Origin of the sequence: Streptomyces sp. CC228A (assembly GCF_021390935.1) — a bacterium.
Taxonomy (GTDB): Bacteria; Actinomycetota; Actinomycetes; order Streptomycetales; family Streptomycetaceae; genus Streptomyces.
In genome coordinates this window covers 633,022-688,871 of record NZ_JAJPUI010000002.1, presented here as the reverse complement: position 1 = coordinate 688,871, position 55,850 = coordinate 633,022, and the positions used below count along the sequence as shown (strand labels likewise).

52 protein-coding genes and 5 pseudogenes (2 of these 57 only partly in view) are annotated in these 55,850 nt (G+C 73.7%); 33 read left to right on the top strand and 24 right to left on the bottom strand.

Annotated elements, in window-relative coordinates:
• From L6E17_RS08420 to L6E17_RS08375, 10 genes and pseudogenes are all read left to right on the top strand, one after another.
• Nucleotides 1-1,020, top strand: the 3' portion of a protein-coding gene (locus L6E17_RS08420; protein ID WP_236240121.1) for an ABC transporter ATP-binding protein. It extends 54 nt beyond the left edge of the window; the window shows 1,020 of its 1,074 coding nt (coding positions 55-1,074); its start codon lies off the left edge, out of view; the stop codon is at nt 1,018-1,020.
• Between the two features lie 272 nt (nt 1,021-1,292).
• Nucleotides 1,293-2,918, top strand: a complete 1,626-nt coding sequence (locus L6E17_RS08415; RefSeq protein ID WP_236240120.1) for an ABC transporter substrate-binding protein — start codon at nt 1,293-1,295, stop codon at nt 2,916-2,918.
• Between the two features lie 13 nt (nt 2,919-2,931).
• Complete coding sequence (locus tag L6E17_RS08410) at nt 2,932-3,855, top strand: ABC transporter permease (RefSeq protein ID WP_236240119.1); 924 nt, start codon at nt 2,932-2,934, stop codon at nt 3,853-3,855.
• 319 nt (nt 3,856-4,174) lie between these two features.
• Nucleotides 4,175-5,110 (top strand): ABC transporter permease, encoded by a 936-nt coding sequence (locus tag L6E17_RS08405; protein WP_236240406.1) that lies wholly within the window; start codon nt 4,175-4,177, stop codon nt 5,108-5,110.
• Between the two features lie 7 nt (nt 5,111-5,117).
• Nucleotides 5,118-6,113: an ABC transporter ATP-binding protein gene (locus L6E17_RS08400; RefSeq protein ID WP_236240118.1), complete on the top strand. Its 996-nt coding sequence runs from the start codon at nt 5,118-5,120 to the stop codon at nt 6,111-6,113.
• A complete protein-coding gene (locus L6E17_RS08395; RefSeq protein WP_236240117.1) occupies nt 6,100-7,146 on the top strand; it encodes an ABC transporter ATP-binding protein in 1,047 nt (348 codons plus the stop codon). Before L6E17_RS08400 ends, L6E17_RS08395 begins: the two co-directional genes overlap by 14 nt.
• Before the next feature lie 576 nt (nt 7,147-7,722).
• Complete coding sequence (locus tag L6E17_RS08390) at nt 7,723-7,917, top strand: hypothetical protein (protein WP_071266328.1); 195 nt, start codon at nt 7,723-7,725, stop codon at nt 7,915-7,917.
• 77 nt (nt 7,918-7,994) lie between these two features.
• Nucleotides 7,995-8,891, top strand: a complete 897-nt coding sequence (mshB, locus tag L6E17_RS08385; RefSeq protein WP_236240116.1) for an N-acetyl-1-D-myo-inositol-2-amino-2-deoxy-alpha-D-glucopyranoside deacetylase — start codon at nt 7,995-7,997, stop codon at nt 8,889-8,891.
• Nucleotides 8,888-9,247 carry a DUF6113 family protein gene (locus L6E17_RS08380; protein ID WP_236240115.1) on the top strand — a complete coding sequence of 120 codons (360 nt, stop codon included), beginning with the start codon at nt 8,888-8,890 and terminating at the stop codon, nt 9,245-9,247. Before mshB ends, L6E17_RS08380 begins: the two co-directional genes overlap by 4 nt.
• A gap of 142 nt (nt 9,248-9,389) precedes the next feature.
• Nucleotides 9,390-11,509 (top strand): annotated as a pseudogene (locus tag L6E17_RS08375) (hypothetical protein).
• Between the two features lie 63 nt (nt 11,510-11,572).
• Here L6E17_RS08375 and L6E17_RS08370 read toward each other — a convergent pair.
• The 4 genes from L6E17_RS08370 to L6E17_RS08355 form a co-directional block, all read right to left on the bottom strand.
• On the bottom strand, nt 11,573-12,025 hold the full coding sequence (locus L6E17_RS08370) for a hypothetical protein (protein ID WP_236240114.1): 453 nt from the start codon (nt 12,023-12,025) through the stop codon (nt 11,573-11,575).
• 106 nt (nt 12,026-12,131) lie between these two features.
• A complete protein-coding gene (locus tag L6E17_RS08365; RefSeq protein WP_236240113.1) occupies nt 12,132-13,994 on the bottom strand; it encodes an alpha/beta hydrolase in 1,863 nt (620 codons plus the stop codon).
• 9 nt (nt 13,995-14,003) lie between these two features.
• Nucleotides 14,004-14,384: a hypothetical protein gene (locus L6E17_RS08360; protein WP_236240112.1), complete on the bottom strand. Its 381-nt coding sequence runs from the start codon at nt 14,382-14,384 to the stop codon at nt 14,004-14,006.
• Between the two features lie 157 nt (nt 14,385-14,541).
• Nucleotides 14,542-14,928 (bottom strand): hypothetical protein, encoded by a 387-nt coding sequence (locus tag L6E17_RS08355; RefSeq protein ID WP_308315845.1) that lies wholly within the window; start codon nt 14,926-14,928, stop codon nt 14,542-14,544.
• Between the two features lie 389 nt (nt 14,929-15,317).
• Here L6E17_RS08355 and L6E17_RS08350 point away from each other — a divergent pair.
• Together L6E17_RS08350 and L6E17_RS08345 are read left to right on the top strand one after the other, a co-directional pair.
• Nucleotides 15,318-15,494: pseudogene (locus L6E17_RS08350) on the top strand (DUF397 domain-containing protein); the annotation flags it as partial.
• Between the two features lie 79 nt (nt 15,495-15,573).
• A complete protein-coding gene (locus L6E17_RS08345) occupies nt 15,574-16,347 on the top strand; it encodes a class I SAM-dependent methyltransferase (protein ID WP_236240111.1) in 774 nt (257 codons plus the stop codon).
• Here L6E17_RS08345 and L6E17_RS08340 read toward each other — a convergent pair.
• Together L6E17_RS08340 and L6E17_RS08335 are read right to left on the bottom strand one after the other, a co-directional pair.
• The gene (locus tag L6E17_RS08340) at nt 16,344-17,177 is read right to left on the bottom strand and encodes a transglutaminase-like domain-containing protein (RefSeq protein ID WP_236240110.1); all 834 of its coding nucleotides are present in this window, start codon (nt 17,175-17,177) and stop codon (nt 16,344-16,346) included. The genes L6E17_RS08345 and L6E17_RS08340 overlap by 4 nt on opposite strands.
• 17 nt (nt 17,178-17,194) lie before the next feature.
• A pseudogene (locus tag L6E17_RS08335) lies at nt 17,195-18,183 on the bottom strand (GNAT family N-acetyltransferase).
• 114 nt (nt 18,184-18,297) lie between these two features.
• On the opposite strand from L6E17_RS08335, the gene fdxA reads away from it, so the two are divergent.
• Both fdxA and L6E17_RS08325 read left to right on the top strand, forming a co-directional pair.
• On the top strand, nt 18,298-18,615 hold the full coding sequence (fdxA, locus tag L6E17_RS08330; protein WP_236240109.1) for a ferredoxin: 318 nt from the start codon (nt 18,298-18,300) through the stop codon (nt 18,613-18,615).
• Between the two features lie 132 nt (nt 18,616-18,747).
• Complete coding sequence (locus tag L6E17_RS08325; RefSeq protein WP_236240108.1) at nt 18,748-19,842, top strand: bifunctional succinyldiaminopimelate transaminase/glutamate-prephenate aminotransferase; 1,095 nt, start codon at nt 18,748-18,750, stop codon at nt 19,840-19,842.
• 353 nt (nt 19,843-20,195) lie between these two features.
• Here L6E17_RS08325 and L6E17_RS08320 read toward each other — a convergent pair whose 3' ends face one another.
• Nucleotides 20,196-20,738, bottom strand: a complete 543-nt coding sequence (locus tag L6E17_RS08320) for an ATP-binding protein (protein WP_236240107.1) — start codon at nt 20,736-20,738, stop codon at nt 20,196-20,198.
• Between the two features lie 389 nt (nt 20,739-21,127).
• Nucleotides 21,128-22,231 (bottom strand): hypothetical protein, encoded by a 1,104-nt coding sequence (locus tag L6E17_RS08315; protein ID WP_374109015.1) that lies wholly within the window; start codon nt 22,229-22,231, stop codon nt 21,128-21,130.
• On the opposite strand from L6E17_RS08315, the gene dapE reads away from it, so the two are divergent.
• Together dapE and L6E17_RS08305 are read left to right on the top strand one after the other, a co-directional pair.
• Nucleotides 22,230-23,333, top strand: a complete 1,104-nt coding sequence (gene dapE / locus L6E17_RS08310; protein ID WP_236240106.1) for a succinyl-diaminopimelate desuccinylase — start codon at nt 22,230-22,232, stop codon at nt 23,331-23,333. The genes L6E17_RS08315 and dapE overlap by 2 nt on opposite strands.
• Before the next feature lie 80 nt (nt 23,334-23,413).
• Complete coding sequence (locus tag L6E17_RS08305; RefSeq protein ID WP_236240105.1) at nt 23,414-24,172, top strand: TIGR00730 family Rossman fold protein; 759 nt, start codon at nt 23,414-23,416, stop codon at nt 24,170-24,172.
• Between the two features lie 494 nt (nt 24,173-24,666).
• Here the strand turns inward: L6E17_RS08305 and folP are convergent, their stop codons facing one another.
• On the bottom strand, nt 24,667-25,527 hold the full coding sequence (gene folP, locus L6E17_RS08300) for a dihydropteroate synthase (RefSeq protein WP_236240104.1): 861 nt from the start codon (nt 25,525-25,527) through the stop codon (nt 24,667-24,669).
• Between the two features lie 100 nt (nt 25,528-25,627).
• Between folP and L6E17_RS08295 the strand changes: the two genes are divergently transcribed.
• Nucleotides 25,628-26,089 carry a DivIVA domain-containing protein gene (locus tag L6E17_RS08295; protein ID WP_236240103.1) on the top strand — a complete coding sequence of 154 codons (462 nt, stop codon included), beginning with the start codon at nt 25,628-25,630 and terminating at the stop codon, nt 26,087-26,089.
• Nucleotides 26,089-26,682 carry a DNA-3-methyladenine glycosylase I gene (locus L6E17_RS08290; RefSeq protein WP_236240102.1) on the top strand — a complete coding sequence of 198 codons (594 nt, stop codon included), beginning with the start codon at nt 26,089-26,091 and terminating at the stop codon, nt 26,680-26,682. Before L6E17_RS08295 ends, L6E17_RS08290 begins: the two co-directional genes overlap by 1 nt.
• 450 nt (nt 26,683-27,132) lie before the next feature.
• Here the strand turns inward: L6E17_RS08290 and L6E17_RS08285 are convergent, their stop codons facing one another.
• Nucleotides 27,133-27,915, bottom strand: coding sequence for an enoyl-CoA hydratase/isomerase family protein (locus L6E17_RS08285; protein WP_236240101.1), 783 nt, complete (start codon nt 27,913-27,915; stop codon nt 27,133-27,135).
• A gap of 326 nt (nt 27,916-28,241) precedes the next feature.
• On the opposite strand from L6E17_RS08285, the gene L6E17_RS08280 reads away from it, so the two are divergent.
• Nucleotides 28,242-28,409, top strand: a complete 168-nt coding sequence (locus L6E17_RS08280) for a DUF3117 domain-containing protein (RefSeq protein WP_009997451.1) — start codon at nt 28,242-28,244, stop codon at nt 28,407-28,409.
• A gap of 241 nt (nt 28,410-28,650) precedes the next feature.
• Here the strand turns inward: L6E17_RS08280 and L6E17_RS08275 are convergent, their stop codons facing one another.
• On the bottom strand, nt 28,651-29,310 hold the full coding sequence (locus L6E17_RS08275; RefSeq protein WP_236240100.1) for an O-methyltransferase: 660 nt from the start codon (nt 29,308-29,310) through the stop codon (nt 28,651-28,653).
• A gap of 301 nt (nt 29,311-29,611) precedes the next feature.
• Here L6E17_RS08275 and sigE point away from each other — a divergent pair, with 301 nt between their 5' ends.
• From sigE to L6E17_RS08250, 5 genes are all read left to right on the top strand, one after another.
• Nucleotides 29,612-30,310: an RNA polymerase sigma factor SigE gene (gene sigE / locus L6E17_RS08270; protein ID WP_236240099.1), complete on the top strand. Its 699-nt coding sequence runs from the start codon at nt 29,612-29,614 to the stop codon at nt 30,308-30,310.
• Nucleotides 30,307-31,305, top strand: coding sequence for an anti-sigma factor (locus tag L6E17_RS08265; RefSeq protein WP_236240098.1), 999 nt, complete (start codon nt 30,307-30,309; stop codon nt 31,303-31,305). Before sigE ends, L6E17_RS08265 begins: the two co-directional genes overlap by 4 nt.
• Nucleotides 31,306-32,081: 776 nt before the next feature.
• Nucleotides 32,082-33,218 (top strand): S1C family serine protease, encoded by a 1,137-nt coding sequence (locus L6E17_RS08260; protein WP_374109014.1) that lies wholly within the window; start codon nt 32,082-32,084, stop codon nt 33,216-33,218.
• Nucleotides 33,219-33,343: 125 nt separating this feature from the next.
• On the top strand, nt 33,344-33,835 hold the full coding sequence (locus L6E17_RS08255) for a sec-independent translocase (RefSeq protein WP_236240097.1): 492 nt from the start codon (nt 33,344-33,346) through the stop codon (nt 33,833-33,835).
• Between the two features lie 90 nt (nt 33,836-33,925).
• On the top strand, nt 33,926-34,603 hold the full coding sequence (locus L6E17_RS08250) for a hypothetical protein (RefSeq protein ID WP_236240096.1): 678 nt from the start codon (nt 33,926-33,928) through the stop codon (nt 34,601-34,603).
• 57 nt (nt 34,604-34,660) lie between these two features.
• On the opposite strand, the gene L6E17_RS08245 is transcribed toward L6E17_RS08250, so the two are convergent.
• Genes L6E17_RS08245 through L6E17_RS08235 form a run of 3 tightly spaced genes read right to left on the bottom strand, consistent with a single transcriptional unit; the run spans nt 34,661 to nt 37,776 of the window.
• On the bottom strand, nt 34,661-35,794 hold the full coding sequence (locus tag L6E17_RS08245) for an Mrp/NBP35 family ATP-binding protein (protein WP_236240095.1): 1,134 nt from the start codon (nt 35,792-35,794) through the stop codon (nt 34,661-34,663).
• 43 nt (nt 35,795-35,837) lie between these two features.
• Complete coding sequence (locus tag L6E17_RS08240; RefSeq protein ID WP_236240094.1) at nt 35,838-36,461, bottom strand: DUF1003 domain-containing protein; 624 nt, start codon at nt 36,459-36,461, stop codon at nt 35,838-35,840.
• Complete coding sequence (locus L6E17_RS08235; RefSeq protein ID WP_236240093.1) at nt 36,451-37,776, bottom strand: magnesium transporter MgtE N-terminal domain-containing protein; 1,326 nt, start codon at nt 37,774-37,776, stop codon at nt 36,451-36,453. The genes L6E17_RS08240 and L6E17_RS08235 overlap by 11 nt, the downstream gene beginning before the upstream one ends.
• A gap of 176 nt (nt 37,777-37,952) precedes the next feature.
• Between L6E17_RS08235 and L6E17_RS08230 the strand changes: the two genes are divergently transcribed.
• Nucleotides 37,953-38,723 carry a hypothetical protein gene (locus L6E17_RS08230; RefSeq protein ID WP_236240092.1) on the top strand — a complete coding sequence of 257 codons (771 nt, stop codon included), beginning with the start codon at nt 37,953-37,955 and terminating at the stop codon, nt 38,721-38,723.
• 108 nt (nt 38,724-38,831) lie between these two features.
• Here L6E17_RS08230 and L6E17_RS08225 read toward each other — a convergent pair whose 3' ends face one another.
• Genes L6E17_RS08225 through L6E17_RS08215 form a run of 3 tightly spaced genes read right to left on the bottom strand, consistent with a single transcriptional unit; the run spans nt 38,832 to nt 40,734 of the window.
• Nucleotides 38,832-39,026, bottom strand: coding sequence for a hypothetical protein (locus L6E17_RS08225; protein WP_236240091.1), 195 nt, complete (start codon nt 39,024-39,026; stop codon nt 38,832-38,834).
• Between the two features lie 54 nt (nt 39,027-39,080).
• Complete coding sequence (locus L6E17_RS08220) at nt 39,081-39,593, bottom strand: hypothetical protein (RefSeq protein WP_236240090.1); 513 nt, start codon at nt 39,591-39,593, stop codon at nt 39,081-39,083.
• Between the two features lie 13 nt (nt 39,594-39,606).
• Nucleotides 39,607-40,734: a magnesium and cobalt transport protein CorA gene (locus tag L6E17_RS08215; RefSeq protein ID WP_236240089.1), complete on the bottom strand. Its 1,128-nt coding sequence runs from the start codon at nt 40,732-40,734 to the stop codon at nt 39,607-39,609.
• A 554-nt stretch (nt 40,735-41,288) separates the two neighbouring features.
• Between L6E17_RS08215 and L6E17_RS08210 the strand changes: the two genes are divergently transcribed.
• The 4 genes from L6E17_RS08210 to L6E17_RS08195 all read left to right on the top strand — a co-directional run bounded on the left by L6E17_RS08210 (nt 41,289) and on the right by L6E17_RS08195 (nt 44,413).
• Nucleotides 41,289-41,897, top strand: a complete 609-nt coding sequence (locus tag L6E17_RS08210; protein ID WP_236240088.1) for a suppressor of fused domain protein — start codon at nt 41,289-41,291, stop codon at nt 41,895-41,897.
• Between the two features lie 189 nt (nt 41,898-42,086).
• Nucleotides 42,087-42,725, top strand: a complete 639-nt coding sequence (locus L6E17_RS08205; protein WP_236240087.1) for a DUF6758 family protein — start codon at nt 42,087-42,089, stop codon at nt 42,723-42,725.
• A gap of 87 nt (nt 42,726-42,812) precedes the next feature.
• Nucleotides 42,813-43,679 (top strand): PHP domain-containing protein, encoded by an 867-nt coding sequence (locus tag L6E17_RS08200; RefSeq protein ID WP_236240086.1) that lies wholly within the window; start codon nt 42,813-42,815, stop codon nt 43,677-43,679.
• Nucleotides 43,680-43,804: 125 nt separating this feature from the next.
• The gene (locus L6E17_RS08195) at nt 43,805-44,413 is read left to right on the top strand and encodes a MarC family protein (RefSeq protein WP_236240085.1); all 609 of its coding nucleotides are present in this window, start codon (nt 43,805-43,807) and stop codon (nt 44,411-44,413) included.
• A gap of 116 nt (nt 44,414-44,529) precedes the next feature.
• Here L6E17_RS08195 and L6E17_RS08190 read toward each other — a convergent pair whose 3' ends face one another.
• From L6E17_RS08190 to L6E17_RS08180, 3 genes are all read right to left on the bottom strand, one after another.
• Complete coding sequence (locus L6E17_RS08190; protein WP_236240084.1) at nt 44,530-44,682, bottom strand: hypothetical protein; 153 nt, start codon at nt 44,680-44,682, stop codon at nt 44,530-44,532.
• Between the two features lie 67 nt (nt 44,683-44,749).
• Complete coding sequence (locus L6E17_RS08185) at nt 44,750-45,655, bottom strand: alpha/beta fold hydrolase (protein ID WP_236240083.1); 906 nt, start codon at nt 45,653-45,655, stop codon at nt 44,750-44,752.
• 1,190 nt (nt 45,656-46,845) lie between these two features.
• A complete protein-coding gene (locus L6E17_RS08180) occupies nt 46,846-48,813 on the bottom strand; it encodes a DEAD/DEAH box helicase (RefSeq protein WP_236240082.1) in 1,968 nt (655 codons plus the stop codon).
• 505 nt (nt 48,814-49,318) lie between these two features.
• Here L6E17_RS08180 and L6E17_RS08175 point away from each other — a divergent pair.
• Nucleotides 49,319-50,074 carry a ferritin-like fold-containing protein gene (locus L6E17_RS08175; RefSeq protein WP_236240081.1) on the top strand — a complete coding sequence of 252 codons (756 nt, stop codon included), beginning with the start codon at nt 49,319-49,321 and terminating at the stop codon, nt 50,072-50,074.
• A gap of 182 nt (nt 50,075-50,256) precedes the next feature.
• Here the strand turns inward: L6E17_RS08175 and L6E17_RS08170 are convergent, their stop codons facing one another.
• The 4 genes from L6E17_RS08170 to L6E17_RS08155 form a co-directional block, all read right to left on the bottom strand.
• Nucleotides 50,257-50,526 (bottom strand): hypothetical protein, encoded by a 270-nt coding sequence (locus tag L6E17_RS08170; RefSeq protein ID WP_236240080.1) that lies wholly within the window; start codon nt 50,524-50,526, stop codon nt 50,257-50,259.
• Nucleotides 50,527-51,131: 605 nt separating this feature from the next.
• Nucleotides 51,132-51,359 carry a DUF3107 domain-containing protein gene (locus L6E17_RS08165; protein WP_236240079.1) on the bottom strand — a complete coding sequence of 76 codons (228 nt, stop codon included), beginning with the start codon at nt 51,357-51,359 and terminating at the stop codon, nt 51,132-51,134.
• A gap of 130 nt (nt 51,360-51,489) precedes the next feature.
• Complete coding sequence (locus L6E17_RS08160; RefSeq protein WP_236240078.1) at nt 51,490-52,131, bottom strand: TetR/AcrR family transcriptional regulator; 642 nt, start codon at nt 52,129-52,131, stop codon at nt 51,490-51,492.
• A 299-nt stretch (nt 52,132-52,430) separates the two neighbouring features.
• Entirely contained in the window at nt 52,431-52,661 is a 231-nt protein-coding gene (locus L6E17_RS08155; RefSeq protein WP_236240077.1) for a hypothetical protein, read from the bottom strand.
• 164 nt (nt 52,662-52,825) lie between these two features.
• On the opposite strand from L6E17_RS08155, the gene L6E17_RS08150 reads away from it, so the two are divergent.
• The 3 genes and pseudogenes from L6E17_RS08150 to L6E17_RS31385 all read left to right on the top strand — a co-directional run.
• Nucleotides 52,826-53,821 carry an alpha/beta fold hydrolase gene (locus L6E17_RS08150; protein ID WP_236240076.1) on the top strand — a complete coding sequence of 332 codons (996 nt, stop codon included), beginning with the start codon at nt 52,826-52,828 and terminating at the stop codon, nt 53,819-53,821.
• Between the two features lie 7 nt (nt 53,822-53,828).
• Nucleotides 53,829-55,162, top strand: a pseudogene (locus tag L6E17_RS08145) (DUF3152 domain-containing protein).
• A 190-nt stretch (nt 55,163-55,352) separates the two neighbouring features.
• Nucleotides 55,353-55,850, top strand: a pseudogene (locus L6E17_RS31385) (DUF3492 domain-containing protein) (its annotated part continues 1,256 nt past the right edge of the window); the annotation flags it as partial.

Genomic DNA, 55,850 nt, shown 5'->3' with positions numbered 1-55,850 from the left:
CCGATCCTCCAGGTGCGCAACCTCGTCAAGCACTTCCCCCTGACCCAGGGTGTCCTGTTCAAAAGGCAGATCGGTGCCGTCAAGGCCGTCGACGGGGTCGACTTCGAGCTCTACAAGGGCGAGACCCTGGGCATCGTCGGCGAGTCCGGCTGCGGCAAGTCGACCGTCGCCAAGCTGCTGATGCTGCTGGAGACCCCGACGTCCGGCGAGATCCTGTACAAGGGCGAGGACATCACCCGGCTGTCCGGCAAGGCGCTGAAGGAGGTCCGCCGCAACATCCAGATGGTCTTCCAGGACCCCTACACGTCCCTGAACCCCCGGATGACGGTCGGCGACATCATCGGTGAGACCTTCGAGATCCACCCCGAGGTGGCCCCGAAGGGCGACCGCCGCCGCAAGGTCCAGGAGCTGCTGGACGTCGTCGGTCTGAACCCCGAGTACATCAACCGCTACCCGCACCAGTTCTCCGGCGGTCAGCGCCAGCGCATCGGCATCGCGCGCGGCCTGGCGCTCAACCCGGAGATCATCATCTGCGACGAGCCGGTGTCCGCGCTGGACGTGTCGGTCCAGGCGCAGGTCATCAACCTGATGGAGAAGCTCCAGGACGAGTACGACCTGTCCTACATCTTCATCGCGCACGACCTGTCGATCGTCCGGCACATCTCCGACCGGGTCGGCGTGATGTACCTGGGCCGCATGGCCGAGATCGGCACGGACGCGCAGATCTACGAGCACCCGACGCACCCCTACACCCAGGCGCTGCTGTCGGCCGTGCCCGTCCCGGACCCGGAGGCCCGCGAGGGCCGCGAGCGGATCATCCTCACCGGTGACGTCCCGTCCCCGGCGAACCCGCCGTCCGGCTGCCGCTTCCGCACCCGCTGCTGGAAGGCGCAGGACAAGTGCGCGCAGGAGACGCCGCTGCTGGCGATCCCCGAGCGCTTCGCGGGCACGGACTCCCTGGCGGCGCACCCGTCGGCGTGCCACTTCGCCGAGGAGAAGGACGTGATCCACGCGGCCTGACCGCACCCCGCCGCACCCGGTGCCCGGCCCTCCCCGCGGAGGTCCGGGCACCGGCCTTTTCCGGACCGCCTATTCCGGGCCGGCCTTTTCCGGGCCGCTTCTTCCGGGCCGACCTCTTCCGGGCCCCCGCCGGGCCCTGCCGCCCGGCCCACCCGTACGGGGGGTTTGGCGTGGCGACACGTCACCGGATGGGTGCGGCCGGGGTGCGGGTCCTCCCCGCGCGCGATGTATTGGGGCGCAGTCGACACGACCGTCCCCTCAGGAGGCATCCCATGCGCGGAGCCAGGCACGCCACGTGGGCCGTGTGCGCCTTGGCCGTCGTCCTCGCGGCGACCGGCTGCGGCGGAGGCAACGGCAACGGCACCGGCAGCGGCGAGGGGGTCCTCAGTTCCTCGTGGGGTGATCCGCAGAACCCCCTGGAGCCCGCCAACACCAACGAGGTGCAGGGCGGCAAGGTCCTCGACATGATCTTCCGGGGGCTCAAGCAGTACGACCCGGAGACCGGCGCCGCCGAGAACATGGTCGCCGAGAGCATCGAGACGACCGACTCGCAGAACTTCACCGTCACCCTCAAGGACGGCTGGACCTTCAGCAACGGCGAGCCGGTGACGGCGCAGTCCTTCGTCGACGCCTGGAACTACGCCGCCAACGTCGACAACCGCCAGGCCAACGCACCCTTCTTCAGCGACATCGTCGGCTACGACGAGGTGCACCCCGAGTCCGGCTCGCCCCGGGCCGAGACGATGAGCGGGCTCGTCGTGAGGGACGACCGCACCTTCACCGTCGCCCTGAAGGACAAGTTCTCCACCTGGCCCGACACCCTCGGCTACAACGCGTTCATGCCGCTGCCCCGGGCGTTCTTCGACGACAAGGACGCCTGGCTGAACCAGCCGGTCGGCAACGGCCCGTACCTGGTGGAGTCGTACGACAGGGGAAGCGTGATGCGGCTGCGCCGCTGGGACGGCTACAACGGGCCCGACAAGGCGCAGAACGCGGGGGTCGACCTCCGGGTGTACACCGACAACAACACCGCCTACACGGACCTGCTCTCCGGGAACCTCGACCTCGTCGACGACGTGCCCGCCCAGCAGCTGAGGAACGTCGAGAACGACCTCGGCGAGCGCTACATCAACCAGCCGGCACTGATCATCCAGACGGTCGTCTTCCCCTTCTACCGGTCGGAGTGGACCAGGCCCGGCATGGAGAAGGTCCGCCTCGGCATCTCCAAGGCGATCAACCGCGAGGAGATCACCCGGCAGATCTTCCAGAACACCCGCACCCCCGCCCAGGACTGGACGTCCCCGGCCCTCGGCGAGGAGGGCGGCTACGCCGACATCTGCGGCGACGCGTGCGCGTACGACCCCGACGAGGCCAAGCGGCTCATCGAGGAGGGCGGCGGCCTGCCCGGCGGCCGTATGACCCTCACGTCGAACGTGGACACCGGCTCCCACCGCCAGTGGATGGACGCCGTCTGCAACAGCATCAACAACGTCCTCGACCAGGGCACGGTCTGCACCGTCAACCCCGTCGGCACCTTCGCGGACTTCCGCAACCAGGTCACCACCGACAAGATGACCGGACCGTTCCGCTCGGGCTGGCAGGCCGACTACCCGCTCATCCAGAACTTCCTCCAGCCGCTGTACTACACCGGAGCCTCCTCCAACAACGGCAAGTTCTCCAACGAGCGGTTCGACACCCTCGTGGACCGGGCCAACGCCGAGACCGACCAGTCCCGGGCCGTCGAGCTGTTCCAGGACGCCGAGCGGGTCCTCGCCGAGCAGATGCCCGCCATCCCGCTCTGGTACCAGAACGGCAGTGCCGGCTACAGCGAGCGCCTCTCCGACGTGAAGCTCAACCAGTTCAGCGTCCCGGTCTACCGCCAGATCAAGGTCGGCTGAGCGGGCGCCGGCCATGGGACGCTACGTCATCCGGCGGCTGCTCCAGATGGTCCCCGTCTTCGTCGGGACCACCCTGCTCATCTTCCTCATGGTGTACGCCCTCGGGGACCCCGTCGCCGCGCTCTTCGGCGACAAGGCCCCCGACCCCGCCACCGCCGCCCGCATCCGTGAGGACCTCCACCTCGACGAGCCGCTGTGGAAGCAGTACCTGCTCTACATGGGCGCCATCTTCCAGGGCGACTTCGGCACCGCGTTCAACGGCCAGCCGGTGCTGGAGCTCATGGCGAGCGCCTTCCCCGTCACGCTGCGCCTGACGATCATCGCCATCGCCATCGAGATCGTCGTCGGCATCACGCTCGGCGTCGTCAGCGGCCTCAAGCGGGGCCGCCCGCTCGACACCGGGCTGCTCGTCCTCACCCTGATCGTCATCTCCGTCCCCACCTTCGTCTCCGGCTACCTGCTCCAGTACCTGCTGGGCGTGAAGTGGGGCTGGGTGCGGCCCTCGGTGTCACCCGACGCGCCCTTCGACGAGCTGATCCTGCCCGGCGTCGTGCTCGCGCTGGTGTCCCTGGCGTACGTCACCCGGCTCAGCCGGACCTCCATCGCGGAGAACGTGCGCGCCGACTACGTCCGCACCGCCGTGGCCAAGGGGCTGCCGCGCCGCCGGATCATCACCCGCCACCTGCTGCGCAACTCGCTCATCCCCGTCATCACCTTCATCGGCGCCGACGTGGGGGCGCTCATGGGCGGCGCCATCGTCACGGAGCGGATCTTCAACATCCACGGCGTCGGCTACCAGCTCTACCAGGGCATCCTGCGCAACAACTCGCCCACCGTCGTCGGCTTCGTGACGATCCTCGTGATCGTCTTCCTGCTGGCGAACCTGCTCGTCGACCTGCTGTACGCGGTCCTGGACCCGAGGATCCGCTATGCCTGATCCGCAGAACCCGGACCCCCGGCCCCAGGACCCGCAGAACCCGGACCCCCGGCCCCCGGACCCGCAGGCCCCCGACGGCCGGCCCCGCCGCCCCCACCGCGGCGGCCGCGTCTCCCGCTCGCACCGCGCGGACGAGCCGCACGCCGACCCGACCAGTCCCGAACCGCAGGGCCACGACCGGCCGCCCGAGGACCACCCCCACGACCCGGCCGACCCGAAGGACCCGGGCGGCATCGGCACCCCCGGCAGCCCCCACAGCCCCTACACCCCGTACGACGACCCGCGCGAAGCCATCGCCCCCACCGGCGCCGGCGGCGCCATGGACCTTGCCATGAGCGAAGCGGAGACCCTCGACAAGAGGGAGACCGAGCCCACCACCACCGACGGCGCCGCCCCCGGGCCCGGCGGCAGGCCCCGCAGCCTGTGGACCGACGCCTGGCACCAGCTGCGCCGCAACCCCGTCTTCCTCGTCTCCGCACTGCTCATCGTCTTCCTGGTGCTCATCGCGATCTGGCCGCAGATCCTCACCAGCACCGACCCCCTGCGCTGCGACCTCGCCAGGTCCCAGCAGGGCGCCGAGCCGGGCCACCCCTTCGGGTTCGACACGCAGGGCTGCGACGTGTACGCCCGCACCGTGCACGGCGCCCGCGCCTCCATCACCGTCGGCATCACCGCCACCCTCGGCGCCGCTCTCCTCGGCAGCCTCCTCGGCGGTCTCGCCGGCTTCTTCGGCGGCTGGTCCGACGCCCTGCTGTCCCGCACCGCCGACATCTTCTTCGGCATCCCGGTGGTGCTGGGCGGGCTGGTGTTCCTCTCCGTGGTGACCAGCACCACGGTGTGGCCCGTGGTCGGCTTCATCGTGCTGCTCGGCTGGCCGCAGCTCGCCCGTATCGCCCGCGGCTCCGTCATCACCAGCAAGCAGCACGACTACGTGCAGGCCGCCCGCTCGCTGGGCGCGAGCCCCGCCCGGATCCTGCTGCGGCACGTCGCGCCCAACGCCGTCGCGCCCGTCATCGTCGTCGCGACCATCGCCCTCGGCACGTACATCGCCCTGGAGGCCACCCTGTCGTTCCTCGGCGTGGGCCTGCGCCCGCCGACCGTCTCCTGGGGCATCGACATCTCCAACGCCGCCCCGCAGATCCGCAACGCCCCCCACATGCTGCTGTGGCCCGCCGGCGCCCTCAGCATCACCGTGCTCGCGTTCATCATGCTCGGCGACGCCGTCCGCGACGCCCTCGACCCGAAGCTGAGGTGAGCCGCCCGTGCTGCTCGAAGTCCGCGACCTGCACGTGGAGTTCCACACCCGCGACGGCGTCGCCAAGGCCGTGAACGGCGTCACCTACGCCGTCGACGAGGGCGAGACCCTCGCCGTCCTCGGCGAGTCCGGCTCCGGCAAGTCCGTCACCGCCCATGCCGTCATGGGCATCCTCGACATGCCGCCCGGCCGGATCACCCGCGGCGAGATCCTCTTCCAGGGCCGCGACCTGCTCCGGGTCAAGGAGGACGAGCGCCGCAAGGTCCGCGGCGCCGGCATGGCGATGATCTTCCAGGACGCGCTGTCCGCGCTGAACCCCGTGCTGACGGTGGGGGACCAGCTGGGGGAGATGTACGTCGTCCACCGGGGCATGTCGAAGAAGGACGCCCGCGAGAAGGCCGTCGAGCTCATGGACCGCGTCCGCATCCCCGCCGCACGCGAACGCGTCGGGCAGTACCCGCACCAGTTCAGCGGCGGCATGCGCCAACGCATCATGATCGCCATGGCGATGGCCCTGGAACCCGACCTGATCATTGCCGACGAGCCCACCACCGCGCTCGACGTCACCGTCCAGGCCCAGGTCATGGAGCTGCTCGCCGAGCTCCAGCGCGAGCTGCGCATGGGCCTCATCCTCATCACCCACGACCTCGGGGTCGTCGCCGACGTCGCCGACCGCATCGCCGTCATGTACGCCGGCCGGATCGTGGAGACCGCCCCGGTCCACGACATCTACAAGGCCCCCGCCCACCCCTACACCCAGGGCCTGCTGGACTCCATCCCGCGCCTCGACCAGAAGGGCCGCGACCTGTACGCCATCAAGGGCCTGCCGCCCAACCTGATGGCCATCCCGCCCGGCTGCGCCTTCCACCCCCGCTGCCCGCGCGCCCGCGACGTCTGCCGCACCGACGTCCCGCCCCTGTACGAGGTGTCGGACACCCGCAGCAGCGCCTGCCACTTCTGGCGCGAGACGCTCGACAAGGAGCCCGTCGATGGCCGCCGCTGACGCCCGCGAACCCCTCCTCGAAGTACGGGACCTGGTCAAGCACTACCCCCTCACCCGCGGCGTGCTCTTCAAGAAGCAGATCGGCGCGGTCAAGGCGGTCGACGGGGTCTCCTTCGACCTGTACAAGGGCGAGACCCTCGGCATCGTGGGGGAGTCCGGCTGCGGCAAGTCCACCGTCGCCCGCATGCTGGTGAACCTGGAACGCCCCACCTCCGGGCAGATCCGCTACCAGGGCGAGGACGTCACCCGGCTGTCCGGCCGCGCCCTGAAGGCGGTGCGCCGCGACATCCAGATGGTCTTCCAGGACCCGTACACCTCGCTCAACCCGCGCATGACCGTCGGCGACATCGTCGGGGAGCCGTACGAGATCCACCCCGAGGTCGCGCCCAAGGGCGACCGCCGCCGCAAGGTGCAGGAGCTGCTGGAGGTCGTCGGCCTCAGCCCCGAGCACGTCAACCGCTACCCGCACCAGTTCTCCGGCGGCCAGCGCCAGCGCATCGGCATCGCCCGCGGCCTCGCCCTGCGCCCCCGGATCATCGTCGCCGACGAGCCGGTGTCCGCGCTCGACGTGTCCGTGCAGGCCCAGGTCGTGAACCTGCTGGAGAGCCTCCAGGCGGAGTTCGGCCTGTCGTACGTCTTCATCGCCCACGACCTGTCGATCGTCCGGCACATCTCCGACCGCGTCGGCGTCATGTACCTCGGCCGCATCGTCGAGACCGGCACCGACGCCGAGATCTACGACCACCCCACGCACCCCTACACCCAGGCCCTCCTGTCCGCCGTGCCCGTGCCCGACCCGGAGGCGCGCGAGCACCGCGAGCGGATCCTCCTCGCGGGCGACGTCCCGTCCCCGGCGAACCCGCCGTCCGGCTGCCGCTTCCGCACCCGCTGCTGGAAGGCGCGCGAGCGGTGCGCCCTGGAACTGCCGCCGCTCGACGTGCCGCCGTGGTTCCGGGGCGCCGACACCGGCGCCCGGCACCCCTCCGCCTGCCACTTCGCCGAGGAGAAGCACGTGGTGCCGGAAGCCCGTTGACCGGCGGGCGGCCCGGCCCGGTGCCCTCGGCGGCCTTTTAACAGCGGCGACACCCAGCCGACCCCGTTCCGATATACGGACACGGAAGTCTGCACTGCGTACGGCCGTGCGGGTGCCGTGGACCGGTCGGGGCGCTGCCATGTCGCCCCGGCCGGTCGCCATGTGGGCACCGTTACATACAGATTCGGCCAACTTCCCTGCGGGGGCTCGTGACGCGCGCAGACCGGTTCCGTGCCGCGGTCGGTCCGCCGGGTCGCCGCTTCGGCGACTCAACTGCCGCGTGAGCCCTCGTAGGACGGGATCCGGCCGCACAACCGTCCGACCTGCGGACGCGCCCGCGGCAGGGTGCCCCGGCGCGCCTTTCGGGCATCGATTCCAGCCACCGGGCAGGGGGAGAGGACTCCGCGGCGGTCGCGATCATGTGACCGAAAGCGGCGTTGTGCGCCCCCAGTGCTGCCGTGCACCGGACACGGAGCGGCATCGCAAAGTTATGATCCGTAGCGCAAGGTGGGTATGAAGTTTCCGGCACGTGCACGCTGCCCGTTCCCGACCGAACGTCTCTGGAGGTGAACCGCCGTGGCACTGGAGATTTCGGCGGTGGTGCTGCTGGCGATCATCGTCTTCTTGCTGATCAAGAAATCGGGCCTGAAGGCCGGCCACGCGGTGGTGTGCGCGCTGCTCGGCTTCTACATCGCCAGCTCGTCCATCGCGCCCACCGTCAGCCAGCTGACCACGAGCGTGGCGAGCATGATCGGCAACCTCAAGTTCTGAGCGGCTCCGAGCCCGGACCGCGCAGCGGGCCCCGGGCTTCGGGGGCACCGGGGCGGGCGGACTCGTAGGGTGTCCGTATGACGGATCTGCCAGCCCGTCGTCTCCTGCTGGTGCACGCGCACCCCGACGACGAGTCCATCAACAACGGCGCCACCATGGCCAAGTACGCGGCCGAGGGCGCCCAGGTCACCCTGGTGACCTGCACCCAGGGCGAGGAGGGCGAGGTCATCCCGCCCGCCCTCGCCCACCTGGCACCGGACCGGGAGGACCGGCTCGGCCCGCACCGCGTCGGGGAACTCGCCGCCGCCATGAAGGAGCTGGGCGTCACCGACCACCGCTTCCTGGGCGGGCCCGGCCGGTTCCGCGACTCCGGCATGATGGGCGCCCCGCAGAACCGCCGCCCCGGCGCCTTCTGGAACACCCGTGTGGCGGACGAGCCGGGGCCGCACCTCGTCGAGGTGATCCGCGAGGTCCGCCCCCAGGTGATGGTGACGTACGACCCGAACGGCGGGTACGGCCACCCGGACCACATCCAGGCCCACCGCGTCGCCATGTGGGCCGCCGACGCGGCCGCCGACCCGGAGTACCGGCCGGACCTGGGCACCGCCCACACCATCGACAAGATCTACTGGAACCGCGTCCCCCGCTCGGTCGCCGAAGAGGCCTTCGCCGCCCTGCGCACCGCCCCGGACGTGGCGTTTCCGGGCATCGCGGCCATCGAGGACGTCCCGGGCGTCATCGACGACACCTGCGTCACCGCGCGCATCGACGGCGCGGCGTACGTCGACCGCAAGGCGGCGGCCATGCGGGCGCACGCCACGCAGGTCGCCGTACAGGGGGCGTTCTTCGCCCTCTCGAACGGCCTGGGGCAGCCCCTCTTCACCGACGAGTACTACGAGCTGGCCCGCGGCACCTCGGGGGCGCCGGAAGGCGAGCGCGAGACCGACCTCTTCGCCGGGGTGACGGCACCGTGAAGGCGCTCCTCCACGCGGGACTGGCCCTGCTCGGCGCCCTGGTCGCGACCGCGGGCGCCCTCGTCCAGGGCGGCTGGTTCCCGGGCGGCCTGCTGCTGGCCCTCACCGCGACCGCGGCGCTGTTCTACGGAGGGCTGCGCGCCGCCGGCGGCCAGGCGGGCGTCATCAGCACCGGCGCGGGCTGGCTGGTCGCCGTCGTCCTGCTGAGCCTGGGCCGCGGCGAGGGCGACAAGCTGTTCTGGGGCGGCCTCGCCGACCTCGTGTACCTGCTGGGCGGCATGACGCTGGCTGTGATGTGCGCCACTTTGGGGATGTTCCCCCAACAACCCCGTCCGGTCCGCCCACTTGACAAGTGAGCGGGAGAACTTGCCGCACCGGGCACCCTGATGTTCCCCTGGCCGGGAAGGGCGCGCCGACGGCGGCCAGTATGGTGGTGCGTCGCCGCCGGACGCCCGCGGGTGTGAGAGCGGGCGGCGGAGCCAACCGGGAGAGCCTGCTTTGACTCGTGACACTGACACTTCGCCCTCGGGGCCCCAGGGGCGCGGCGGAGCCGCGTACCCCTCGGGCACGCAGCCGTACGGATCCGGCCACCCGTCACAGGAGGTGCCGGAGGGCTCCGGCGCCGCCGCGGCCGAGCCGGAGCAGCCGAAGACCGAGACGACGCTGACGACGCGGATCCGGATCAACATCCCCGGATCGCGGCCGATCCCGCCCGTCGTCGTCCGCAAGCCGGTCGGCGACGGCGACAAGCCGGCGCCGAAGGCCGACGCGGACGCGGACGGGGCGGAGCCGCAGTCCGGTCCCCCGGCCGCGGGCCCCGCTCCCCGTGCACCGCAGCCCGAGAGCCCCGCCGAGCGTACGGGCGCGACGCCGCGGCCGCAGGTCGACGAGCCGGCGCCGGAGCCGCGCGACAAGGCGACCAGCGACTGGTTCGCGCCGCGCAAGCCCCCGTCGGCCCAGCAGCCGGGCTTCCCCGCCGACGCGGCCGATCCGGCCGACGCGGTCGGCCCGCCCCCGCCCGGTGGCGCGTATCCGGCGGCGGCGCGCAGGAACCCGGTCCGTACGGCGGCGCGCAGGAGCCGGGCCCGTACAGGATGGATCCGCAGACCGGCGGCCTGCCGCAGACCGGTGGCGCCCAGGGGCAGCGGGCGCCCGTGCCCGGCATGCCGTACTTCTCCGACGGGCCCGGCGCCCCGTCGGGCCCGACCACCGGCCCCGCCATGGGGACGACCCACGTGCCGCCCGTCGACCCGACCACCGACCCGCTGGGCGCCGGTCCCCTCGGTGCCGGCCCGCTCGGCACGGGCCCCCTCGCGCCGGGCGCCCCGATGGGCGACCCCCTGGCGGGCACCCCGCGCCCGGGGGACGACACCGCGCTCCTCACCCCGCAGGACCCGCACGCCGGGCCGCCGCCGCAGGTCTCCGGCGACACCCTGACGACGGGCATCCCGGTGGTCCCGCAGGACGCCCGGGAGCCGCAGCCGCGCCCCGGCACGCCGTTCCCCCTGTCCGGTCCCGCCCAGGTCGCGCAGGACCAGCAGGACGACCAGGGCCCGCACGCGGGGTTCGCCGCGTACCCGCCCGCCCTGGACGAGCCCGCCCCGCCGGCGCCCAGGCCCACGCCCGCCCCGGAGACCCGGGCCCCGCAGGCGCCGGCCGCGCCGAAGAAGAAGGGCCGGTCCAAGCTGGTCGTCGCCGCCGCGGGCCTCTTCGGCCTGGTCGGCGTCGCCTACGGCGCGGGCCTGCTCCTCAACCACTCCGACGTGCCCAAGGGCACCGTGGTCCTCGGTGTGGACATCGGCGGCAGCACGAAGGAGGAGGCCGTCCAGAAGCTCGACGCCGCCCTCGGCCCGCGCGCGGCCCGCCCGCTGGAGATCAGCGTCGGCGGCGAGCAGCAGAGCCTCGCCCCCGACAAGGCGGGCCTGACCCTGGACACCCAGGCCACCGTCCGGGGCGCCGCGGGCAGCGACTACAACCCGGTGTCCGTGATCGGCTCCCTGTTCGGCCAGGAGCGCGTGGCGCAGCCGGTCATCCCCGTCGACGAGGAGAAGCTCGCCGTCGCGCTGCGCGACCTCGCGGGCGGCTCCGGCACGGTGGTGGAGGGCACCATCACCTTCGCACCCGGCAAGGTCACCGCCGTACCGGGCAAGCCGGGCAAGGCCCTGGACGTCCAGCGGTCGATGATCTCCATGCGGGACGCCTACCGCGCCCAGGTGGAGACCGGTCGGACGAACACGGTGGAACTGCCGGTCGCGTCCCAGGAGCCGACCATCACCCAGGCCGAACTGGACCGGGCGATGAAGGAGTTCGCGAAGCCCGCCATGTCCGACCTGATCACGATCAGGGCGGGCGGCAAGCAGATCCAGTTCGGCCCGCAGCGCTCCCTGCCGCAGATCCTGTCGATGAAGCCGGTCGACGGCCGCCTGGTGGAGGTGTACGACAAGAAGGCGATCGACCGCCTGCTGGACGGCGTCTTCGACGGCATCATGATCACGAAGGGTGACGGCGAGAAGCACCAGCTCTCGGCCGACGACGTCGCCAGCGCCATGCAGAAGGCCCTCCTCGGCAAGACGCCCGCGGAGCGCACGGTCACCATCGAACTCGACCCGCAGGGCTGACGCGCCTCCACGCGGAGGCAGGGGCACGCCCGTGGGCGTGCCCCTGCCATCGAGCGAGGGTGCTCAGTACTGGCCCTTGAGCGCTTCGGGCGATTCCGCCCGGAAGCAGGCGGAGACGACCGTGAAGGCGAGGCGGCGGTCGCCGTCCTTCCGCTTGAGCCCTTGGACGTGCACGGCGAACTGTTCGGCCTTGTTGTCGGCGAAGATCTCGGGCTGCTGCGCCTTGCTGTTTGCCTTGCCGTCCTTGGTGATCTTCCAGCCGTTCCGGACGAGCTCCTTGCGCAGGTTCTCCATGCCTCGGTCGACGTCGTCCTCGGAGATGTCGTACACCGCCCATGGGAAGTGCAGGGAGAACAAGTCGTCGCCGTACTCCTCGCAGCGGTCGATCCGAGGACCGGGCTCGGTGACCTTGCCCTTGAGTCCGGTCATGTCCAGCAGGCGGCTTGACACTTCCTTCGCCTTGTCGCGAGCCGGGTCGACGTCCATGCGGACGGGCTCGTAGCTGAGTTCGGGCATGTTCGTGCACCCCACAGTCGACAGTGAAACGGTGATAGCGAGGATGCCGGCCCATGCGTGACTTCTGACGTTCGAGGCCAGGCGACCGACTGTGGGACTCTGGCGATCAGTCACGTCTGACCTCGTCATACCTACCGGCGACCACCAGGGCCTGATTCTCGATACTCAAGGAGCCTTTCCTCCAGTAATCCCCGTGGTCTTTCGCGTTGGTCGCCATGATATTGGCCCCGAAATCCTCGTCGGAGGGTACGTTCGACGACCATGCGTATCCGAAGGGCAGCCACTCCACCCACGGGGTGAGACTCGTGTCACCGCCGTGCCCGGCGAGTTTCCCGCCGAGCGGAACCTGGTCTTTCAATGTCGACGCCGTCTGGGACCAGACGTGACCCTTGTCGGCGTCCAGGTCGTCGGCGTGGCCGACCAGCATGCCGGGACTGGCTACGGCGATGATCTCGTCGGTACGCAGATTGCCCTGCTCAGAAGCCGCGCCGACGACCGTCGTGCCGTAACTGTGGCCGATGACGGTCGTATGGCTGGCCGCGTCCCCGCCTTGGCTCGCCTCCAGGCCGGCGACGAAGCGATTCAGGTGAGGGGCCGCCTCATCGGCGAAGTCCTGATCCATCGCCTCCGGTGCGATGCTCTGCGGCGCGTCGTAGCCGATCCAGGTGATGGTGGACACCTCCTGGCCGGGGAGCGCCACGGCATGACTCATCTGCCATAGCCTCGCCATGTGGCCGACGTATGTCTCGGTCTTCGCGATACTCGTGAACGTTCCGGGCACGAAGACCGCGGTGTGGTCAGCGGTGTCCGGATTTCCGTTGGCGACGATGGCGCGCCCTCCTCCCTCGGTACCGAAACCGAGCAGATAGGCCGGTGGCAATCCTTCCTTTCCTGTGGCGTCGAAACGATCCTGGATGGCCCTCATAGCGTCCAGGTACTTGACGAGATGTTCCCTTTCCTTCCCGTACTTCGCGTTCCAGTCCCGCCATGCGGAACTGACCGCGACTGCTGGGTAGTCCTTCCCGGACGGAACGTACTTCTGTGGCTCCGGAGGAATCGAGTTCAGCCTGAGCTGGTACTCGGCCCGGGTCTCCGCCAGCACGACACGGTTGGCCTCGTCGCGGACCGCGGAAGGCAGTCCGTCCATCGCGCCGAGCTGTGCCGCGTTCAAGGACATGTAGGCCGACTGCTCGTCCGGCGACAGGCCCTTCCACCAGTCGGCGTTGGCCTTCGGGTCGCCGCCCTTCGGAGGGCCCTTGATGCCCTCCAGATACTCCTTCGCGCCGCTGCGGACGTCGCCGGTGTCCGCTTGCGTGTCGGTCCAGTCCCTGTGGGAGACCACGAGGTCGTCGTCGGCCTTGAGCTTGTGTAGCTTGGGCGCCCACATCGCGTCGGCTTCGGTCGCGTCGGCGACGGCCTGCGCGATGCGGTTGGCTATCTCCACCGCGGCGCCGAAGTTCGGATTGGGGTGGATGTTCGCCGCCTGGCGCTCCAGCGCCGCAGCGAGGTCGTTGGCATCACCCGCGGGGTCGATCGGCGCGCCGGACGGCTTCCCCTTGGCGTGTCCAAAGACCGTGCCTCCCGGGGGCAGCTTCCCTTCCTTCTCCTCCCCGGCCGGGGGATACGTCACCGACCCGTCCGGGCCCACCGTGAACTTCGCGGCGGCCGCGTCGGCCAATGCGCCGTCGAGCCTGCTCTTGGCCACCGTCAGGGCAGCGGCAAGGGCGTTGAGGGACGTGGCCGCGAGGCCGCACTCCACCTGCGTGTAGTGGAAGTTCTTCGCCAGCGCCCGGAGCTCACCGAGCGCTGCCGTCACCGCCTCACCCCTCAGACCCGCCTGCAGTCTCGCGCCGATCTGTTTCTCGACGTTGTCCTTGGCCTGGTCGGCCATGGCACTGACAGACTGATAGCGGTCGGCCGCCTCCGTGAACTCGGACGGCTTCAGCTTCTTGAGCGTTGCGAAATCCATGTGCCGGAATCACCGGCCCCCGCTGCTGCTGCCACCTGTCGCCGGTGTGTCCACGTACTTCTTGGTCACTCGCTGCAAGTCCTCGCCGATGTCGTGGTCGTTGGCGTACTGGTCCTTGCCTGCCCGCTCCAGCGGCCCCTGGAGGGAACTGCACCTCCCGGCCACGCCCTCCAGGTAGCGCTTCCACGACGCGTACAGCTCCCGCTGAGCCCCGGCGCTCTCCACACCGGTGATCGTGGCGCCTTTCTGCCGCGACTCCAGTTGTCCCAGCGCCTTCCTGACGTTCACCGCCACGGCGGCGACATCGCTTCCGGCACGGGACCAGACCGCTTTGTCGTTCTTCAGGTCGTCGTTGCCGCCACCGCCCGGTGAGGCACTCGCGAGACTCATGCTCGCCCCACCTCCCGAGCCTCGCTTGAGCTGCGCCCACTCCGCGTCAAAGGAGTGCATGGCTCCCCCACCCTGTTGTCGAGCACTTTGTGCATGATCGACTGCCCATCCTATGGGCGCTTTCGGTGGCTCCCGGTGCCCGCGCTTCCGGAGCCCGTCAGCGGAAGGCGGCGGCGTGCTCGGCTGCCCAGTCGCGGAACGGTCTGGCCGGGGAGCCGCTGACCTGGGCCACCGTGTCCCGGGCCGCCGGCAGCGCGTCGCTGAGGTCCCTGTCCGTCAGGTCCAGTCCCGCGTCGGCGATCTCACCGCCGATGACCGCGGCCAGATCCCGGTGGGCCTCCTCCTCGCTGATGGCGACGACCGCGACGCCCCGCCCCACCGCCTCCGCGACGGCCGCGGCCTGCTGCCGTACGGTGACGCGCTCCGGTCCCGTCAGCGCATACGTCCGTCCCCCGGGGTACGGCTCCGTCAGTGCCACCCGCGCCACGGCCGCGATGTCCGCCGGGTGGATGGTGGGCAGACTGTGACAAGCGTGTTGCCACACGGCTTGAGCGTGCCCGCGTACTTGACGCCTCCGGTCTCCGGCCATGTGGGCTCTCTTGAACGTGACGGTACTGCGCCGACAGGTCGGCGGCCCGGGGTGGTAGCCCAACAGATGCGCCATAGAGTGCAGTTGGGGCAGCGAAGCCGTGTCCGTATGCATGTCCTCCCTTTCGGGGCGGTGCTCACGCCCTGCAGGAAGGGATGCTCTCGCTGATGCGGTTGGCGGAGCTGCCTCCGGTCGCCTACGTGGAGGGCTGGAAGGCGGGAAGGTCTGGGAGCAGGTGTCCCGAGTGGAGCAGGCCTTCGCCGCCCACGATCTTGCTTTGGGTGAGGCACTGTCGCATCAAGAGTCACTGGGCATGATGAGATCCGTAGCGGAGGGATACGAGGATGAAGCACAGCGAGCACGTCGCCCATGAGGCGTCGGATCTTCCGCTGTGGCGCAAGTCCACCTACTGCGACCCCAACGGGGGCAGCTGCCTCGAAGTCGACGACTCCGCCCGCCCGGTCCACGTCCCCGTCAGGGACAGCAAGAACCCCACCGGCCCCGTCGTGCTCTTCGGCGCAGCCGCCTGGGGGACGGTCGGTCCGCGCCGTCAGGCGAAACCCGCTCGGCTGAGCGGCGACGCCCTGGCACCATCAGGGCATGATCGAATCGCGTTCGTTCGAGGAACTCGTCGCCGAGGCCGAGGCCGAGCCCACCGAAGGGTGGGACTTCTCGTGGTTCGAGGGGCGGGCCACCGAGGCGCGCCCCTCGTGGGGGTACCAGCGCGCCATGGGGGAGCGCATGGCGCGGGCCGCCGCCGCGCTGGACGTGCAGACCGGCGGGGGCGAGGTGCTCGCCGGGATCCCGGCGCGGCCCCCGCTGTGCGTGGCCACCGAAGCCTGGCCGCCGAACGTCGCCAAGGCGACCGCCCTCCTGCACCCGCTGGGCACCGTCGTGGTCGCCGCACCGGAGGAGCCGCCGCTGCCGTTCGCGGACGGCGCCTTCGACCTCGTGGTCAGCCGCCACCCGGTGAAGCCGCACTTCGACGAGATCGCGCGCCTGCTGCGGCCGGGCGGCACGTACTTCGCGCAGCACGTCGGACCGGCCAGCGTCTTCGAACTGGTGGAGTATTTCCTGGGGCCGCAGCCCGAGGAGGTCCGCAGGGCCCGGCACCCCGACGACGAGCGGGCCCAGGCGGAGGCGGCGGGCCTGGAGGTCGTGGACCTGCGCACGGAGCGGCTGCGGATGGAGTTCCTCGACATCGGCGCCGTCGTGCACTTCCTGCGCAAGGTGGTCTGGATGGTGCCGGGCTTCACCGTCGCGGCCCACCGCGACCGCCTGCGGGAACTGCACGAGCGGATCACGGCGGACGGGCCGTTCGTGGCGCACAGCAGCCGCACCCTGTGGGAGGCCAGGAAACCGGCCGCCTCCTAGTTCAGCCGGGCACGCGCCATCCGGGCGGTCGAGCGGAGCGTCTCCGCCGTGGCGGGCTCCACCACGTCCAGCACGTCGGCGTAGGCGTCGAGCTCCGCGGCGCCCGCCAGGAACTCGCCCCGCTGGATCAGCAGCCGGCCCTTCTCGTAGCGGAGCCGGGCCGGGTGGGCCGGGAGCAGCAGGGCCAGCTCCAGGGCCCACAGGGCGACCGCCGAGTGCTCCGGGCGGGCCGACGCCCAGGCGCGGATGTTGTTCAGGATCCGCAGGACGATGTCCAGCACGTCCGCGGGCAGCAGCATGGACGGGTCGGGCGGCTCCCCGGTCGCCCCCGCCACCAGCAGTTCCGTGTCCGCGCCGGTCAGGAGCCGCCCGCCCGCGAACGGGTCGGCCAGCACCTGCTCGCCCGGGTCGCCGAAGCCGACCACGAAGTGGCCCGGCAGCGCCACCCCGTACACCGGCGCCCCCGCCCGCCGCGCGACCTCCATCCACACCACCGAGAGCGTGATGGGCAGACCGCGGCGGCGCAGCAGTACCTGGTGCAGCAGCGACGACTCCAGGCGGCGGTAGTCCGCGGGCGTGCCGTGGAAGTCGTGCCCGCCGCCCAGCAGCCGCTCCAGCGCCCGAGCCCAGTCCCGCGGGCTCTTCGCCCCGTACGGGACGAGGCCGGCCAGCCGGTCCAGTTCGATCTCGGCCGCGTCCATCCCGCGCCGGCCGAGGCCCGGCTCCGCCTCCGCGCAGACCAGCAGGCAGAGCTCGGCCAGGTCCGGCCGCTCCTCCCGTGCCTCCGCAGCGAACCGCGCCTTCCAGTCCTCGCTCTCCTCGCTGTGCATACGGCTCACGTACCCCGTCAGAGGCGGAAGTGGTGGTAGTGGTGGTGGACCGCGAAGCCCATCCCCGCGTACAGCGCCCGCGCCGCGTCGTTGTCCGTCTCGACCTGGAGCCAGGCCGCCGACGCGCCCTCCTCCAGCGCCTTCGCCGCGAGCGCCGCCGTGACCGCCGTGGCCAGGCCCTGCCTGCGCCGCTCGGGGGCGACTTCCAGCGCCAGCAGGCCGGCCCAGCGGCCGTCCACCACGCAGCGCCCGATGGCCGCAGGGATGCCGCCCTCGCCGGGGACGGACGCGAACCACACCGACGGGCCCGCGGCCAGCACCCGCAGCACGTGCTCGCCCGGCTCGCCCACCCGGTGGTAGCGGTGCAGCCACCCCGGGTCGGCGGTGCGGGCCACCGTCACGTCGGCGGCCTCCGCCACGTCCGCGAGCGGTGCCAGGGCGGCGACGCGGACCTCCGCTGTCACCTCGCGCCGCAGGCCCCGCTCGTCCAGGGCCGCGCACAGCGCCTCCTGCGTGCCCTCGGCGCCCGTCGCCACCTGGGCGTACGGGGGCAGGCCCCGCCGCGCGTACCAGGCGCGGACGCGGTCGAGGGCGTCGTCGAGGGCAGGCCCGGGTCGCCGAGCGGCAGGACCGAGTTGGCCCTGCGGGTGAAGCCGCGCGCCGCGCGCAGCGTCCACTCTCCGAGTGGTTCGCTCTCCAATGGCTGCCAGGCCCGCGCCTGGGCCCGCGCAAGCTCCGCGAACCCGGCGGCGGGCCCCCGCCGCCGGGCCGGCGCGGCGGGCACCACCTTGCCCGCGACCAGGGACGATTCCGCTATGCGGACCGTCTCCCCGGTCCGCTGTGTGATCAGCAGCACACCCCCGGTCCAGGATGTGAGAACCCCGACCGCGTCCGTGAACCTCCCCGCACCGTCGCCCGGGTCCCTCAAGCGGCGCACCGAGATGCGTTTGCCCACGTCAGAGGGTGTGATGTGGACGTCGAGCCGTCCGCCCGCAGTGAACTCCACAGCTGTCTCCGCCCCTCCTGTACGGATCCTCTCCAAGAACGGAGATACTAGGTGCGGGCATCGACGACGCCGCGCTCCCGCGCAGAGCCAGCCCTACCAAGGAGGAACGACAGCGTGACCTACGTCATCGCGCAGCCTTGTGTCGACGTGAAGGACAAGGCGTGCATCGAGGAGTGCCCCGTCGACTGCATCTACGAGGGCAGCAGGTCCTTGTACATCCACCCGGACGAATGCGTCGACTGCGGGGCCTGTGAGCCGGTCTGCCCGGTCGAGGCGATCTTCTACGAGGACGACGTGCCGGAGGAGTGGAAGGACTACTACAAGGCGAACGTCGAGTTCTTCGACGAGCTCGGCTCGCCCGGTGGCGCCTCCAAGCTCGGCCTGATCGAGCGCGACCACCCCTTCGTCGCCGCCCTGCCCCCGCAGGGCTGACCGGATCGCCTGTTCATCGCCCTCGGTCCCGTACGGTCTCCCGCTGTACGGGACCGAGGCGTTTCGCGACCGTACGCCCGGCGGCACCGGACGGCGTCCGCCGGTGCCCGTACGAGAAAGTGAGCACCACCCGTGTCCGGAGTCTCGTCCCGCCTGCCCGTCTTCCCCTGGGACAAGCTTGAGCCGTACAAGGCGACGGCCGCCGCGCACCCCGACGGGATCGTCGACCTGTCCGTCGGTACCCCGGTGGACCCGGTACCGGAGCTGATCCGGCGCGCCCTCGTCGACGCCGCGGACTCGCCCGGCTACCCGACGGTGTGGGGCACGGCCGCCCTGCGCGACGCCATCGCCGGCTGGTGCGGGCGGCGGCTCGGCGCGCGGGGCGTGGCGCACCCGAACGTGCTGCCCGTGGTCGGCTCCAAGGAACTGGTGGCCTGGCTGCCGACCCAGCTCGGCCTCGGCCCCGGCGACCGGGTCGCCTACCCCCGGCTCGCCTACCCGACGTACGAGGTGGGTGCCCGCCTCGCGCAGGCGGAGCCGGTGGTGTACGACGACCCGACCGAGCTGGACCCCGCGGGGCTGAAGCTGCTGTGGCTGAACTCGCCGTCCAACCCGACCGGGCGGGTGCTCCCCAAGGAGGAGCTGGTCCGGATCGTGGCGTGGGCGCGCCGGCACGGCGTCCTGGTCGTCAGCGACGAGTGCTACCTGGAGCTCGGCTGGGAGGCCGACCCGGTCTCCGTGCTGCACCCGGACGTGTGCGGCGGCTCGTACGACGGGCTCGTGGCCGTCCACTCCCTGTCGAAGCGGTCCAACCTCGCCGGCTACCGCGCCGCCTTCCTCGCCGGTGACGCGGCGGTGCTGGGGGAGCTGCTGCAGATCCGCAAGCACGGCGGCATGATGACGCCCGCACCGGTGCAGGCCGCGACGGTCGCCGCGCTCGGGGACGACGCGCATGTGCGGGAGCAGCGGGAGCGGTACGCGGCCCGCCGCGCCGCGCTGCGGTCCGCGCTCGTGGGGCACGGCTTCCGGATCGAGCACAGCGAGGCCAGCCTCTACCTGTGGGCCACGCGCGACGAGCCGTGCTGGGACACGGTGGGGTACCTCGCGGAGCGCGGCATCCTCGTGGCGCCCGGCGACTTCTACGGCACGGCGGGGGAGCGGTTCGTGCGGGTCGCGTTCACGGCGACGGACGAGCGGGTCGAGGCGGCGGTCAAGCGGCTCGGCTGACCGGACCGGCAGGCGCTGCCACCGCCGCGGGCCACGCCGGCGGCAGGTGGGGGCGCGCGCATGCGGAAGGCCCGGGGAGGCGTGCTCCCCGGGCCTTCCGCATGGAGGACGGCGGCTTCCGGCGCGCCCGGATCGGCGCCCGGCACCGCCGCCCGCGGCGCGGCTCCCGGCCGGTGTCCGGTCCGCGGCCGACCTGCTGTCCGGTCCGCGGCCGCTCCGGCACCGGGTCCGCGCCGGATCGGCGCCCGGCCCGGTTTCCCGTCCCGGCCTGCCGGCCGGTTCAGCCGACCGGCTGCGCGAGCCGGTCCGGGCCTGTCGGGCTCGGGTGCCGGGCTCCGGCCGCCCATGTCCGGTCACCGGCGTCCGGTGCCGGGCTCCGGCCGTCGTGGGCCGTGCCCGGTTGCGGTCGTCCGGTCCGGGTGCGGGCGGGTGCGCCCGGTCGGATCAGAGGCCGCCGACCGGCACGCCGCCGAGCAGACCGCCGCCGAGGCCGCCGCCGGGCGCTCGGCCGGGGCGGTCTCGCCCGCGACGTCCGTGGTGGCGCCGGCGGCGTCACCCGCGACCTCGCCGCCGCTGCGGGCGACGTCGCCGGCGGCCTTCTGGGCGACCGGGGCGGTCTTCTTGGCGGTGCCGCCGACGTTCTCGGTGGCGGCCGGGACGGCCTTGTCGGTCACCTTGCTGCCCGCTTCGCCCGCCAGACCGGTGGCGCTCTTCGAGGCGGTGTCGACCGTGTCGGTCGCCGCGGCGGTGTCGAGGGCCGTCACGCCGCCGGCGATGTCGGCGTTCTCGGGAAGGGCCACGGCGCTCGCGGAGCCGGCCGCACCGACCACGGAGGCAGCTCCCGCTGCGGTGAGCAGCGCGGCACTGGCGATCCGGCGGGTCAGGGGGAGGGACATGATGCTCCTTCGACGAGGGAGGGTCGTGTGGGCTGTGATGCCTGTCCGACGATCGGACGCTGTGACAACCGCTCGGAGACCCGGGAAGGTTGCGGCGGGCGAAGGTAAAGAGTTGGTAATGCGCCCGTGGGGTCCTGGGAGCCCCTCCCCGCCCAAAACCGGGCAAACAATGGGCTTTCCCGTTTCCTGAAGAACCGTCACTGCCCAACTGCCACCGGGAATTCGGGGCCGCGGGCGAGAGAGGGCGGCTGCTCGGACGGGGGCCGCTGCCGTCCGGGGGTACCTACCCCTTCCGGGCGAATTCCCGGAGAGGCGACCGAATGCTGTACGAGAGCAGCGTGATTACTCTGTGATCAGAGTCGACTACGATGCGAAAAGGGTCTGCGCACTCACCGTGCCGCGCGCGCCGCCACCCGGATCCGCACATGGTCCGCGTCCGCCTGCCGGTCCCCGCCGCCGGGCACCTCCCGCCAGCCGTGCGCCGGAAGCCGGGCGCTCCACACCCGCCCGGCGTACGCGACCTCCTCGATCCGCAGGGCGTCCGCCTGCGCCACCGCCCACTGGGCCAGCTCCCAGCCCCGCCGCGAACCGGCGGGCGCGGCGCCGCCGCCCGCCGCGTCCTCCCGGTCCGCCGCGTCGTCGGCGGGCGAGCCGGCGACCGGGGCGACCGGCACCGTCACGACGTCCGCGGCCTCCGCCGGGGCCGAGGACCCCGCCGACCCGCCGCCGGCGGGCGACCCCTTGCCGTCGTCCAGGCCGTCCCCCCGGCCCGCGCCGCCGCCCAGCAGGCCCGTACCGAACGAGCGCGTCAGCTCCGCGCGCACCTGCACCACGTCACCGGTCCGCGACCCCAGCAGCGTCGTGCAGGTGAGCGACGCCCGCGAGCGGCCGGTCAGCGCCGCCGCCAGCAGCGCCGCGTCCGGCTCGTGCTTCGCGTACGCCTGCGGGAACCCGCTGCGCTGCACCTTCTGCGCCGCCACCGTCAGCGGCAGCCGCGAGTAGCCCGGCACCTCCGCCAGCCGGTCGTAGAAGATGGCCGACGCGTACACCGGGTCCATGATCTGCCGCTCCGTGCCCCAGCCCTGCGACGGCCGCTGCTGGAACAGGCCCAGAGAGTCCCGGTCGCCGTAGTCGATGTTGCGCAGCGCCGACTCCTGCAGCGCCGTCGCCAGCGCGATCGTCACCGCCCGCTCCGGCATCCCCTTCGTCGTGCCGACCGCGGCGATCGTCGCCGCGTTCGCCGCCTGCTCGGGCGTGAACCGGTACGTGTGGCTGCCGCTGCCCACCACGCAGCCCGGAGCCCCCCGGCCGCCCGTCTCGTAGCGCACCGCCACATAGCCGGCCACGGCGAGCAGAACGGCGAACCCGGCCGCGATCCGGGCACGTCGGGACGCACGGGACGTGCGGGCGACCGGAGGCGGGGGCGACGCGGGAGCTGCGAGGGACTTGGACACGGCCCCACCGTACAAGGGGCCGGGATAGGCTCGGCACATGCCTGACTCCACGCCCGAAGCGCCCCCGTACACGGCTCTCGACCTGAAGCAGGACGGCCCCGCGCTGACCGCCGCACTGGTCGACTTCCCCTCCGTCAGCGGCACCGAGAAACCCCTGGCGGACGCGATCGAGCAGGCCCTGCGAACCCTCCCGCACCTCACCGTCGACCGGTACGGCAACAACGTCGTGGCCCGCACCCGCCTCGGCCGGCCCGAGCGGGTCATCCTCGCCGGCCACATCGACACGGTGCCCATCGCCGACAACGTCCCGTCCCGGCTGGACGCCGACGGGATCCTCTGGGGCTGCGGCACCTCCGACATGAAGTCCGGCGTGGCCGTGCAGCTGCGCATCGCCGCCACCGTCCCCGAACCCAACCGCGACCTGACGTTCGTCTTCTACGACAACGAGGAGGTCGCGGCGCACCTCAACGGCCTCGGGCACGTGGCCGCCGCCCACCCCGACTGGCTCGAAGGCGACTTCGCCGTCCTCCTGGAGCCCACCGACGGCCAGGTCGAGGGCGGCTGCCAGGGCACCCTGCGCGTCCACCTCAGGATGACCGGCGAGCGCGCCCACTCCGCCCGCTCCTGGATGGGCGCCAACGCCATCCACGCCGCGGCGCCCGTGCTGGCCCGGCTCGCCGCGTACGAGCCGCGCCGGCCCGTCATCGACGGCCTGGAGTACCGGGAGGGCCTCAACGCCGTCGGTATCGAGGGCGGCGTGGCCACCAACGTCATCCCCGACGCCTGCACCGTCGTCGTGAACTACCGCTACGCCCCCGACCGCAGCAAGGAGGAGGCGGAGAAGCACGTACGGGAGGTCTTTGCCGACTGCGGCGTCGACGAGTTCGTCGTGGACGACCACACCGGCGGCGCCCTGCCCGGCCTGTCGCACCCGGCGGCCGCCGCCTTCATGGAGGCGGTCGGCGGCACGGCGCAGCCCAAGTTCGGCTGGACCGACGTGTCGCGCTTCAGCGCCCTCGGTGTGCCCGCCGTCAACTACGGTCCCGGCGACGCGCTCTTCGCGCACAAGCGGGACGAGCACGTGGCCGTCGACCGCATCACCCACTGCGAGCGCCGCCTGTACGACTGGCTCACTGCCTGACGACCGTAATTTCGCCACGCTTCACTTCCGCCGTCCTACGCTGATCCCGGCAAACGATGTTCAGCGTAAGGGAGCGGATCATGGGTAACCCCGAGGCCGAAGGGCTGCGTGCGCTGGCGGAACAGCGGCTGGGCCCGGTGCTCCGCCGCAGGGAGCAGGTCCAGCCGGGCACCGCGGACCAGCGTCTTCTGGACACCGCGGGCGACTCGGACTGGGTGCACACCGACCCGTGGCGGGTCATGCGCATCCAGTCCGAGTTCGTCGAGGGCTTCGGCGCCCTCGCCGAACTGCCCAGCGCCATCAGCGTCTTCGGCTCCGCCCGGACCCAGCCGGACACCCCCGAGTACGAGGCCGGCGTGAAGCTGGGCAGGGCCCTGGTGGAGGCCGGCTTCGCGGTGATCACGGGCGGCGGCCCGGGGGCGATGGAGGCCGCGAACCGGGGTGCCCGGGAGGCCAAGGGAGTCTCCGTGGGCCTGGGCATCGAGCTGCCCTTCGAGCAGGGCCTGAACCCGCACGTCGACATCGGCATCAACTTCCGCTACTTCTTCGTCCGCAAGACGATGTTCGTGAAGTACGCGCAGGGCTTCGTCGTGCTGCCGGGCGGTCTCGGCACCCTGGACGAGCTGTTCGAGGCGCTGACCCTGGTGCAGACCCGCAAGGTGACCCGCTTCCCGATCGTGCTCTTCGGCACGGAGTACTGGTCGGGGCTGGTGGACTGGCTCCGCCACACCGTCATCGCGCAGGGCAAGGCCGCGGAGCGGGACCTGATGCTGTTCCACGTCACGGACGACGTGGACGAGGCCGTGGCCCTCGTCAGCAAGGAGGCGGGCCGCAACTGACGCCGCCGACCCCGCCGGGGCGGCTCCGCACCGAAGGCGCCCCGGCGGCGCCCCCGCCCCGGGAGTGGGCCGTCGGCCGCTCACCCCGGGAGCGCGGGGCGCCCAACCTCGGGGCCGTCCTGCCCGGTCTCACCCGGGGCCGTCCCGCCCGGTGACGGGGACGGCGGCCCTGACGGCTGCGGGGCGGGGCCTCCGTGGGGTGCAGGGGCGGCTCGGTGCCCGGCCCGTCAGGAGCCGGCGGGCCGGTGCGGCGCCCGGTTCCGGCCGCCGGCCCCAGGCCGGGCAGGCGCGGTGCCCCGCCCCGGCCGTCGGACCCGGCCGTGCCGACGCGGTGCCGGTCCCGCCGTCGGACCTCGGTCGTGGCGGCGTCGTACGCGGTTCCGGACGTCGTACCCGGCCGGGCAGGCGTCGTGCGCCGTGCCCGGTCCCGGACGTCAGGGCCCCGGCCGCCCAGGTCGGCGAGCGCGACGCCCAGGCGGGGCCCGGAGGACCGGTCAGGCCAGGCCCCGCCGGGCCACCGCGGGCTCCCGGTGGCCGGCGATGGACGCGACCATGTCGAGGACCTGCCGGGTCTCCGCCACCTCGTGGACCCGGTACACCTGCGCCCCCAGCCAGGCCGAGACGGCGGTCGTCGCCAGCGTCCCGATCAGCCGCTCCTTGACGGGCCGGTCCAGGGTCTCGCCGACGAAGTCCTTGTTGGACAGGGACACCAGCACCGGCCACCCCGTCTCCACCATCTCGCCGAGCCGCCGCGTCGCCTCCAGCGAGTGCCGGGTGTTCTTGCCGAAGTCGTGCCCCGGGTCGATCAGCACCGACTCCCGCGGCACCCCCAGCGCCACCGCCCGTTCGGCGAGCCCCACCGTGACGCGGAGGATGTCCGCCACCACGTCCTCGTACGCGGTCCTGTGCGGCCGCGTCCGCGGCTCCACACCGCCCGCGTGCGTGCACACCAGGCCCGCCCCGTACCGCGCCGCGACCTGCGCGAGCTTCGGGTCCACACCGCCCCAGGCGTCGTTCAGCAGGTCCGCGCCCGCCTCGCACACGGCCTCGCCCACCTCGTGCCGCCAGGTGTCGACGCTGATCACCACGTCGGGGTGGCGGCGCCGCACCTCGGCCACGAAGCCGACCGTCCGCCGGGCCTCCTCCTCGGCGGTGACCTCCTCGCCGGGCCCCGCCTTCACCCCGCCGACGTCGATGACGGCCGCGCCCTCCGCGACGGCCTGCTCCACGCGCGCGAGGGCCGGCTCGTCGAGGAACGTCGCGCCCTGGTCGTAGAAGGAGTCCGGCGTCCGGTTCACGATCGCCATGATCACCGGCTCGTGCCGGTCGAATTCGCGTCGTCCCAGGCGCAGCATCCCGTATGTCCTCCTCGCGTGACGTCCCTGCGACCCTAACCGCCGCCACCACGTGGCACGATCGGGGCCGGATGTTTTCCGCTCCCGGGAGAGGCGCGCTGTGTTCTGGTTCTTGGCTGTGGCGATGGTGGTCGTGGTGGCCGCGGTGACCGTCGCGGTGATCGGCGGGGGGCAGAGCGAGCCGCTGCCCGAGGCGGCCCCGGAGCACCTGGTCGACCCGCTCCCGGTGAGCCGGCCGGTGAGCCGCGCCGACATCGAGGCCATGCGGCTGCCCATGGCGGTCCGGGGCTACCGCATGGTGGACGTCGACGACGTCCTGGACCGGCTGGCCGCGGAACTGGCCGAGCGCGACGCCCGGATCGCGGAGCTGGAGGCGGCGCTCGCGGGCGCCCAGGCGACGGCGGCCGGCGGCGACCTGTTCGAGAGGCGCCCGCAGCAGGCTCCCGGGGACGGCGGCGACGCGGTCGGCGCCCGGCCGGAAGAGCGGGGCGGCGCACCGGACGGCGGCGACGGGACCCGGGACGCGGGCGGTGCGGGCGGCGGGCGCGAGGGCGAGGCCTGATGGCGGCCACCGGAGCGGTGCCGGGACCGGACGGCGCCCTGCGCTGTCCGTGGGGCGTCTCGACGGCGGACTACCTGCCGTACCACGACGACGAGTGGGGCCGGGCGGTCCGCGGGGACGACGCGCTCTTCGAACGGCTCTCCCTGGAGGCATTCCAGTCCGGGCTGTCGTGGATCACGATCCTGCGCCGCCGGGAGGGCTTCCGCCGGGCGTTCGCGGACTTCCGGATCGCGGCGGTGGCGGCGTACACCGACGAGGACCGGGAGCGGCTCCTCGCCGACGCCGGGATCATCCGCAACCGCGCCAAGATCGACGCGACCCTCGCCAACGCCCGCGTCCTGGCCGGATGGGCGCCCGGCGACCTGGACGCCCTCATATGGTCGTACGCCCCCGACCCGGCGACCCGCCCCGTCCCGCGGACCCTCGCCGACGTCCCGGCGGTCACCGACGAGTCGACGGCGCTGTCGAAGGCGCTGAAGACGCGCGGCCTGCGGTTCGTGGGCCCCACGACGGCGTACGCGCTGATGCAGGCGTGCGGCCTGGTCAACGACCACCTCGCCGACTGCGTCGCGCGCGACCCGGCAGCCGCCTGACCGTCCCCCCGGCTTCCCGGGCGCATCTCCCGGCACGAGTCCCGGCGGGGCTGCCGCCCGCGTGCCGTACGTACGGAACCGGCGCCGCCGCTGCCGCGCCGGCCGCCCGGAACCGGGCCTCCCCGGACTACCCGGCTGCCGCCCCGCCCGTTGCGCGAAGGCGCACGCGCGACGGCGTACGCGCGGAACGCGGCTCCCCGTACCTGCCCCCGACCCCGGCCGCTGTGCCCGCCCCGCGTCCGGTCGGCGCGGCGCCGCCCGCACCCGGCCGGCAGCTGGCCCGCGAGACGGCCGGCGCCGCCGGTTCGGCCCGCGCCGATCCCGGGCTGCCGCCCCGGGGGCGTGACAGCACCCGAGGGGGCCGGGGGCTCGTACCGGTGGCAGGAGGGCAGCGGCCCACGTGCGGCCGCGACAGCACCCGCGGCGGCCGGGCCGCGCGCCGGCAGGGGGTCAGCGGCCCACGTACGCGGGCTTCTTCTTCGCCAGGAACGCCTCCACCGCGATCCGGTGGTCCTCCGAGGTGCCCGCGCGGCTCTGGAGTTCGTCCTCCTTCTCCAGTGCCTCGGCCAGGCCGCGGCCCGCGCCGTACGCCATGGCCTCCTTCAGCCCCGCATACGCCACCGTCGGCCCCGCCGCCAGCGTGCGGGCCACGGCCAGCGCCTCGGCCGCCAGCTCCGCCGCGGGGACCAGCCTGTTCACGATGCCCAGCTCGGCGGCCTCCTGCGCCGACACCGTCCGGGGGAAGAACAGCAGGTCGGCGGCGCGGCTCGGGCCGACGAGGCGGGGCAGCGTCCAGGACATGCCCGAGTCGGCGGCCAGGGCCACCCCCGCGAACGCGGTGTTGAAGGACGCCGTGTCCGCGACGACCCGGTAGTCCGCCGCCAGGGCGAAGCCGAAGCCGGCGCCCGCCGCGACCCCGTTCACCCCGGCCACCACCGGCTTCGGCATCCCGGTGATCGCCCGCACGATGGGGTTGTAGTGCTCGCGGACGGTCCGCATCGGCTCGTCACCGCCGAGGCCCCGCACGTGCTCCTTGAGGTCCTGCCCCACGCAGAACGCCCGCCCGGCCGCGGTGAGCAGCACCGCCCGCACGGCCGGGTCCGCGGCCGCCGCCTCCAGGGACTCCCGCAGGGCCACCTTCGCCTCGGTGTTCAGCGCGTTCATGGCATCGGGCCGGTTGAGGGTGACGGTGGCGAGTCCGTCGCTCACCTCGTACAGCACGGTGTCGGCCATTGGCGGGTCCCTTCGCGGCTCCGGGCGTGTGGTGTCCCGCCCAGCATGGCGGAGATCATCCGGCTTCGACACGAGCCGGGGCATGTGAGCTGCGTCAAAGAAAGGCACTCCGGGCCACGTGCGGCGAGGGCGCAGTATCGCAGGCGGAAGGCCCAATTGTGGGGTTTTGCGTGATCGCGTTGCCCAAGCGATGCGGCCCGATGTTGGTCATCGGGTGTCACCATGCGGGATAATGACCTGGAAGCAATGTGTTCGAAGCCGGTACGTGCCCTTTCCGGGGACATCGATCGGCTTGCGATGAGCTGGTTTCAGGAAGGGGAACGAGCATGGCGGCCATGAAGCCGCGGACGGGCGACGGCCCGCTCGAGGTGACCAAGGAGGGGCGGGGCATCGTCATGCGCGTTCCGCTCGAAGGCGGCGGTCGGCTTGTCGTCGAGCTGACCCCGGACGAGGCCGAAGCCCTCGGTGACGCGCTGAAGAAGGTCGTCGGCTGACGTCCGGCATCGGCACACGCGTTTCGCTGTCTTCCGAGCGCCCTGGCGGGCTGGGGACCTCCCCGACCCGCCAGGGCGCTCGCGCGTCCGGCGGCGGATGCCGGGACCGGGGGCGGGGCGGGGACCGACACCGGGGCAGGGGCCGCGGGCCGGACCGGGGCGGGGATCGACGCGGAGGCCGGGGCCGCGGGCCGGACCGGGGCGGAGTCCGGGATCGTCACCGGTCCCCTCACCGGTCCTCTCAGCGGCGGACCGCGCAGAGCAGGCCGTCGCCGAGCGGCAGCAGCGACGCGACCAGCTCACCGCTCTCCCGCACCGTCCGCAGCAGGTCGCGCAGGGCCAGTACCTCCGCCGGCTGGGCCGCGGAGTCCACCGTGCGCCCTTCGGCGAACACCCCCTCGAAGCACACCAGCCCGCCGGGCCTCAGCAGCCGCAACGATTCCGCGAGGTAGTCGGGGTACTCGGCGCGGTCCCCGTCGCAGAACACCAGGTCGTAGCCGCCGTCCGCCAGCCGTGGCAGGACCTCCAGGGCCCGGCCCGGGATGAACCGCGCCCGGTTGCCCGCGAAGCCCGCCGCCCGGAACGCCTCCCGGGCGAACTGCTGCCGCTCCGGCTCCGGGTCGACCGTCGTGAGGACCCCGTCCGGCCGCATCCCGTGCAGCAGGTGGATACCGGAGACCCCGGTACCCGTGCCGATCTCCGCGACCGCCTTGGCGTCCACCGACGCGGCGAGCATCCGCAGCGCGGCGCCCGTGCCCGGGGACACCGAGGAGAGCCCCGTCTCCCGGGCCCGCTCACGAGCCCAGAGCAGCGCTTCGTCCTCGCAGACAAAGGCGTCGGCGAACGCCCAGCTCGTCTGCCGGTTGGCGGTAATGGCCCTCTCCTGTCCCGTAGTCGGCAACCGTGACTGTAGCCGTTCGGCGTCGGGAACCCGCAGATGGGACCGAGCGTTGGGAGGGGCAGGGGGGACAGGCATGGACAGGAGCCGGGGCCCGGGCGCGGACCGGGGCGGAGGGCGGGACCGGAAGACGGTCCCAAATTCACGTAAAGATTCTTATCCGGAGCTAACGGGCGAGGTGGCTATGGTAGGGGCTCCACTGGACACCACCAGAGCCGACAGGGGAGGTGCGGCTGCGCCTGTGGATCGGGGAGGAGTGCTGCGGTTGCGGCGCTTTCTCAGGTCGGCGGGTGAGCCGAAATCCGTGACCGACATCGCTGACAGCCACGCCGCCGACGACACCGCAGCCACCACGGCGACCTTCGCATCGGATGCGGAACCGCAGGCGTGGGCTCCGCCCTCCTGGGAGGAGATCGTCAATACGCACAGCGGCCGCGTCTACCGACTCGCCTACCGTCTGACGGGCAACCAGCACGACGCCGAGGACCTCACGCAGGAGGTCTTCGTCCGGGTCTTCCGGTCGCTGTCGACCTACACGCCCGGCACCTTCGAGGGCTGGCTGCACCGCATCACCACGAACCTGTTCCTCGACATGGTCCGGCGCAAGCAGCGCATCCGCTTCGACGCCCTCGGCGACGACGCGGCGGAGCGGCTGCCGAGCCGCGAGCCGTCGCCGCAGCAGGCGTTCCACGACACCCACTTCGACGCGGACGTGCAGCAGGCGCTGGACACCCTCGCGCCCGAGTTCCGCGCGGCCGTGGTGCTGTGCGACATCGAAGGGTTGTCGTACGAGGAGATCGCCGCGACGCTCGGTGTGAAGCTCGGCACCGTCCGCAGCCGCATCCACCGGGGCCGGTCGCATCTGCGCAAGGCCCTGAAGCACCGCTCGCCCAAGGCGCGCGCCGAGCAGCACGACGCCGTCCCGGAGCCGCAGTCCGGCCCGTTCGAGCAGAGCCGGGGGAAGGTGTTCGTCGCCGTGGGCGGGGAGGGTGGGGCTGCGTGAGTGGCACACACCCCACCCCGGCGGAACAGCACCTGGGGGACCGGCTCGCCGCCCTCGTCGACGGCGAGCTCGGCCATGACGCCCGCGAGCGGGTCCTCGCCCATCTGGCGACCTGTGCGCGCTGCAAGGCGGAGGCGGACGCCCAGCGCCGTGTGAAGAGCTACTTCGCGCAGGCGGCCCCGCCACCGCCCTCGGAAGGGCTGCTGGCCCGGCTCCAGGGCCTGCCCGCGGGCGCCCTCGGCGGCGACGACCCCGGCGGCGGCCTCTTCGGTACGGCTACGGGCTCCGGCTTCGGCACGCCGCCGGGGTCCGGGCCCGACGGCGGCGGGCTCGGGGCGGAGCGGGCGGCGGTGGCCCCGGGGCTTCGCGGCGGGGTCCGGCGGGCTCGGCTACCTGCCCGCGCCGGACGGCCGCGGCGGCCACGGGCCGGTGCTGCCCGACGGACGGGCCGGTTCCGGTTTCCGTATCCACGAGGTCGGCCGTGCCGAGGCGGAGAGGTCGCCGTGGCGCGGCCGCAGGTTCGCCTTCGCCGCCGCCAGTGCCGTGTCGTTCGCGGCGATCGCCCTGGGGGCGCGCTGCCCGCCGCCACGACCGCGGACGCCCGCGGCGACGGCACCGGGAGCAAGGTGACACCGCTGCGCTCGGCGTCCGGCCAGTCCTCGTCCACGGGTGCGGACGGCCAGCGCCGCCGCGGCGGCGGGGCCCTCAGCGCCGCGGGCACCGGGTCCAGCCTGTCCGCGAACACCGGCGTGGCCCGGCTCGCCGAGCGATCGGGCGCCGCCCCTCCGCCGTTCCTGCACGCCGCGGCGCCGCTGACCGCCGCGGGCCCGCTGCCGCCCGGGTCCGTGCCGGGGCAGCTCGACCTGCTCGCGCCCCTCGCGGGACCGCTCGGAACGCTCCCCGGGCCGTACGCCTCCGACCCGGTTCCCGGTTCCGTCGCGGGCCCGCTGCCGACGGCCGCCCCCACCACCGGGATCGCGGCGCCGCCGCCGTAGCGCGGAAGGCGCGGGGCCCGCTGCGGGCCGCCCGGAACACCTGGTTGAATCCATGGGCACGGGCGCCGCGGAAGGCGCTTCAGTGGCCAGTAGCGGGGAGAGCATGGACGACGGGAAGCGGACGAGCCCGAAGCCGACGTGGTGGAGCCGCCCGGCGCCCCCAAGGCGCCGGTGCCCCCGCCGCCCGCGGGCGCCCCGGACGCGGGCGGCGGGCTCACCGGGAGCGAGGCCGGCCCGCATGGCGCGCCCGCCCCCGCCGGCGGCGGCAGCGCTGCGGCGTCCGGCGGCCCGTCCGGGCACGCCGGTCCCGCGCACGGCGGCGATGCCCACGGCGCCCCCGCCCCCGCAGACGGAGGGACCCACAGCTCCGCCGCCCCCACCGGCAGCGCAGCTCCCGCCGACGGCACCTGTGACGGCGGGGCCCGCGGCGCAGCCGCCCACGCCGGCGGCAGCACCGCACCCGCCGACGGCGGTCTCCACGACGGCGGCCCGCACGGCGGTGGCGCCGACAGCGGGGTGCGGCCGCTGCACGAGCCGGACGAGTACCGGACGCCGCCCTACGGCGGCCCCGGGCCCTGGGCGCCCGCGCCCCCGGTGCAGCGCCCCGTACCGCCCGCGCCGCCCGCGTACGGCTCCCCGCAGCCCCCGGCGGCGCCGGGTTCCGGCGCGCGCCCGCCCGCCTACGGCTTCCTGGCCGCCCGCCCGCCGTACCACCGGCGCCGGTCCCGCAGCAGTGGCTCCAGTACGACCCGTGGAGCACGCCGGGCGCCGCAGCGGTGGCGCAGCAGGCCACCGCGTCGAAGCCGCGCCGCAGGGGCCTCGGGCTCGCGGCGGGGCTGGTGTTCGCCCTGATCGCGGGCGTCCTGGGCGGCGCCGTCGGCGCGTACACGGAACGGAACGGCGGCCTGGCCACCGTGGAGCTGCCGCAGGCCGGGCCCGAGGCGGACGACCGCGCCCCGGGCAGCGTCGCCGGCATCGCCAGCCGCGCCCTGCCCAGCGTCGTCACCCTGCACGTCGGCGGCGGCGGGGAGCAGGGCACCGGCACCGGATTCGTCCTCGACCGGCGCGGCCACATCCTCACCAACCACCACGTCGTCGACTCGGCGGGCACCAGGGGCCGGATCACCGTCACCTTCAGCAGCGGGGAGACGGCCCGGGCCACCCTCGTCGGCAAGGACAGCGGCTACGACCTGGCCGTGGTGAAGGTCCAGGGCGTCTCCAACCTGACACCGCTGCCGCTCGGCAACTCCGACAGCGTCCGCGTCGGCGACCCCGTCGTCGCCATCGGCGCGCCCTTCGACCTCCAGAACACCGTCACCTCCGGCATCATCAGCGCCAAGGGGCGGCCCATCACCGCGGGCGGCGAGAAGGGCGACGGCAGCGACATCAGCTACGTCGACGCACTCCAGACGGACGCCCCGATAAACCCCGGCAACTCCGGCGGACCGCTCCTCGACTCCCGGGCCCGCGTGATCGGCATCAACAGCGCCATCCGCGCCGCCGGCGACGGGGCGGAGTCCGACCGGGGCCCGGCCGGGTCGATCGGACTCGGCTTCGCGATCCCCATCAACCAGGGCAAGCGCGTCGCCGAGGAGCTGATCAACACCGGCAGGGCCACCCACCCGGTCATCGGCGTCACCCTCGACATGCAGTACACCGGCGACGGCGCCCGCGTCGCCGACGAGGCCCGCGGGGGCGGCGCGTCGGTCACCCCCGGCGGCGCCGCCGCCGCGGCGGGCATCCGCCCCGGCGACGTGATCGTCAAGGCGGGGGACGAGCGGGTGCACAGCGGTGAGGAGCTGATCATCAAGATCCGCGCCCACCGGCCGGGCGACGAACTGCGGCTCACCCTGCGCCGCGACGGCCGCGAGCTGGTGAAGACGCTCACGCTCGGCTCGTCGGCGGGCGACTGAGCAGCGGCGGACCCACGACACGCGGACGACACCCGGACGACGTGAGGGTGAACGGATGACCGGCTGTCCCTCCGCACCCGGCGGAGCGGGTACCGTGGACCGAGACTTTCAGGAGGAGCGACAAGGTGTTCGGTGACATAGGGGCACTCGAGCTGGTGGCACTGGCCATCCTCGCCGTGCTCATCTTCGGCCCCGACAAGCTCCCCAAGGTCATCCAGGACGTCGCCGGCTTCATCCGCAAGGTCCGCGACTTCTCCGAGAACGCCAAGCAGGACATCCGCACGGAACTCGGCCCGGAGTTCAAGGACTTCGAGTTCGAGGACCTGAACCCCAAGACGTTCATCCGCAAGCAGCTCGCCGAGAACGACGACCTGCGGGAGTTCAAGGAGCTGCGCAGCAGCTTCGACCTCCGCAAGGAGATCGACGACGTCGCCGACGTCGTCAGGGGTGCCGCCGCGCCCACCGCCGCGGGCCCCTCCGCCCCCTCCCCGGACCTGCTGAAGAAGCAGGACACGCCCGGCCCGGACCTGCTGAAGAAGCGGGACGCGACCGGCCCCGACCTGCTGAAGAAGCGGGATGTGACCGATCGGCCCCCCTTCGACGCTGACGCCACCTGAGTCACAGGTCGTACCGACCTTCCCGAAGAGCCCCGCCTCGGTGGATATCCTCTCCATCTGTCCGAACGGATCGAGGAGGCGGCCGGGCAGATGGAGACCACGAGTCAGGTGGAGGCGCAGGCACAAGCAGAGCCTGCGCCCGACACCACACCCACCTCCGAGGGGGTGCCCGCCGTCCGTCGCACCGCCGACGGCTACCTGCGGGCCTCCTTCCCCTGGTACGGGCTGGACGGAGCGTTCACCGGCCCCCGCTGGCTGATGCAGGTCGGTACAGCCGCGGACGGCACCGTGCAGCACGGCTCCACGGGCCATGGAGAGGAGCCGACGATACGGCCCGAGGGCGCGGGCGCCGACCGCAGCCGCTTCGCGGTCGTCGTCACCGTCGCCGCCAGCCCCGTGCGCCGCTCAGGCGACGGCACGGGCGTCCTGGACGCCACCACGGCGTCCTCCGCCGCCTGGCTGGCCGGCTCCGGCCTCCTGGCGTACACCTGGCCCGCCCAGCTCGACCACGCGCTGCGCAACGAGTGGCTGGACCAGCAGACCGAGACGGCCTTCACGCTCGCCGACGACCTGGAAGGGCCCGCGTGGACCACGCTGTCCCTGCCGGTCGACGGGGAGCCGCAGCCCTTCCACTACCGCGAGTCCGAGTTCGGCTGGGTACTGGCGGGCTCGGCGCCGGGCGGGGTGCACCTCGGCGCGTACGGTCGCGGCATGAGCGCGTACGGGCTCGGCTTCTCCGTGGTGACGGACCTGTCCGCGTACAGCTGACCCACCACGCGCCGCGGGGCGCCGTCCCGGAAGGAACGGCGCCCCGCGGCGGAGCGGTCAGAACTTGTTGCGGGGCGTGATGCCCAGGCTCATGCCGGACAGCCCGCGCTGGCGGCCGCCCAGCTTCCCGGCGATGGCGCGCAGCGCGGCGCCCGCGGGGGAGTCCGGGTCCGACAGCACGACGGGCCTGCCGTCGTCCCCGCCCTCGCGCAGCCGCACGTCGATCGGGATCGAGCCCAGCACCGGCACGGTGGCGCCCGTCGTCCTCGTCAGTCCGTCCGCGACCTTCTGGCCGCCGCCCGTGCCGAAGACGTCGACCATCTCGTCGCAGTGCGGGCACGGCAGGCCCGACATGTTCTCGACGACACCGACGATCTTCTGGTGGGTCTGCACGGCGATGGAACCGGCCCGCTCGGCGACCTCCGCCGCGGCCTGCTGCGGGGTGGTGACGACGAGGATCTCGGCGTTCGGCACGAGCTGCGCCACGGAGATCGCGATGTCGCCGGTCCCCGGCGGCAGGTCCATGAGCAGGACGTCCAGGTCGCCCCAGTACACGTCCGCGAGGAACTGCTGGAGGGCGCGGTGCAGCATCGGGCCGCGCCACACCACCGGCGCGTTGCCCGGCGTGAACATGCCGATGGAGATCACCTTCACGCCGTGCGCGGACGGCGGCATGATCATGTTCTCGACCTGGGTCGGACGGCCGTCCGCGCCCAGCATGCGCGGCACGCTGTGGCCGTAGATGTCGGCGTCGACGACACCGACCTTCAGCCCGTCGGCGGCCATCGCCGCGGCCAGGTTCACGGTCACCGACGACTTGCCGACGCCGCCCTTGCCGGACGCCACCGCGTACACCCGGGTCAGCGAACCCGGCTTGGCGAACGGCACCTCGCGTTCCGCGGTGGTGCCGCGCAGCGCCGCCGCGAGCTCCTTGCGCTGCTCGTCGCTCATCACGTCCAGGGACACGTCGACGCGGGTGACGCCCACGACGCGGGAGACCGCCTCGGTCACGTTCCTGGTGATCGTCTCGCGCATCGGGCAGCCGGACACCGTCAGGTAGACGGTGACGGCCACTGCTCCGTCCGCGCCGATCTCCACCGACTTGACCATGCCGAGCTCTGTGATCGGTCGGTTGATCTCGGGGTCGTTCACCGTCGCCAGTGCGTCGCGCACCGCGTCTTCCGTCGTCATGCTGACGATGGTACGGCGCCGGGCACGGGCCCGGGAAAGCCCGTCAGCGGTCGCCTTCGTCACTCCGCGCGGACGCTCCGGGCGGGAATACGGCCCGCCGCTCCTCCAGCTCCCGCACCAGGTCCTCCAGCTCGGAGCGGATCCAGTCGCGGGTCGCGACCTCGCCCAGGCCCATCCGCAGCGCGGCGATCTCCCTGGTGAGGTACTCGGTGTCCGCGATCGACCGCTCGTTCTGCGCCCGGTCCTGCTCCAGGTTCACCCGGTCCCGGTCGTCCTGCCGGTTCTGCGCGAGCAGGATCAGCGGCGCCGCGTACGACGCCTGGAGCGACAGCATCAGGGTGAGGAAGATGAACGGGTACGGGTCGAACCGCAGCGCCGCGGGCGCGCTGATGTTCCACGTCAGCCAGGTGATGATGAAGACCGTCATCCAGACGATGAAGCGGCCCGTGCCGAGGAACCGGGCGATGCGCTCCGACAGCCGCCCGAACTCCTCGGGGTCGTACTCCGGGAGGATCCTCGGCCGCCGCACCCGCGGCTGGTCCAGCGGCTGGTCGAGCCGGGCCCGCGGGGCCGACCGGTCCCGCACCGCCGCCGCCCGCTCCCGCGGGGAGGCGGCACGCTCGCGGCCGTGGCCCCACTCCGGGACGCGTTCGCGCTCAGGCCCCATGCGCGCCCCCTCCCGCCGGCCCCCGGCGCGGCTGCGCCCGGCGGGAGAGCCCGTCGCCGTTGCCGTCCGGTTCGAACTCGGCCTCCCGCCAGTCCTCCGGCAGCAGGTGGTCCAGCACGTCGTCCACCGTGACCGCGCCGAGCAGCGACCCGCCGTCGTCCACGACCGGCGCCGCCACCAGGTTGTACGCCGCCAGGTGGCTGGTCACCGTCCGCAGCGGGGTGTCCGGCGACAGCGGCTCCAGGTCGGTGTCGACGACCGCCGACACCAGCGTGAAGGGCGGGTCCCGCAGCAGCCGCTGGAAGTGGACCGTGCCCAGGTACTTGCCGGTCGGCGTCTCGTCGGGCGGCCTGCACACGTAGACCTGCGCCGCCAGCGCGGGCGGCAGGTCCTGCTGGCGGACCCGGGCCAGCGCGTCCGCGACGGTCGCGTCCGGGCGCAGCACGATCGGTTCGGTCGTCATCAGACCGCCCGCGGTGCGCTCCTCGTACGACATGAGCCGCCGCACGTCCGCCGCGTCGTCCGGCCGCATGAGCCGCAGCAGCCGCTCCTTCTCCTCCTCCGGCAGCTCCGACAGCAGGTCGGCGGCGTCGTCCGGGTCCATCGCCTCCAGCACGTCCGCGGCGCGCTCGGCCTTCAGCTTGCCGAGGATCTCGATCTGGTCGTCCTCCGGCAGCTCCTCCAGCACGTCCGCGAGCCGGTCGTCGTGCAGGGCGGCGGCGACCTCGGCGCGCCGCTTCGGCGACAGGTGGTGCAGGGCGTTCGCCACGTCGGCGGGGCGCATCCGCTCGAAGGTGGCCAGCAGGCTCTCCGCGCCCTGACCGGTCTCCTCCAGGGAGAAGCCGGTGACCGCCGACCAGTCCACCGTCAGCGTCTCGCCCTTGCGCCGCAGCGCCCCACCGCCGCCCCGGCGGACGAACACCTTGTCGATCTCCCACTCGCGGCGGGCGGGCAGCTGCCGCATCGCCACGTCCAGCACGGTGACCTCGTCGCCGCCGTCGACCATCCGCACCCGGCGGTCGAGCAGTTCGCCGAGGACGAGCCGCTCGGTGGGCCGCTGCTCGAAGCGGCGCACGTTGAGCACGCCGGTGGTGATGACCTGTCCCGACTCGACGCCCGTCACGCGGGTCATCGGCAGGAAGATCCGGCGCCGGCCGATCACCTCCACGACCAGTCCCAGCACCCGGGGCGGACGGCGACCCACCCGCAGCATGGCCACCAGGTCGCGGACCCGGCCCACCTGGTCGCCGTTGGGGTCGAAGACGGCGGTTCCCGCGAGGTGCGAGACGAAGATCCGGGGGGCGCCTGCCACCATGCCGCCCTCCTCCCGACGTCCACTTCCATATCCGTCATACGGGGATTCAGGCTAGCTCGATATGGTTCGGCTCGGCCAGGCAGGCGGTCCGTACGGCTCTGTGCGGAGCCGGTCGCCGGGCCCCGGTACGCTGCGGTCTGCGTCCCCCCACGGTGAGATTCTGAGAGGCAGCGCTGGTGACCTTTCCCCCTCCGGCTCCGCATGCCCGTCGTTCCCGTGCCGCCCTGGCCGTCGCGCTCTGCGTCGGCGCCGCGGCGGCGCTGAGCGGATGCGCGAAGGAGGATCCGGACGCGGGCACGAACGGGATCGGCAAGCTGACCGCCCGGCAGATCGAGGCCAAGGCCCAGTCCTCCGCCACGGCGGCGAAGGCGGTGCGGCTGTCGGGAACCCTCGTCAGCAAGGGCGTCTCGTACAAGCTGAACATGCGGCTCAAGCAGGACGGCGCCGCGGGCTCCGTCGCCACCCGGAACTCCCGCTTCGAGCTGCTGCGCATCGGCGACCTGCTCTACATGAAGGCCGGGGCCGAGTTCTGGCGCCGGGCGGAGAGCTCGGGTGAGACGACCAAGGAGGACGTGCAGGCCGCGGAGAAGCTCGACGGCAAGTACGTGAAGGTGCCGCAGGACGACCCCTCGTACAAGCTGCTGCGCGGCTTCACCGAGAAGAACGTCCTGGTCAGCGGGCTCATCACGCTGCACGGCGAGACCACGAAGGGGAAGCGCGACTCCATCGCGGGCAAACGCACCATCAAGGTCGCGGGCGGTCCGCACGGCGAGGGCGGCACCCTGGACGTCTCCCTGGACGGGACGCCGTATCCCATGCGGTTCGCGCGCGGCGGCGGCGCGGGGGTCGTCGTCCTCACGGACTGGGACAAGGACTTCACCCTGGACCCGCCGGCGAAGGACGCCACCCTCGACTACGGCAAGCAGCTGCCCCGCACCAGCGGCTGACCGGCCGGGCCGGGCCGGGCCGCGGTCTCGCGGTCCGGCGCGCGGCGGCGCCGTGCGGGCCTGAGCGGGGTCGGCGGCTGCGGCCCGGCCGGTGCCTCGTGCCGCCCGTCAGCCCGCCGACCGTGCCCGCAGGCGCCGTACGTCCCGTACGGGTGCGGCGGTGGCGCCGAGGAGGGCCACCGCCCCGACCGCGATCCAGGGGGCCGAGGCCCCGGAGCGGTACGCGCTGACGGCGCCGGCCGGCAGCACCGCGCGGACCGGCACGCCCCGGTCCGAGACCAGCGCGCCGACGCGGCGGCTCACGCGGGGCCCCTCACCGGCTCGCCCTGCGGGGACGGCACCTCTGCGGCAGCGCACCTAGCGGCGCTTGCGCCGGAACAGCAGGCGCGGCAGGGCCGCCGGGGCAGGGCGGCGGGTGGTCGCGGGGCTCGGCAGCGGCGCCGCGGCCAGCGAACCGTCCGGCAGCTCCGTGGACACCTCCCGAGGGGCGAGCCGCAGCACCCGGCACTCCCGGGCCCACCGCGCGGTCATCGTCTCCGCGTCCGGGGCGTTCAGCCGCTTGCCCTTGAGTTCCTCGACCGCGGCCCGCCACTCCTCGGAATCCGGGGCGAGCTCCCGCACGTCCGCCGTCCAGGCGACGACCCGGCCGCCCTTGTCCTTGCTGCGGACGGTGACCTCCGCACAGGCGCCGTCCACCAGGCCGCTCGGCAGCGGCTGCTCACCGGGACCGTCCCCGACGACATGGGCCGCCCCCTCGTGCCACACGTGCCACAGCGCCCGCGCGGACCCGTCGCCGCGCACCCAGACGAGGCCGGACTTCTTCGTGGCCTCCTCGACGAGAGCGCGGCCGAGCAGCAGGTCGTCAGTCATGCCCGCAGCTTAGTCACAGCCAGCCGTTGCGCTTGAGGGTGCGGTGGATGGCGAAACAGGTGCCGATGATCGCGGTGAGCACCAGCGGATAGCCGTACTTCCACTGGAGTTCCGGCATGTGCTCGAAGTTCATCCCGTAGACGCCGCAGACCGCCGTCGGCACCGCGATGATCGCCGCCCACGAGGTGATCTTGCGCATGTCCTCGTTCTGCGCGACCGTCGCCTGGGCCAGGTTCGCCTGGAGGATCGAGTTGAGGAGCTCGTCGAAGCCGACGACCTGCTCCTGCACCCGGGCCAGGTGGTCGGCCACGTCCCGGAAGTACTTCTGGATGTCGGGGTCGACGAGGCGCATGGGCCGCTCGCTCAGCAGCTGCATCGGCCGCATCAGCGGCATCACGGCCCGCTTGAACTCCAGCACCTCGCGCTTGAGCTGGTAGATCCGGCCGGTGTCGGCGCCGCGCGTGCTGCCCTTCGCGGGCGGCGAGAACACGTCGATCTCCAGCTGGTCGATGTCGATCTCGACGGCGTCCGCGACCGCGATGTACCCGTCGACCACGTGGTCGGAGATCGCGTGCAGCACGGACGACGGGCCCTTCGCGAGCAGTTCCGGGTCGGCCTCCAGCCGGTGCCGCAGGTTGCGCAGCGAGCCCTGCCCGCCGTGCCGCACCGTGATGACGAAGTCCCGGCCGGTGAAGCACATCACCTCGCCCGACTCCACGACCTCGCTGGTCGCGGTCAGTTCGGCGTGCTCCACGTAGTGGACCGTCTTGAAGACGGTGAAGAGGGTGTCGTCGTACCGCTCCAGCTTCGGCCGCTGGTGCGCGTGCACCGCGTCCTCCACGGCCAGCGGGTGCAGCCCGAACTCGGCCGCGATTCCGGCGAATTCGGCCTCCGTCGGCTCGTGCAGACCGATCCAGGCGAAGCCGCCGCCGTCGCGCACCCTGCGCATCGCCTCACGGGGCGTCAGCGGCTCCTCCTCCTTCAGCCGGCGGCCCTCGCGGTAGACGGCGCAGTCGACGACCGCGGTCGACGCCGACGGGTCGCGCGTCGCGTCGTAGCCGCCGTACGGCGGGTACGGGGCGGTGTTGCGCTTGCGCAGGGACGGCCGGACGACGGCACGCAGCTCACGGATCATCGACATGGCGGGCTCCTTCAGGGGAAGCCGTCGGCGGGGCGTGGCGCAACCCGGAACGGAGACGTCGGCGGGGCCGGCGGGCGGCTCGGCGCGTACGCCCCCGAAGCGGGTGGCACCGCGTTCACGATGACGGTGTTCGCGGTTTCGCGGTTCGGTTCCGCGGCCCGCCGAGCGGCGGGAAGCGGGAAGAGGGCGGAAACGTGCTCTTCCGGCGGCGCGAGTGCCCCGTGCGCGTGCGTGGTACGCCTCATCCGCTCCGGACGGCCCGGCGAGGGGCGGTACGGGAAGGAAGCGGCGCCGCGGCCGGCGGACCGGTCAGCGGGCGGGGAAGGCGTACGTGCTGCGCGGCGCGTGCGGCGCGGAAGAGCGGCTGGTACTGCACGGTCGACTTCGATCCACCGCAGTCCCACCTCCTCCGGCCGGTCCCCCGTGGGGGATGACGAGTCGTCGGGACCTGAAAGCACTCTCGGAGTACCGTCCCGGACAGCGGCCCACACTAGCAGCCGCCTGAAGGTCAATCCCTTCCTTTGCCCGTTCGATACGCACTCTATGCTCGCGGCATGGCAAAAGTTCTCGCGCTCGTCGAGGCGCGGCTGCGGACGGCGCTCGGTGAACCTGATGCCAGGGCGGCGGTGACCTTCCTCGGCGCGGAGCGCATCGAGGTGCTGCGGTTCACCGGCACCGAGAACGGCGACGCGCCCCGCACCGTGGTTCGCTACGCCACCCTCGGCATGTCCGCGCAGCCGATGACCGATCCCACCGCGGTCGTCGCCGACCCCGTGAAGGGTCCGCGCGCCGAACTGGTGCTGTCGGTGCGGGCCGGCCTCGCCGACACCGACAAGGTGCTCCGCCCGCTCGCCGTGCTCGCCGCGTCCCCGCAGGTGGAGGGCGTCGTCGTGGCGCCCGGGGCGTCCCTCGACGTCGGTGAGCCGCTGTGGCCGGGCGCGCCCTTCACGTCCGTGCTGGTCGCGGAGCCCGGAGGCCTCGTCCCGGACCTGGAGCCGCCGGAGGAAGGCATGGATCCGGTCCGCTTCCTGCCGCTGCTGCCGATGACCCCGAACGAGGCCGCCTGGAAGCGGGTGCACGGGGCCCAGGCGCTGGAGGAGCGCTGGCTCGCCGCGGGCACGGACCTGCGCGATCCCCTGCGGTCCGGGGTCCGGCTCGACTGACGGCCGGGCCGCCCCCGGAGGCCCGGCGAGTAGGGCGGGGCACACCGCACGGGGCTCCTCGGGAAGCCCGGCGGGTGCGGCGGGGCACACCGGCGGGGGTGCCTTCGGGGGCCCGGAGGGTGCGGCGGGGCACACCGGACGGGTGATCGTCCTTGACGCGGCGACGGCGGGGGAGGACCGTTGAACGCTATGAGGGGCGAACCCAGTTGCCCGAAGTGCGGACGCCGGGTCCGGCCGCCCGGCCTCTTCGCCGACCGTTGGCAGTGCGACGTGCACGGTCCCGTCTTCCCGCTGCAACCGGTGGTCCCACCCAGCGTGGAAGCGCTGCGGGTGGTGGTGCACCGCGCCCGCGTCCCGGTGTGGATGCCGTGGCCCCTGCCCGTCGGCTGGCTCTTCACCGGCGTCGCGTACGCCGGCGACGACCGCAGCGGCGGCCGCGCCACCGCCGTCGCCTGCTCCGGCCCCGGCCCGCTGGGCGGTGTGGGGGAGCTGCTGCTGATCGCCGAGGAACTCGGCGTCGGCCTCGGCGCCCGGCACGCCGGACTCGATGGGCCCGACCCGGGGCCGCACCTGTGCACGGCCAAGGCGCCGCACGCGAAGGTGCTGGCGGGCGGGCGCCCGACACCGCTGTGGCACGTCGCCGGCACCCCGGAGGACCGGGCGGTGTTCGCGGGCGAGGCGCGCGGCCTGTGGCTGTGGGCCATCGCCTGGCCCGAGGCGGCCGGGCTGATGCTGTACGACGAGCTGGTGCTCGCGGACCTGCGGGAGGCGGGAGCCGAGACGGACCTGGTCCCCTGCGGGGCGCTGTCGCCGCGGCTGCTGTCGTGACGTGAGCACGGCCACGGTTCGGCGGCCCGCGGTGCCGGTTATTCTTGGGTGTCCCCGTTCTTCCGTACCGAGCCCTGGAGCCGAGTCGTGCGCATCGACCTGCACACCCACTCCACGGCCTCCGACGGCACGGACACCCCCGCCGAGCTGGTGCGGCGCGCCGCCGCCACCGGTCTCGACGTGGTCGCGCTGACCGACCACGACACGACCCGGGGCCACGCCGAGGCGATCGCCGCGCTCCCCGAGGGCCTCACCCTCGTCACGGGCGCCGAGCTGTCCTGCCGCCTCAACGGCGTCGGCATGCACCTGCTGGCCTACCTCTTCGACCCCGCCGAGCCCGAGCTGGCCCGCGAGATGGAGCTGGTCCGCGACGACCGCGTCCCGCGCGCCCGGGCCATGGTGGCCAAGCTCCAGGAGCGGGGCGTACCGGTGACCTGGGAGCGGGTCGCCGCCATCGCGGGTGACGGTTCCGTGGGACGCCCGCACATCGCGCAGGCCCTGGTCGAGCTGGGTGTCGTCCCCGACGTCTCCGGCGCCTTCACCACCGAGTGGCTCGCCGACGGCGGCCGGGCGTACGTCGAGAAGCACGAACTCGACCCCTTCAAGGCCATCCGCCTGGTCAAGGAGGCGGGCGGCGTCACGGTCTTCGCGCACCCCGCCGCGGTCAAGCGCGGCCAGACCGCTCCCGACTCCGTGATCGCCGACCTCACGGCGTACGGCCTGGACGGCATCGAGGTCGACCACATGGACCACGACGAGCCGACCCGGGCCCGGCTGCGCGGCCTCGCCGCCGACCTCGGCCTGCTCACCACCGGCTCCAGCGACTACCACGGCACCCGCAAGACCTGCGCGCTCGGCGACCACACCACCGACCCCGAGATCTTCGGTGAGATCACGCGGCGCGCCGCCGGAGCCTTCCCGGTCCCGGGCGCGGGCGGACGCGTCGACGCCTGACGGTCCGGGGCCGACACCCCGCAGCGCCCGGTGAGGGGCCCCGCCCCTCCCGCCCCGCACTTTCCCCGGCCTGCCCGCTCCTCGGGCGGCATTCCCCTGCACAACCCTCTCCGCAAGGCCACATCGTGTTCGACCTCGCCCTCTTCGGCTCTCTCTTTCTGACCCTTTTTGTCATCATGGATCCCCCCGGGATCACTCCGATCTTCCTCGCGCTGACCTCCGGGCGCGCCACCAAGGTCCAGCGCCGCATGGCCTGGCAGGCGGTGGCCGTCGCCTTCAGCGTGATCACCGTCTTCGGCCTGCTGGGCCAGCAGATCCTCGACTACCTGCACGTGTCCGTGCCCGCCCTGATGATCGCGGGTGGCCTGCTGCTCCTGCTCATCGCGCTCGACCTGCTCACCGGCAAGACGGACGAGCCGAAGCAGACCAAGGACGTCAACGTCGCGCTCGTACCGCTGGGCATGCCGCTGCTCGCGGGCCCCGGTGCGATCGTCGCCGTGATCCTCGCCGTCCAGCACGCCGACGGCGCCGCGGGGCAGGTCTCGGTCTGGGCGGCCATCGCCGCCATGCACGTCGTGCTGTGGCTGACCATGCGCTACTCGCTGGTCATCATCCGGGTCATCAAGGACGGCGGTGTGGTCCTGGTGACCCGCCTCGCCGGGATGATGCTGTCGGCGATCGCCGTGCAGCAGATCATCAACGGCGTGACCCAGACCATCAACGGTACCGCCTGATCGGGCTGATCCCGACGGACCCGGGACGCCCCCGTGCACCGCGCACGGGGGCGTTCGTACGCCTGCCGCGCGCCCCAGCGCCCCGCCCATGGGCCACGGGCGGCAGCGGCACGCCGTCAGGGGGCGTCGGGGCCGGCCGGGCGGATGTAGATCCGCTGGCCGGTCGCGGCCGCCTGCTGCACGATCCGGCCGACGGAGGCGGCGTCCACCACCGTACGGTCCACGGCGGCGCCGTCGACGTCGTCGAGGCGCATGATCTCGAAGCGCATGGCGGTCCCCTTCGTCGCGCGGTGGGCCGCGCGTGCGGCCCGGTCGCGCCATGCTCGCCGGTCCCGGTTACGCCCGTGCTTCAGCGGCGTTGCCGGGGCGGCCCGCCCGGTCCCAGAACGCCGCCACCGCCTCCGAGGTCTCCCGGGGCCGGTCCGTGTTGGGCGAGTGCTCCGCGCCCGCGACGACCGTGCGGTGGGCGCCGAGCCGCGCCGCCATCGCGTCGAGCAGCGGCACCGGCCAGGTGTCGTCGCGCTCCCCGGACAGCACGTGGCAGGGCAGCGCCGGACGCAGCGCGGCCAGCTCCGCCACCCGGTCCGGCTCGGTGCTCAACTGGCGCCCGGTGGCGGTGAGCTGCGCCGGGTTGTGGCGCAGCCAGCGCTGCCGCAGGTCCTCCCGGTCGCCGCCACGCAGCGGGTCGTCGGCGTCCTCCGGGGGGTCCAGCGCGCGCATGGCCGTCCAGACCTCGTCCATGCCGAGCGCCCCGAGAGCGTCCCCGAGCAGTTTGATCTTCTCCCGCTGCGGGGCGGCGACCTCGGCCGGCCCCGAGCTCATGAGGGTGAGCGACGCGAACGGGGCGTGGTCGGTCAGCACGGCGGCCCGGGCGATCTGGCCGCCGAGCGAATGTCCCAGCAGGTGCAGGGGCGTGCCGTCGCCGCGCAGCGCCTCCGCCTGGGCGAGCACGTCGAGTGCCAGTTCCCGCTGGGCGTAGGCCCGCGGGTCGTCCGGCCCGGCCGTCTCGTACTGCCCCCGTCCGTCGACGGCGACGACCCGGTACCCGGCATCGGTGAGGGGCTCCAGCATGGCGATGAAGTCCTCCTTGCTGCCGGTGTACCCGGGCAGCAGGAGCGCGGTGCCGCTCACCGGGCGACCACCCGGGGGCGCGGCGTCGAGCACGGCGAAGGGGCCCCGGGCGGTCTCCAGCACTCGGGCACGGGCACAGGCGGGCGGTACGAAGGTGGGCGGCCGACTCATGCCCCGAGGCTAACGGTCCCTCACCCCAGCGATGCCCCGCAGCCCCCTGCCTCCGGCCCCAGGGCCACAGCCGGCCGACCCCGACCTGGCACCGCGGTGGCGGACAGCCCGCGGATCGCCGGGGGCAGCGGTTGCCGGGGCCGGGGCCGGGGCCGGGGCCGTGGGCCGGGGGCCGCTGGGGGTGGCGCGGCGGTCCGGGGGTGCTCGGGGCGCCGGTTGCCGGGACTGCTGGGGGCGGCGCGGCGGTCGGGGTGCCGGGGCGCTTGGGGCTGGCGGGGCTGCCGAGCGGTCCGGGGGTGCCGGGGCTGCTGGGTGTCGTGGCGGTCCGGGGCTGCTGGGGCACTTGGGGCGGCGCGGCGGTCGGGGTGCCGGGGTGCTTGGGGCTGGCGGGGCTGCCGAGGTGGTCCGGGGGTGCCGGGGCTGGTGAGGGCAGCGCGGCGGTCCCGGCGTACCGGGATGCTCGGGGCGGCAGGGCGGCAGGGCGGCAGGGCGGCAGGGCGGCAGGGCGGTTCGGGTGTGTCGGGGCGGCGCGGCGGTCGGGGTGCCGGGGTGCTTGGGGCTGGTGGGGCTGCCGAGGTGGTCCGGGGTGCCCGGGCTGCTGGGGGTGGCGTGGCGGGACGGTGCTGCCGGGGCACTTGGGGCGGCGCGGCGGTCGGGGGGTGCCGGGGTGCTTGGGGCTGGCGGGGCTGCCGAGCGGTCCGGGGGTGCCGGGGCTGCTGGGTGTCGTGGCGGTCCGGGGCTGCTGGGGCACTTGGGGCGGCGCGGCGGTCCGGGGGTCCCGGGGCTGCTGGGGTGCCCTGACGGCGGTGCTGCTCTGGGCTGGCGGTGCTGTCGGTGCTGTCGGGCTGCCAGGCGGTTCGGGGCGTTCGCGGCCGGCCACGGCGCCGATGGCCGGTCCGCCGCGAGGGTGCCGGCTGCGGGTCCGCCGCCGGGGTGCTGCCGACGGTGGGCCGACCGGCCGCCGGCTGGCGCCCGGCCCGCTGACCTGTGCCGGTGACTGGGGCGCCGCCGCCTGCTGACCGTCGCACCGCTCGCGGTCCGCATGCCGCGGTCCGCCGGCCGCCTCCCCGTACGCCTCCCGCACGGGGAGGCGGGCAGCCGGGCCCGGTACACCTGCACGCGGGGCCGTGACAGAGCGACGCCCCCGCCGCCTCGGGTGAGGCTGCGGGGGCGTCGCGCTTGCTGCGGGGTCAGGCCTCCGTGGGCTGCACCGCGGCGGCCTTCCGGGCGCGGCGGCGCCGGGGCGCGGCCTCGGCCGCGGGCTCCTCGACCGCTGCGGTGTCGGCGGCCGCGGCGGCCTTGCGGGTACGGCGGCGGGGCTTGGCCTCGGGCTCCGCCGGCGCCTCGGCGGCCGCAGCGCCCTCGGTGCCCTCCACGGGCTCCTTGGCCGTGGTGGCCTTGCGGGTACGGCGGCGCGGCTTGGCCTCGGCCTCCTCCGCCGCAGGGGCGGCCGACTCGGTCCCTTCAGCCGTCTCGACGGCCTTGGCGGCCGCGGAGGTGCGGGTGCGGCGCTGCTTCGGCGCGGTGGCCTGCTCCGTGCCTTCCGCCGTTTCCACGGCTGCCGCAGCAGACGACGAGCGGGTACGGCGCCGGGGCCTGCGCTCGGCGGGGGCCTCGGCGGTCTCGACGGCCGCCACGGCCTCCGCAGCCGGTTCCGGCTGCACGGCCACGGCGGCGGCCTCGGGCTGCGGGGCCTCCGGCGTCACCGCGGAGGTCGCCTCCACTGCGGCCGCCCCGCCCGCGCGGGTGCGGCGGCGACGGCGCAGCGTGCGGCGCTCGGCCGGCACCGCGCCGGTCTCCGCCTCGGGGCCCGCAGCGGGCGCGTCCGCCACCGGGGCGCCCTCTTCGAGCGCCTGCCCGCCGCGCGTGCGGCGGCGCTGACGGGGCGTGCGGGTGCGCGCGGGGCGCTCTTCCTCACGCTCGTGCCCGCGGCCCCCGCGCGCCGCACGGCCGCGCCCGCGGCCGCCCGGCTCACCGAGGTCCTCCACCTCTTCCGCGTCGAGCCCGGCACGGGTGCGCTCGGCCCGCGGCAGGACGCCCTTCGTGCCCTCCGGGATGTCCAGGTCGCGGTAGAGGTGGGGCGACGTGGAGTACGTCTCGACCGGGTCGTTGTAGTCCAGCTCCAGCGCCTTGTTGATCAGCTGCCAGCGCGGGATGTCGTCCCAGTCCACCAGCGTGACCGCCGTACCGGACGCTCCCGCGCGGCCGGTGCGGCCGGTGCGGTGGAGGTACGTCTTCTCGTCCTCGGGCGACTGGTAGTTGATCACGTGCGTGACGCCCTCGACGTCGATGCCGCGGGCGGCGACGTCCGTGCAGACCAGCACGTCGACCTTGCCGTTGCGGAACGCGCGCAGCGCCTGCTCGCGGGCGCCCTGGCCGAGGTCGCCGTGGACCGCGCCCGAGGCGAAGCCGCGCCGCTCCAGCTGCTCCGCGATGTCCGCCGCCGTGCGCTTCGTACGGCAGAAGACCATCGCCAGACCGCGGCCGCGGGCCTGCAGGATGCGGGCGATCATCTCCGGCTTGTCCATCGAGTGGGCGCGGTAGACGAACTGCTTGATGTTGGCGTGCGTGATGCCCTGGTCGTCCGGCGCGGCGGCGCGGATGTGCGTGGGCTGCGACATGTAGCGGCGCGCCAGGCCGATCACCGCGCCGGGCATGGTCGCCGAGAAGAGCATGGTCTGGCGCTTCGGCGGCAGCCTGTCGATGATCTTCTCGACGTCGGGCAGGAAGCCCAGGTCGAGCATCTCGTCCGCCTCGTCCAGCACGAGCGTGCGGATGTGGGAGAGGTCCAGCTTCCGCTGCCCGGCCAGGTCGAGCAGCCGGCCCGGGGTGCCGACGACCACGTCGACACCCTTGGACAGGGCCTCGACCTGCGGCTCGTACGCCCGGCCGCCGTAGATCGCCAGCACGCGGACGTTGCGGACCTTGCCCGCGGTCAGCAGGTCGTTCGTGACCTGGGTGCACAGCTCGCGGGTGGGCACGACGATCAGGGCCTGCGGCGCGTCGGTCAGCTGCTCGGGCTGCGCCCGGCCCGCCTCGACGTCCGCGGGGACCGTGACGCGCTCCAGCAGCGGCAGACCGAAACCGAGGGTCTTGCCGGTGCCGGTCTTGGCCTGCCCGATGACGTCGGTGCCGGACAACGCGACCGGGAGCGTCATCTCCTGGATGGGGAAGGGGGTGGTGATGCCGACGGCCTCCAGGGCCTCGGCGGTCTCGGGGAGGATCCCGAGTTCTCGGAAAGTCGTAGGCTGCGTAGTCAGGGTGTCGCCTCTTCTGTGAACCGCGGCATGAGGCGAACGCTGGGGGTCTCGACCGCGAGGGTCGTGACCGCGCCGGAACATCTGCCGGCCGCGGACCTGGAGGTCGCTGCCGGGTGGCGCGGGACCACTGCCGTCGCTCGAAGCGTCACACCGCTGAGGGCCCCTCATGTGCGAGAGCGCACGGAGGGCTGTCGGGTCGGAGCCGATCGGGCCACCGACCGGGCATCCTCATTCATGGAACGGCCTCCCGAGCCCATGCGGAAGTGTCCGCATACTCGACAGGCGCTTTATCACTGTACCCCGGAATCGCGCAGGTGTGTTGGGGCAATTCACAAGGAGGGGGAGGTCACACTCGCTGACTGCGTCCTTCCGGGGCGCGGAGGGCGGGCTATTGTGCGCTTCTATGGAGACGCCTGACAACGCCAACACCGCAGAAGACACCGCCGCCGGCAGCCCCGCGCCGACCGGCATCGCCGCCAAGGACTGGGCCGCCGCGTCCGCCGACCCGCGGTACCGCGAGGCGATCGTCGACCTGCTGGGGGTGCTCGCGTACGGAGAGCTCGCGGCCTTCGAGCGGCTCGCCGAGGACGCGAAGCTGGCCCCGTCGCTGGCGGACAAGGCGGAGCTGGCGAAGATGGCGTCGGCGGAGTTCCACCACTTCGAGCAGTTGCGGAACCGGCTGGCCGCGATCGGCGAGGACCCCACGGCCGCGATGGAGCCCTTCGCCAAGCCGCTGGACGACTTCCACTTGCAGACCGCTCCCTCGGACTGGCTGGAGGGCCTGGTCAAGGCGTATGTCGGCGACTCCATCGCCAGCGACTTCTACCGGGAGGTGGCGACCCGGCTGGACTCCGACACCTGCGCGCTGGTGCTGTCGGTGCTCGACGACACCGGGCACGGGAACTTCGCCGTGGAGAAGGTGCGCGCCGCGATCGAGGCGGACCCGCGGCTCGGCGGCCGTCTCGCGCTGTGGGCGCGCAGGCTCATGGGGGAGGCGCTGTCGCAGGCCCAGCGGGTGGTCGCGGAGCGCGACGCCCTGTCGACCATGCTGGTCGGCGGGGTCGCGGACGGCTTCGACCTGGCGGCGGTGGGCGAGATGTTCTCGCGGATCACCAAGGCCCACACCAAGCGGATGGCGGCCCTCGGCCTGGCCTCCTGACGGCTCCCCCTGGGCCGGCGGCGCCGGCCTACCCGGGGGCGCGTCCCCTCACCCGGGGCGCTCGCTCGGCCGGTGGCTCATCGGCTGCGCTCGTCGCCCCGGCCTCCGCGGCCGTCCGTGCGACGGCCGCGGTCGCGGGGACCGGGTGTTCCTCGGTAGGGGAGGGGCGGCGGCGCGGTGCGTCACGCCGCCGCGGATCGGCGCAGGCGGCGGCTCGCCGGGCGGATCAGCAGGGACAGCAGGACGGCGCTGACCGCGGCCGCCCCGACGAGCGTGCCCAGCACGAAGCCGGGGCCGAGCGCCGCGTGGCTGACGAAGGCGCCGAACAGGGCGCCGAGGACGCCCGTCACCAGCACCGTGCGCCGCGGCGGAAGCCGGTCGGGCATCCGCAGGAGGGCCGCCCACGCCAGGGCGAGCCCGAGGAGGACGGAGCCGAGCGCTTCCCAGTACACACGCATCACCTCGCGGACGGCGGGGCGGGTCAAAACGGTCGTAGCCCGTCCTACCCGTGACACGCGGACCGCAATCCTCCCGGCCGCCCCTCAAGAACGCCCCGACCAGCCTCTTCCCCGAGCCCCGCACCCCATCCGGACCGGCACCACCCGGGCGCACTGCCCCGTCCGGGGTGCCCGTACCACTGCGGCCTGAGGCGCCGCCGGGTTCCGTATCGCGCGGTCCGGGGCCCGCTCTTCTGCGGTCCGCGGCCGCGGATCCGTATCGCCGCCCGTCCAGGGCCCGCTCCTCTGCGGCCTGAGGCGCCGACGGGTTTCGTATCGCGCCGTCCGGGGCCCGCCCCTCTGCGGCCTGAGGTGCCGCGGGGGCCCACGTCGCTCCGTCCGCGACCCGCCCCCTGCGGCCTGCGGCCGCGGATCCGTATCGCCCGGCCGGGCCAGGGCCCGCCACCACCGTCGCCCGAGGTGCCGCCGGGATACCGCCTCCCCAGCCCGAGGGTCCGCGTGGGGCCCGGCTCCTTTGGGCTGCCGGGAAAGGCGGAGGCCCGGCGGGGGTGATCCCGCCGGGCCTCTCACCGGTCCGGTGCCCAGGGCGCCGTGCGACTTCAGATCGCGCCGAAGCCCACCCGGCGCACCGCAGGCTCGCCGATCTCCACGTACGCGATCCGGTCGGCCGGCACGAGCACCGTGCGGCCCTTCTCGTCGGTCAGGCTGAGGAGCCGTTCCTTGCCGGCCAGCGCCTCACCCACGAGGCGCTCGACGTCCTCGGCGGACTGCCCGCTCTCCAGAACGATCTCCCGGGGCGCGTGCTGCACGCCGATCTTGACCTCCACGGCTATGTCCCTCCGAACGGTCAGCGATGCGCGGCCAGCCGCGCCGTACGCTGCACACATTAGCCCGGAGAGGGGAAGGCCCACGGCCCGGCGGCGCACGCCAACAGCGAACAGCCGCCGCCCCGCCCGGTCAGTGGCCCTCGGCGCCGTGCAGCGGGAACCCGGCGATACCCCGCCACGCCAGGGACGTCAGCAGCTCTACGGCGCGGTCGCGGGGCACGGGGGAGTGGCTCGCCAGCCAGTGCCGGGCGACCACCTGGGACACCCCGCCCAGGCCCACCGCCAGCAGCATGGACTCGTCCTTCGACAGCCCGGTGTCCTCGGCGATCACCTGGGAGATGGCCTCGGCGCACTGCAGCGACACGCGCTCCACGCGCTCCCGCACGGCGGGCTCGTTCGTCAGGTCCGACTCGAAGACCAGCCGGAAGGCGCCGCCCTCGTCCTCCACGTACGCGAAGTAGGCGTCCATCGTGGCCGCCACGCGCTGCTTGTTGTCCGTGGTGGAGCCGAGCGCCGTGCGGACGGACTGGAGGAGGGAGTCGCAGTGCTGGTCGAGCAGCGCCAGGTACAGCTCCAGCTTGCCCGGGAAGTGCTGGTACAGGACGGGCTTGCTGACGCCGGCCCGCTCCGCGATGTCGTCCATGGCCGCCGCGTGGTACCCCTGGGCGACGAAGACCTCCTGTGCGGCGCCCAGCAGCTGGGTGCGTCGGGCTCGGCGCGGCAGGCGGGTGCCTCTCGGGCGTGCTGCCTCTGTCTGCTCGATGGCTGTCACGCCGCCTCCCAAAATCGATCCACATGTGCGGTGTGCCGCGCCCGCCATCGTACTTTTCGGTAACCCGACTGTGCGCGTCGCGAGCGCAGAATTTCACGTATCGGACGCCGACGGTAGGCAGAGCTTCAACCTTGAACCAGCCGGGGCCACAGGGAACCCCGGCATACCGCCAGAAAGCGGCGGACCGGCGGCGGACCTGCGGTGAGACAGGTGGCAGCGGCGGCCCGCCCACCGCCAGGCGGAGCCCCGGGAGCCCCCACGTCGCCCTCGGCGGCAGCGGCCCTCGGCGGTAGTCGTCCTCAGCGGTAGTCGTCCTCGTCCAGCGTGACCACCCGCCGCTGCTCCACGGCGTCCGCCTCGTTCGCCACCGCGGGGTCGATCCCGGTCAGCGGCTCGTCCCGGTGCTGCCTGAGTTCGGTGTGCTGCTCCGCCGCGTCGGCCTCGGGTGCCTCGTCGTCCAGCTCGGCCGCCGCCGCGTCCTCCTCGCCGTTCTCCGCCAGGGTCTCGGGATCCGTAGGGTCGACGGTCATGGCTCCCCTTCCTCTTCCTGCGGCCCCGCCTCGGGGGCGTGTCGGCGCACGAGTACCCTCGGCGAGCTCTCGAAACGAGCGTATGGGCTCACTCTTTCCAGCGCTATGCGACGTGTGACGGCGGACACAACTTCACGGGCGTGATCGTCTCGTAACATTGCCGCATGTCTTCGACCGAGCTGCCCGCGTCCGCGTCCCCCACCGCCGCCGCGGCCTCCCGGGCGCGCTCCGTGCGGGTCGCGGACGGCGAACGACTCCGCTCCGTGGCGCTGCCGGGCCTCACCCTGAACCTGCGCTTCCGCCCCTCGGAGCGCCGCGGCCGGGCGCCCGCGCTGTACGTGCACGGCCTCGGCGGCTCCTCGCAGAACTGGTCGGCGCTGATGCCGCTGCTGGAGGACCTGCTGGACGGCGAGGCCGTCGACCTGCCCGGCTTCGGCGCCTCCCCGCCGCCCGACGACGGCAACTACTCGGTGACCGGCCACGCCCGGGCCGTCATCCGCCTGCTGGACAGCGGCGGGCGCGGCCCCGTCCACCTCATCGGCAACTCCCTCGGCGGCGCCGTCGCCGTCCGGGTCGCGGCCGTCCGGCCCGACCTGGTCCGCACGCTCGCCCTGGTCTCGCCCGCGCTGCCCGAACTGCGGGCGCAGCGCACGGCCTGGCCCACGGGCCTGCTGGCGGTGCCCGGTGCGGCCCGCCTCTTCGCGCGCATGACCAGGGACTGGACGCCCGAGCAGCGGGTGCGCGGAGTCCTCGCGCTCTGCTACGGCGACCCCCGGCGGGTCACCGAGGACGGGCTGCGGGCCGCGGTGGAGGAGATGGAGCGGCGCCTGGAGCTGCCGTACTTCTGGGACGCGATGGCCCGCTCGGCGCGCGGCATCGTCGACGCCTACACGCTGGGCGGACAGCACAACCTGTGGCGCCAGGCGGAACGCGTCCTCGCGCCCACGCTCCTCGTGTACGGGGGGCGCGACCAGATCGTCTCGTACCGGATGGCGCGCCGGGCCGCCGCGGCCTTCCGGGACGCCCGGCTGCTGACGCTGCCGGAGGCCGGGCACGTGGCGATGATGGAGTACCCGGACGAGGTCGCCCGGGCAGTACGGGACCTGATCGGCGGGTCCGGCGATGCCGGGCGGCGCGCCGGCGGCCGGACGGGGAGCTGATCCGGGGGTGGGACGCCACAGCCGCAAGGGTTCGACCCGTACGGAGCAGGGCGCGGACGCCGGCCGGTCCGCGGCCGCCGCGGCCGCCGGTACGGGGCGCCGCCGCAGGTCCGGTGCCGCGCAGGCGCCGGCGCCCGTACCGGCGCAGGACCCGCGGCCGAGGGAGGCGTACGGCCCGTACGGCCCGGCCGGCGGGACACCGCCGCACGGCACGGCCGCGGCCCACGCCGCCCCGCCGGTGCGGGGCGGGCATCCGGAGCAGCGGGAGGCCGGGGGCGGCTGGGGCGGCGGCCCCTACGCCGCCGCGCCCGACCCCGCGGCGCCGCCTCCCCGGGCCGCCGGGCGGATCGCCCAGGGGCCGCCGCGGATACCCGGGCCCCGGCGCGAGTTCGTCGAGGCGTTCGACGAGCAGGGCAAGGACGGGCCCGGCGGGCCCGGTGCCGGCGGTCAGGACCCGGCGGACGAGGAGAGCGGGGAGCCGCCGCGCAGCGGCGGTCCGGGATCGGGCGCACCTTCGCCGGGGTCGTCGCGGCGGCGGTGACCACCGTGCTCGCGGTCGTCGTGGCCGGGCAGGTCGCCGACGGCGGGCAGCGCGCGGCCCGCGGCGCCAGGGCCGCGGACGCGTCGGCGCGGCCCGGTGCCGGCGACGCCGTCTCGCGGTCCGACCAGCGGCCCACACCGTCGCAGGGCTCCGCGTCACCGGCCCCCGCGGCCCCCACGGCGTCCGCGTCCGCACCGCCGACGTACGCCGTGCTGATGACCCGGCAGTTCGACATCGCCCCCGACCTCAAGGGCTCAGGCGACTTCGAGGCCGTGCCGGGAGCCGACCCGGCCCCCGGCAAGGGGCGCAAGGTGCGCTACCGCGTCGACGTGGAGAAGGGCCTCGGGCTCGACGCGGCGCTCTTCGCCCGCGCCGTCCAGGAGACCCTCAACGACGACCGCAGCTGGGCCCACGGCGGCGCCATGACCTTCGAGCGGATCTCCAGCGGGGACCCCGAGTTCGTCATCACCCTGGCCAGCCCCGGCACGACGGGCGTCTGGTGCGCCAAGTCGGGGCTCGACACCACCGTCGACAACGTGTCCTGCGACTCCGCCGCCACCCAGCGCATCATGATCAACGCCTACCGCTGGGCGCGGGGCGCCGACACCTACGGCCCGGACGGGATGCTCGCCTACCGGCAGATGCTCATCAACCACGAGGTGGGCCACCGGCTGGGCCACAACCACGAGAACTGCCGGAAGCCCGGCGGGCTCGCCCCCGTGATGCAGCAGCAGACCAAGACGCTGGAGATCGACGGCATCGCCTGCCGCCCCAACCCCTGGGTCTACCCGTCAGCCTGACGCAGTGTGACCATCAGGTGATCTAGCGCAACAGAACGCAACCGGTCCGCGAAAGTTACGTGCATTCACCCCTTCCGGTGGTGCGACGGACAACCGTCCGTCGCACCACCGCCCTGTCCGCTTACGGTCGTCCCGCCGCGAGTCGCCGGATCAACGGCGGCCGCACACAAGGGAGATCGGGGGTGTGCTCGTGCGCATCGGACTGCTCACGGAAAGTCGCGACCCGTATGCAGCAGGTGGTTCCAGGCTCTGGTGCGACCGGCTCGTGCGCGGGCTCGCACAGCACGAGTTCGACGTCTACGCACTGAGCGGCGGCGCGCCGGACGGCGCAGGCCCGTACGGCCGCGCCTCCTCCGAGCACCGCGCCGGGCAGCCTCGCGGCGTCGCACCCCGCACCCCCGCAACGTCCGCGTGCGGACCGCAGCCCTGGGGGCGCCCACCGACGACGCCCGCAGCTACGGACGGCGCGACCGGCGGCGCTTCGCCGACCACCTCGCGGACCTCGTCACCGCCCTCTGCCGCACCACCGCGGAACCGGCAGCGCACCGGCCCGGCGGCGACGACCCGCAGGCCGCTGCCTTCGCCTCGGGGCTCTACGGGCTCGCCGACCTCGCCCGCGACCGCGGCGGCCTCTGCGCCGCCCTCCGCTCCGAGAGCGCCGCCCGCGTCCTCGAAACCGCCTGCCGCG

What these genes read in the sequence shown, in the direction of transcription:
- L6E17_RS08415 (WP_236240120.1), top strand. Translation starts at nt 1,293, where the DNA reads ATGCGCGGAGCCAGGCACGCCACGTGGGCCGTGTGCGCCTTGGCCGTC.
- L6E17_RS08410 (WP_236240119.1), top strand. Translation starts at nt 2,932, where the DNA reads ATGGGACGCTACGTCATCCGGCGGCTGCTCCAGATGGTCCCCGTCTTC.
- L6E17_RS08405 (WP_236240406.1), top strand. Translation starts at nt 4,175, where the DNA reads ATGGACCTTGCCATGAGCGAAGCGGAGACCCTCGACAAGAGGGAGACC.
- L6E17_RS08395 (WP_236240117.1), top strand. Translation starts at nt 6,100, where the DNA reads ATGGCCGCCGCTGACGCCCGCGAACCCCTCCTCGAAGTACGGGACCTG.
- mshB (WP_236240116.1), top strand. Translation starts at nt 7,995, where the DNA reads ATGACGGATCTGCCAGCCCGTCGTCTCCTGCTGGTGCACGCGCACCCC.
- L6E17_RS08370 (WP_236240114.1), bottom strand. Translation starts at nt 12,025, where the DNA reads ATGCCCGAACTCAGCTACGAGCCCGTCCGCATGGACGTCGACCCGGCT.
- L6E17_RS08365 (WP_236240113.1), bottom strand. Translation starts at nt 13,994, where the DNA reads ATGGATTTCGCAACGCTCAAGAAGCTGAAGCCGTCCGAGTTCACGGAG.
- L6E17_RS08360 (WP_236240112.1), bottom strand. Translation starts at nt 14,384, where the DNA reads ATGAGTCTCGCGAGTGCCTCACCGGGCGGTGGCGGCAACGACGACCTG.
- L6E17_RS08345 (WP_236240111.1), top strand. Translation starts at nt 15,574, where the DNA reads ATGATCGAATCGCGTTCGTTCGAGGAACTCGTCGCCGAGGCCGAGGCC.
- L6E17_RS08340 (WP_236240110.1), bottom strand. Translation starts at nt 17,177, where the DNA reads ATGCACAGCGAGGAGAGCGAGGACTGGAAGGCGCGGTTCGCTGCGGAG.
- L6E17_RS08320 (WP_236240107.1), bottom strand. Translation starts at nt 20,738, where the DNA reads ATGTCCCTCCCCCTGACCCGCCGGATCGCCAGTGCCGCGCTGCTCACC.
- dapE (WP_236240106.1), top strand. Translation starts at nt 22,230, where the DNA reads ATGCCTGACTCCACGCCCGAAGCGCCCCCGTACACGGCTCTCGACCTG.
- L6E17_RS08315 (WP_374109015.1), bottom strand. Translation starts at nt 22,231, where the DNA reads ATGTGCCGAGCCTATCCCGGCCCCTTGTACGGTGGGGCCGTGTCCAAG.
- L6E17_RS08305 (WP_236240105.1), top strand. Translation starts at nt 23,414, where the DNA reads ATGGGTAACCCCGAGGCCGAAGGGCTGCGTGCGCTGGCGGAACAGCGG.
- folP (WP_236240104.1), bottom strand. Translation starts at nt 25,527, where the DNA reads ATGCTGCGCCTGGGACGACGCGAATTCGACCGGCACGAGCCGGTGATC.
- L6E17_RS08290 (WP_236240102.1), top strand. Translation starts at nt 26,089, where the DNA reads ATGGCGGCCACCGGAGCGGTGCCGGGACCGGACGGCGCCCTGCGCTGT.
- L6E17_RS08285 (WP_236240101.1), bottom strand. Translation starts at nt 27,915, where the DNA reads ATGGCCGACACCGTGCTGTACGAGGTGAGCGACGGACTCGCCACCGTC.
- L6E17_RS08280 (WP_009997451.1), top strand. Translation starts at nt 28,242, where the DNA reads ATGGCGGCCATGAAGCCGCGGACGGGCGACGGCCCGCTCGAGGTGACC.
- L6E17_RS08250 (WP_236240096.1), top strand. Translation starts at nt 33,926, where the DNA reads ATGGAGACCACGAGTCAGGTGGAGGCGCAGGCACAAGCAGAGCCTGCG.
- L6E17_RS08245 (WP_236240095.1), bottom strand. Translation starts at nt 35,794, where the DNA reads ATGACGACGGAAGACGCGGTGCGCGACGCACTGGCGACGGTGAACGAC.
- L6E17_RS08240 (WP_236240094.1), bottom strand. Translation starts at nt 36,461, where the DNA reads ATGGGGCCTGAGCGCGAACGCGTCCCGGAGTGGGGCCACGGCCGCGAG.
- L6E17_RS08235 (WP_236240093.1), bottom strand. Translation starts at nt 37,776, where the DNA reads ATGGTGGCAGGCGCCCCCCGGATCTTCGTCTCGCACCTCGCGGGAACC.
- L6E17_RS08220 (WP_236240090.1), bottom strand. Translation starts at nt 39,593, where the DNA reads ATGACTGACGACCTGCTGCTCGGCCGCGCTCTCGTCGAGGAGGCCACG.
- L6E17_RS08215 (WP_236240089.1), bottom strand. Translation starts at nt 40,734, where the DNA reads ATGTCGATGATCCGTGAGCTGCGTGCCGTCGTCCGGCCGTCCCTGCGC.
- L6E17_RS08210 (WP_236240088.1), top strand. Translation starts at nt 41,289, where the DNA reads ATGGCAAAAGTTCTCGCGCTCGTCGAGGCGCGGCTGCGGACGGCGCTC.
- L6E17_RS08205 (WP_236240087.1), top strand. Translation starts at nt 42,087, where the DNA reads ATGAGGGGCGAACCCAGTTGCCCGAAGTGCGGACGCCGGGTCCGGCCG.
- L6E17_RS08190 (WP_236240084.1), bottom strand. Translation starts at nt 44,682, where the DNA reads ATGCGCTTCGAGATCATGCGCCTCGACGACGTCGACGGCGCCGCCGTG.
- L6E17_RS08185 (WP_236240083.1), bottom strand. Translation starts at nt 45,655, where the DNA reads ATGAGTCGGCCGCCCACCTTCGTACCGCCCGCCTGTGCCCGTGCCCGA.
- L6E17_RS08180 (WP_236240082.1), bottom strand. Translation starts at nt 48,813, where the DNA reads ATGACGCTCCCGGTCGCGTTGTCCGGCACCGACGTCATCGGGCAGGCC.
- L6E17_RS08175 (WP_236240081.1), top strand. Translation starts at nt 49,319, where the DNA reads ATGGAGACGCCTGACAACGCCAACACCGCAGAAGACACCGCCGCCGGC.
- L6E17_RS08155 (WP_236240077.1), bottom strand. Translation starts at nt 52,661, where the DNA reads ATGACCGTCGACCCTACGGATCCCGAGACCCTGGCGGAGAACGGCGAG.
- L6E17_RS08150 (WP_236240076.1), top strand. Translation starts at nt 52,826, where the DNA reads ATGTCTTCGACCGAGCTGCCCGCGTCCGCGTCCCCCACCGCCGCCGCG.